Raw genomic sequence first — 44138 nt, 5'->3', positions numbered from 1 at the left:
CAACCGCCCCTCCCAAACTCCCCAAAGCGCCCAATCCCGCACATCACTACGTAAGATTCAACCCCCCATCCGACAGCAGAATCTCTCCCGTCAGATAGTCTGACGCGATCAGCATCGCAACAGCCTGAGCAATATCGTCGGGACTCGCTGAGCGCCGCATTGGAGACCGCGTCGCCCACAGATCCCGCGCTTGAGTCCAGTCCGCGGTCAATGGCGTATCCACCAATCCGGGAGCGACACCATTTACTCGAATATCGGGCCCTAGCGACAGAGCCAGCAAACGGGTCATATGGTTAAGCGCAGCCTTGGCGGCCGAGTACGGAATTGACGCGCCCTTAGGTCGAACACCTGCGTGCGAACTGATGTTGATTACGCAACCCGGGCGGCCTCGGCGAGCTGCTTCACGCAAGGCAGGCTCCGCTTCAGCTATCAAACGAAAAGGCGCGATCACGTTGATCTCGTGCAGCTCTTGCCAGATCGCTGGCGTTGCTGCGGCCAGATCCGCGTGGGGGATCACCCGGCTAATACCGGCGTTGTTGACGAGCACGTCGAGTCGCCCCCAGGCCGAGACAGCTTCGCGGATAAGCCGAACCCTTTCGGCGTCATCGGCGAGATCGGCTTGTATGTAGATGGCGGACCCAAGTTCACGAGCCATCGCCTGCCCCGTTTGCGCTGAACTACGCGAATGCAGGGCGACAGAAAATCCATCATTCGAGAGCCGCCGGGCGATGGCAGCGCCGATACCGGAAGTCGAACCCGTGACGAGAGCCACGGGACGCGGACGCGAAATAGTCATAGACACGTCGATTGGCGTAAGGACCGCCTGATTGTCACCAATCCCGGCCAGGCTGTCCAACATCCGCGCGATCGAGGCCCCGGAGTTAAATCCCCTGCTCCGGTTTCCCGATCGCGGATAGCCCTGCCTGACCGGCGGCTGCATCGGCTGTACCGGTTGCCGTCGCAGCCGTCGCGCTCGACACGATGTGCAATTCTCGCGTGCGCAACGGCAGCGAATATTGCGCGTCGGTCAGTGTTTGACGCACCTGACGCGCGAGCTCCCAGCGCATGTTCCAGAACATGTCCGTGTTCGACCAGACGCGAATATTCAGCACCACCGTGCTGTCGTCGAAGCGGATGACCATCGCCTGCGGCGCGGGATCGCGAAGCGCACGCGGGTCGGCCGCGGCGAGGGTACGCAGCACCTCGAGCGCGCGATCGACGTCATCGCCGATAGCGATCTCCACTTCGAGATCGAGCCGGCGCATCGGATTACGGCTGTAGTTGCGGATCGAATTGCTCCACAACGCGCTGTTCGGCACGTATTCGCAGATGCCGTCGGGTTTGGTGAGGCGCGTCGTGAACAGATTGACTTCGACGACCGTGCCCGCGACGCTGCCGGCTCCGCCCTCGATGTAGTCGCCCACCTTGAACGGCCGCAACACCAGCAGCATGATGCCAGCCGCGATGTTCTGCATCGTGCCTTGCAGCGCGAGACCGATCGCAAGGCCGGCGGCGCCCAGCACGGCAATGATGCTGGCCGTCTGGATGCCTAACTGCGACAGCGCGCCGACGATCGCGACAGTGCGAATGCTCCACAAACTGATGTCGCAGAGGATCGGTCGCAACGTGGCGTCCATGCGTGCTTGACGCGACAGGAGCCGGCTCAACGACCGCGACACGCGGCGCGCGACCCACCATCCGATCACCAGTATCGCCGCGGCGGCGCACAGTCGAATCGAGAACGCGGTGAGCGTATCCAGCACGAAGGCCCATCTGTCCGGACTGATTTCGACGAGTAGATTCTCCATTTGTCTTGATGATCCCTTGATTGGAAAGCGGGTGGATTGCCGCGCGGGAGCATCGACGATATATGTGGACGAACCCGATTGGCTTTCGGGAATTTAACCAGATAACTTCCATTTTGGCTTTTTCGGCGTCCCACATGAACGCTCGTATCCTGCGCAATACCTTGGGCCGCCGGCTACGGCCAGGCGGCAGGCGCACCGAAAACACCAGTCGGCCTTGAGCTCAAAGAGATGACGCTATCCGGGTTCGCGACTGACGGTTGGCTGCGAAAGCCGACGGTGCACAAGCAACAATAAAGGCGTCGAGACCATCGAAAGCGCGACGACCAGTGTGACAAGCGACGACTGACGTTGATCGATGACCCCCGCGGCCAGCGACGCAGCCATCACCACGAACGCGAACTCGCCGCCTTGCGACAGCAGAATCGCAAAGTACGAGCGTTGCGAAGCCGGCACACCGAATCTGCTTGCGAGTAGCCACTGTGCGATCGTCTTGATGCTGACCAGTGCGACGACGAGAACCGCGACGCGGACCGGCTCGCGCATCAACACGCCGAAATCGATCGACATGCCCACTGCGATGAAAAACAGGCCGAGCAACAACCCCTTGAACGGAGCCATATCGACTTCGATCTGATGCCGGTATTCCGAATCCGCGAGCAGCACTCCCGCGACAAACGCGCCGAGCGACATCGACAGATGCACGGTCTGCATCATCAATGCAATGCCCACGATCCAGAGCAGCGCGAACGCGGTAAAAATCTCGGGGACCTTGACGCTGGTGATCAAACGCAGCACGAAATGCAGCAGGTAGCGGCCAGCTAGGGCGACCGCGACGACCATGGCGAGCGCCTTCAACGCGAGCAGCCAACCCGGTTCCGCCGCAGTGACCGCCACCCTCGGTGCGAGCAATGGCAGCAGAGCGATCAGCGGGATGGCCGCCATATCCTGGAACAGCAGAATGCCGAAGCCGGCCCGGCCCGTCGGCATATCCATCAGCTTGCGCTCCTGCAACTCCGACATGACCATTGCGGTGGACGACAGCGAAAGCGCGAGGCCGCCCGTCAATGCAATGCGCCATGGCAAACCCAACATCACGAAGATGCCCAGCAGCGCAGCGGCGCAGACGGTCATCTGCATCGTGCCGTAGCCGAAGATCGTGCGGCGCATCGCCCACAGCGCGTCGACCCTCATCTCGAGTCCGATCACGAACATCATCAGCACGATACCCAGCTCGGAAAAATGGAGGATCGCGTCGATGTCGGTCACCATTTGCAGCCCCCATGGACCGATCATGATGCCCGCCACCAGATACCCGAGCACAGCGCCGAAGCCGAGACGGACTGCGAGCGGCACGGCGATCAGCGCGGACGCAAGAAATATGACCAGGTCGATCAGCAACTTTGTCATGCGGTCTCCCCGATCAATGCCGGCATCTTGCGCCGATCTGCTGCGCCCGATTACTCATAAGAAGGTGATGAGCGGTTTCCCAATCGATAGCTTCGGCCGCGCGTTCATCGAACACGCGATCGCCCGGCACGCCGGCGCCGCGGCAGCTGCTTTGCGCGGAAACGGCTACGAATGGCCCGCGGGCGGCTGGGTTGGCACGTACACGACGCCGCCGTTTCCGTACCCCTCCGTGTACCAGGTCGCCCCACATTTGTAGTAAGGCGCGCCGCTGACCAGGATCGGATCGACATTGCAAGGCGGCATTGCCGCCGGCGGCGGGGGAGCCGGCATCGGCGCCGCCGTACTCACGGGCGGTGGCGTCGCCGCCGTTGCGACGGCCGCCGCGGTGCCGACCACCATCGCGCCGGCGACAAATCCGGCGGCCGCGTCGTTGTCCCAACTGGATCCGCCGCAGTTGTAGCAGTCGTTGACGGCTGTCTGTCGTTGCGACTGGTTCTGGCTGGCGGCAGCTTGCCGTTGCGACTGGTTCTGGCTGGCGGCGGCTTGCCGTTGCGACTGATTCTGGCTAGCAGCGGCTTGCCGTTGTGCCTGATTGGCGCTGGAGGTCTGCTGCGCCTGACTTCGCGACGCTTGTCGCTGCGCCTGGTTGGCGCCTGAGGTTTGTTGCGCCTGATTCATCGCGGACTGTCGCTGCGCCTGATTTTCGCCGGCCGCCTGCCTGCGCTGACCCGCCGCCGCCTGCCCCGCGCCGGCATTCGCGCCGCCCGCGCGCCCCGACGAGAACGATCCGCCCGCCGCGGCGCCGCCGCGTGAAAAACCGCCCTCGCCGCCGCCGCGCTCACCGCCGCCCCGGCCGCCACGCTCGCCTCGACCCGCCGCGCCGGCATCGGGCATGCTTGCGGCAAGCACGAGACCGGCCAGCATCGCTGTACCGACACGACTCCATGAAAGGGCTTTCATTTCGTGCCTCCTGTGGCCGGCGTCGACCTGCGTGAATTGGAAGGCAGCGTGGGGATATCGGCGGCGAACGCGATCTTCTTCGCACCGTCGGGGATCTTCACGACGAACGTGTCGTCGGCCAGCTTCGGCGCAAAGTTCCAGTTCGACAACTGCCCCCAGAACTGGGGCTGACCGGGCGCGTTCTTATACGTCAGGACGACGCGCACGGGGTACGGCTCATTGCCGTCCGCGATCCACACCTGAAAGTCCACCGTATCGGTGCGAGCGGCGATGTGATGCGTGGGAACGCCCTCGATGTTCGTCTTTTCCACATAATCGACCTGCCGCACCCGCTCCTCGAATTCCGCGGGCAGCCGGCTCGTCAGCAGCATTGCCATCGGAAAGCGCAAATGCAGATCGCGAACGAAATGGACCAGCGTGACGTCGACGTTACCTGGCTGCTGTTTGGTCGCGTAGACGTTATTGGCGGCATCGACCACGATGATGTCTTTGCCGTCGAAAACGGCAACGGTTCTGGTGCCGTCGCTACGTTCGCTTTCAACCCGCAAGCGGTCGGGCCGGCTCACCGTGATATTTCGCAGTTCACCGAATTCGATTTTTTGTCCGGACGGTTGAACGGCGTCATAGCCGCTACGCACACTGACGCTGAACGCCTTCGCGTTAGCCAGGAACTCCGCCATTCGCATCAGGATCGCGCGGGCCTGCGCTTGAGACGCGGTTTGCTGCTGCGGTGTTGACGGCTGTTGCGGATAAGCCGGTTGAGCGCTCACCGAGCAGAGCGCAGCGATGAGTAAAGCGGACTTGAAGCGTCGCAGCATGTGAAGTTTCGTACTCATGAGCTACCCCTTTCGGCCGTCGTGCCTCACGGATATCCTCGCTTCGAGCATTGAATATAGTACAGTTCCGCGCGGCCTGTCCGCCACGCTCGATGACGTAGCGCGCCATGCCGGGGTCGGCGTGGGTACCGCCTACCGCCACTCCCCCAACAAGCAGGCGCTGGCCTCCGAAGTGCTCGAAGGCGCCATGCAGCAGTTGATTGCCGACGCCGAAGCTGCGCTGGCCGCGGCCGATCCCTCGAGGAAGGGCTTCGCCGGCTTCTTCGAAACCGTGGTGGCGACGCAGGCACGCCATCGCGGCCTGCACCACCTGTCCCCCGCCGATGGCATCGCCAGCCCGCAAGTCCAGAAGCGCTTCGAACAAGCGGCGGCGGGGTTGTTCGAACGCGCGCAGCGCGCGGGCGGCGTGCGCGCGGATGCTTGCGCCACCGACATCGGACCGCTGCTGGTGATGATGCGCACGGTCATCGACCTGAGTCCGCCTGCCAAGCCGGAGCTCTGGCGCCTCCACCTCGCCTTCCTGCTCGACGGCATGCGCGCCGCCGGCCTCACGCCCACCTCGGTCGAAGGCCTCAGCATGCAGGAGTTCGACGACTTCCTGGCCACCAGAAAGCGCGCGGTGAAATAAGCGTGCGTCTTTGGAAATCATCCTTCGAACACCAACAATCAACCCGGAGTATTTAGAACAAATATCGCGCCCCGGCATTGAACAGCCAGCCTCGCACGCCCGCATTACCAATCGCCTGCTGATAGGAAACTCTCCCGTACAGCGAGAGCCTGGCCGTGGGTGTTCCATTGAGCCCGAGCGAGTACTGAAGCGCATCGCCGAGTTTGCCGCTCGTGAACTGAACGCCGCTCACCTGGACGCTGGTGCCGTCGGTAAACGAATGCAGCAGATCGATCGCAGCATAAGGCGTGAGCAGTCCGCTGCTCACGTCGAACGGTCTGGTCAGGCGCACGCCCAGGCGTCCGACCAACTGGTTCTGCGCGCCGATGTTCACGTCCAGATCGTCCGCATCGAAGGAATTGTGGAAGCTCAGATGCTGACCGACCAGCTGGATCTGCGGTTCGATATGCAGCCGATAAGGCAGCGCGACCGGATAGCCCGCCTCCATCGAGGCTGCGTATGCGTTGCCCTGCAGTTTCATCGTCTGGCCGCGCGCGCTGGTATCGACGTGGCCGTTGAACCAGCCCGCGGAGAGAATGCCGTCGAAGTACCATCCCTGCCGGCTCTGATAGGTTCCATAACCGGAGAAGCGAAAGATATTCGAACGGCTGGAACTCGGTCCATCGACGGCTTCGGGTTCGAAATGCAGCCAACCAACCGTTCCCGCCAGTCCAAAACGCCACAGTCCGTCGGTATTGCGCAGCGTGAATGCATTCGCGCCGAACTGAATCGCGCTGTAATCGCCGGACATGTCGTAGCCGAACTGCTGAAACCCGATGTTCGACGAGTAGCGGAAATCGCCACCATAGGCGCGGAAAAACATCTCGCCGTCGCCGCCGTCGCGCCCGAGCGGACCGTCGTCGCGAATCTCGCCCAGGCGCCGGTGCAACATGTCCATGTCGAGCATGCCGGCATACAGGAAGGCGACCGGTGCGCTGAGATACGCCGCAATCTGCGGGGCAACCGCGGGCCGCGCATCGGACGGTATCGGCAGTTCGATCTCCTGCTCGGGCGATGGCCCCGGCCCCGGCCCGGGCAAGTCCTCCGGATCGACAGGCCCCTCGGGCGTCACATAGGCGCTTTGCAGACGATAGTCCCAGTGCGCTCCACCGCTGCCGACCAGCTGCTGCGACGCGTCAGACGCACCGTGCGACGATTGCGGCCCGTACGCATAGAGCCGGTACGTGTAGGGGCTATCCGGCGCGACGACATAGTCGCCGGCCAGCCGGAAGGCGCCCTGGGTCGAATTGCCGGCCACCTGCACGACCGAGATGCCTTCATCGGGACCGATGAGGCCGCTCGGCGCTGTGAGTCCCCCGGGACTCGCCGCCACCGGTTTGACGTCGATCTGCGTCACACCCGACGCGTTGCCCGCGACCAGCAGGCGGTCGGTGAATTGCGCGCCCAACGCTCCGCCGGCATTGAGCCAGGTGTTCAGCGCGACGCTGCCATTCGCGCCAGCGTAATCGCCGGTGACGTGGACGGTGCGATAGGAACTGGCCACGGTCGGCGCTTGAGCGAGCGTCGGCGCCGCCTGAAAATCGATCAGACTGGCCGCATTCTGTAGCGTGGTGACCGTCGAGTCGCCGGTCACGTTCCAGCGACTCCCGTTCGATAAATCGAGCGACGTGCTGCTGCCCGTATCCGTGAGTACCGCCCCGTTCAACGTCGAACTGTCCGCGGCGATCGTCACCGTCGACGCAAGCGTAGCGGTTGTAGCCTGAATCGCCGCCGTCGCACCGGTCACCGTCGAACCGCTCAAGCCGACATTGGCGATGCCGCCCGCCACATAGATGCCCGCCCCGTTGTCGGATTGAACGGTCGTGTCGGTGAGAGTGAGATTTTCCTGCGGACCGCTCGCATGCACTACGGCGGCCGATTGCATCACGGGCGTAAAGCTCGTATCGATGCCGGGAGCAGCCGGCGGCGCATCGACGCCCGCCGCATCGCCCGGTGCCGCTCCCACCCCGAGCGTCGCCGTGCCGGTGAGATAAACGCCGTTGCCGCCCGCGCCGCGCGCATGCAATGAAGCACCGGTGGCGCTGAAGCTGCCGCCATTGGACACACGTACCGCATTCGCGCCGGTGCCGCTGGTTGTGACGCTCACGCCGGCGCCGGCGGCATCGCGGCCCAGCGCCGCGCTCGATAACCCATCGACGACTACGCCCGCCGCGTTATTTCCCGTGGTCGCGACCGTCCCGCCGTCCGCTCGCAGAATGCCCGTGGACCACACGTAATAGCCCGACGCGCCGCTGCCCGACGTATTCACGGCGACGTCGCTCGTCGTTGCGCTCGCACTGGTCCCGCCGACGAGCAAACCGTATGCGTTGGAGCCGGACGTGGTGAGCGCAGTGCCGCTCAGCGTCGCAGACGCTGCGCCGGCGATCCAGAAAGCGTAGGCACCTGCTCCGCTCGTCGATACGCTGCCGCCTTGCGTGGTGACGACCGCGCCCGACGTCCCATACACGCCGTACCCGTTCGCGCCGGCCGTCGAAATGCGGCCGTCGTTGAATGCCGCGGTTGTGCCCGCACCGTTGACGTAGAGTCCGCGGGTCGACGCGCCACGCACGTCGATCGAGCTGCCGTCGAATACGCCGTGCGATCCGTTCGTCAGCCAGACGCCATGCGCGCTGGCGCCGCTCGTGACGATGGATCCTCCGTTCACCGAAATATCGGCGCCGGTCGCGTAGATGCCATGCGCGTTATCGCCGGCGGTCGAAAAGCGCGCGCCAGTGAGAGCGGCGTTCGAACTCGATGCATAGAGGCCGATGCCGGAAGTACCGCTGGTCGAGATTGCCGTTCCATCGACAGTGAGCGTCGAGCCGCTGTACACGTAGAGCGCATAGGCGCTTGGCGCGACGGTCGTCACTGTTCCGTTGCTGAGATGAATCGTCGATGCGGACGCCGTGATGCCATAGGTCGCGGTTCCCAACGCGCTCAGCGCCGTATTGATGAGATTGACCGTCGCGCCGCCCCACGCGCACACGCCGTACGCCGATGCGAAGCCGCTCGACGTGGTTATCGAAGAATCGCGCAGCGTGATGACGGGCGCGCCGAATGCCGTGCCGTATACGCGGATGCCGTCGGCGCTGTCGCCGGAAGTGGTGATGTAGAGATTGGTCGCGTCCAGCACCGTTTCCGCGGTTTTCGACGACGAGTACGGTGCGTAGATACCGAACACGTCGAGCCCGTCTGTCGTGACATACGTGCCGTGGCCGTGCGCACTGCCGTTGACCGTGAGGCGGCCGCTGGACACGTACAGGCCATCGTTAGGCGCCCCGCTCCGATAATGCGAGTACACGACGATATCGCCGGGTGCGCTACCTTCGTCAGGCGCGATCACCGCCGAGCCGCCCGTCTCCACCGACACCCCCGCGCCGCCGAGTTGGGACGGGTAAGGCGGCAGCGGATTAATCGTCGTCGATCCTACAATTTGCGCGCTAATGTTGTTTATTTTTTGCGAGTACGAATAGCTTCCAGGTCCGATCACGATATCGTATTGGGCTCGCGCGGGCGTCGCCGCACAAAAGCTCAGCCAGACTCCAATAGACGCGGGAATAATGCGCAGGCGATACCGGTAATAACCGCGAGCAGAACGCAGAGATTTTCGACAGGCGTGGCAGTCGGGGTCTTTCGTTGCCACGCCGTGCAGAGCAAACGAGCTGCGGTCAATCAAAGTGCTGGTCACAATGATGTCCTCCGCGCGAAAGACATTAACCGTTTCGGATCCATTTCCGGCTTTCTCAGCAGCGGAACGTTTGCAAACAAATCGCGATCGGTTAGCTAACGAGAAGACTGGCGAACTCGGTTTGCAGGCGTATCCAGGCAAATCAACGCACATTGCCTTCTTCTCTAATAACGCCTTTTCCCAGCGGGAACAAGTGAAAATTTATCGATAAGTTAATCGAGCGTGGCTGGAGTATCCGGGGTCTGACTGCCGGATTAACGGTGAAGTACAAACGGGTTCAGTTGTAAAAGGTAATTTTTCCCGATTGAATTTCTCTCTCGCGACGCGAGAAAAGACCACGCGTTTGCAGGGTCGTTTTATGCGAATTGATTTAGTGGCGGCGTTTGCTTATAGCGCGCCGCCCAAATCGCGATCTCGCCCCCGGCGTTCATAAATCGTTCATGTGCGCCGCTTCCGCTGACTCGATTCTTGCCAGGCTACACAGACTTCGTGCGCGAATCAGCGGAAAGGAACACTAGTTGACTATGGCGATAGTCGAGGCAATCAGTAGTCCCACTGCACCGGGATGAAACGGAAGGTTTCACCGTTCTTCGCGACGTGCCCGATTGACGGAAACGCGACATGCGCGGCGGCCAGCAGAGCGCCCGTTTCGGCCGCTTCGTTTAGCAGCGCGATGCGCACGTCCGTTGCCACTTCGGGTTCGTGCTCGAAGCCGTTCTGCCATTGGGGATTGTCGAAGCCGACTTCAAAAATCGCATCGCCCACAAATGTCAGCTTCTCGCCGTTCGATACGACGTCGACGACGCAGTGTCCCGGCGTGTGCCCACCCGTCACGCGTGCCGACACGCCCGCCGCAACTTCCACGCTCTGGCCGAACTGCACGATCTGTTTGCCGTAGAGTTCCACGAACGTTGCAGCCGCTTTGCGAAGCGCGGGAGGCACCGCCTCCGGCATCACCGTCTTGCTGAAATCCGGATTTTTCCAGAATTCCACTTCCGCGGCCGCCACGTGAATGCGCACGTCCGGGCGCAGTTTGGCCTTGACGCCATCCACGTTCAGCCCGCCCACGTGATCCATGTGCATATGCGTAATCACGATGTCGGTGATCGCAGCGAGGTCGATGCCGGCCGTTTCCAGGCGCATCACCGACCGGCCGGCACGCGTGAAGTACTCGAAGCCGTCGCCCACGCCGGAGTCGATCAGGATCAGACGATCGCCGCTTTTCACAAGCGCGATATTCAGCGCCCAGTCGAACATGTCGCGTTGGAGGAAACGGCTATCGAACCATTCGTTGCGGTCTCCGTCGCTCACGTTGGTGGACATGGTCGAGGTCGGAAGCGGCAGAATGCCGTCGCTGATCAACACGACGTCGATTTCACCCACTCGCACAGCGTAGCGGGAAGAGACGAGTTCACCCGAACCTTCTTTACCAACGTTCGCGGTGACAGGCTGGACATTGCGGTTTGCTTTGCTCATCGTAAGTACTCCTGGTAACAAAAGGGGTCTGCCGCGCTGGGCGGTGGCTGCACTTCACTGCGATGGACAGATATGCGGTCAGCGGTCAGCGGCCAGCGGGTTGCGCGTTGCTGAACCACTCGTCGAAGTTGACGGCGCCAAGATGCACATTCGCGCCAGGCAGCAGCGTGTCTTCCTGAAGCGATGCGCCAAAATAACGGGCCGCGGGATCCTCGATCACCGCACGCGAATCGTTGTTCGCGCGCGCGAAACGTTGGACGAGATCAGCGAGTCTCACGCGCTGCGGCCCGGCTATTTCCACGATCCCGTTGAGCGGATCGGCGATGGAGAACTCGGTGACGGAGGCGGCCACGTCGTCGGAAGAAATCGGCTGGAAATAAGCCGGCGAGAGACGGATGACATCACCGTCGCTACCCGAATGCAAAATGCCGCCGAGGAACTCGAAGAACTGCGTCGAATGAATGATCGTGTACGGCACGCCCGCTTCGCGAATCAGCTTTTCCTGCGCGATCTTGCCGCGGAAATAGCCGCTTTGCGCGAGCCGGTCCGTACCGACAACCGACAACGCGACGTGATGTGCGACGCCGGCTTCACGCTCGGCCGCAAACAGATTGCGGCCCGAGGTCTCGAAGAATTCGAGTACGGCAGCATCTTCGAACGACGGCGAATTGGCGAGGTCGACCACGACCCGCGCGCCCGCCAGTGCGTCGCGCAAGCCTTCTCCGGTCATCGTGTTGACGCCCGTTGCCGGCGAAGCCGCAATGACTTCATGATCGCGTGCGCGAAGCTGCTTAACGACCTTGCTGCCGATCAAACCCGTTCCACCGATTACGACGATTTTCATGATCTACTCTCCGTTAATTTGAGTACGGCGCTCGCGCCGCGGTCGCATTTCCCTTTCGGCATCGCTGCATTACGCTGCTTCGTTCGCCGGGATTTCTACGGGCTGTGTGCAATCGCGCAGTCCGTAAGAACATGTTAGTCAGTCGCTTCGTTTCGCAGTAGAGCCACGAGATGATCCACGATGTTGCCGGTTAATCACCAATCGACGGTCCACACGAAAATGCAGATTGCGGTTCTGCGATCGACGCATGAAGACGGAGTCGATTACCTCAAAGCGAGCGCGTGCATGCGCGCCGTCATGTATTCGATGAACACACGAACGCGAGCCGGAACAGACGTACGCTTTGGATAGCAGAGGTAGTGGCCGCCGTCTTCCGGCGCATATTGCGCGAGACAGCGAAGCAGCGTGCGCTCCGCGAGCAGACCGCAAACGTGATAGACGGGCAATTGAGCAATGCCCACGCCGTCGATAACAGCCTGCGTGATCAGGCTCGCATCGTTGAACGTGTGCCGGGCGACGAGCTGGCGCCGTTGCGCAAGACCGTCTACCTTGAACGACCAGGGCTGGATACTTCCCGACGCATTGCGAAAGTTGATGCAGCGATGCCGCGCGAGGTCGTCGACATGTTGCGGCAAGCCGTAGGTTCGCGCATAGGCTGGCGATGCACAGACCACCAGTTGCCGTGGCATCAACCAGCGCGCTTCGATCTGCCGGTCCTCCACGGAACCCTCGCGAAACCACAGATCGATGTGGTCCTTGCTGAAATCGACGGGATCGGCGCTCAACAGCAGCTCGAATGCGATTTCTGGATAGCGCGCATGAAAGTCGTTCAGCAGTGGCGCCACAATCTTGAGGCCGAATCCGTGCGTCGAGAGAACGCGAAGTCGGCCGCGTGGCGGCTCAGAGTGAAGATCGCGCATAGCTTTTCGTCGTACCTGAAGTGCGGCTACGGACGAGCCGCTCATGCCGGCCGGTCGCCAGCGCGTACGCATCCGGCCAACGTGTCCGCTAGTGCCCTTGCTTGTCCGGAACGAGAATCGGCGCGCCCTTTTCTTTGAGCAGCAGCACGAGGAATTTCGCGGGCTGCGTCTGGCTGGCGTTGCGCCCTACCGTGTGCACGTCGTTCGGGCCTTCGTAGAAGGTTTGCCCAGGCGTGAGCGTCACTTCCTTGCCGCCTTTCACCTGCATCACGATCGACCCCTCCAGCACATAGATGAAGCCGTGCGCGTGATGCCGATGCACCGGGTCCGCTGCGCCGGGCGGATACTCGACGGTAATCATCAGCGCTTCCTTGCCGGGATAATCGGCCAGCGGTTGAGTCATCAGTTGCGTGACGCTAGCCTCGGCCGGCGGCGCTGCGTGGGTCGTGCTCACGAGAGCGCTCATCGCGACGATTACCGCCGACACTGTATTTTTCAGGTATTGCATGGTCGTGTGCTCCGAAATGAGCCGGCCCGCTCGCACGGGCCGGCGCAGAACAAACGCGCAGCTGATGCGCTCAGGAGAGGTTTGCCTTGTCGAGGCCGAACGCCTTGTCAGCGGAGCCCGGCACCGTTCTGAACGCGACGTTCGCGCGATTCCAGCCGTTGATCGCCATGATTTCGTACGTGAGGTCCGACAGTTCCTTCTCGGAGAACTGGGTACGCACGCGTTCGTAGATATCGTCCGGCACGCCATGTTCCGGCAGCTTCGTGAGTACTTCGGTCCACGCTAGCGCGGCCCGCTCACGCGGTGCGAATAACGTCGATTCGCGCCACGCGGCGAGATGATGAAGACGCAATTCGCGCTCGCCGTGAATCTTCGCTTCCTTCACGTGCATGTCCAGGCAAAATGCGCAGCCGTTGATTTGCGAAGCGCGAATCGATACCAGATCGCGGATGGTCTCTTCGATCGTCCCCTCCTTCGCAAGGTTGCTGAACTCAAGAAACTTCTTGAACAGTTGGGGCGATTGCTGGATGTAGTTGATACGTTGCGTCATGATGCCTCCTGGCTATGTTGGTCGAACATTGGATATGCGGATCGCTGTTGCGCGTGGCGCCGACCGCATGAATTCATCTTAGGGACGTGGAACGTGCAGCGGTAGACACCGCGACGGGCTCACAGTGTTGTCCGCTACGCATCAATCGATCGGTTGAGCGCGGCGAACAGGAAGAGGCGGACAACACGAGCGTCGCGCCCTGCGCAATAGGTGCGGACGTGTCGGCGCGTGGGGCGCTTGCGCGCGCTCTTTCACGAAAGACGCGCCGCAAGTAGCGACAGGACATATAGAGCGCGAGCAACAGCGCGATCGCCGCCAATGCCGGCCAGCAAAAGCGCCAAAGCAGCGCGACGGTATGTTCGATCTGCGGTGCGAACATCGCGCCTACGGCGAGCGTCGCCGCTGCCCACAGGCCTAGTCCCGCACAATCGTGCAGGACGAACGAGCGCCATCGAACCGCCACTGCGCCGCATAGCGGCACCGAGACGAGCGAAAGTCCCGGCAGGAACCGCGCGACGACAAGTACCCGCACGCCGTAGCGCTCGACGAATCGCTCCATGTGGCCGATACCGGTCTGCCGCCCCGGCAGAAGCTTGCCTACCCAGTGCAGTGCGCGCGTGCCGAAACGCTTGCCGCATATGAACCAGACGACGTCGCCGAGCGCGCCGCCGATCACGGCGGCGCCCAGCATTGCGCCGAACTGTCCGACGCTCGACGACACGTCGCCCAGCGCGAGCGACATGCTCGCGCCAACCATGACCAGGGTTGGCGCAGCGGGCAGCGGCAAGCCGAGCGAAGAACCGAAAACGTTCAGGAATACGATGAGCACGCCGTACCGCGCGATCAATTCGTGCGACAACATGATGTTCTCCTTCGCGGGGCGAAAGCCCGTCCGGAGAAATCGTAGGTAGCACGCAGCAGCGGTAGTAGCCCTTAGGAACAGCTCACCGTGTTGTCATCACATCAACAATCACGGGCAGAAGGAAAGGCGATGGACTTCAGTGGAGCATTGCAGATCGAGAGCGCGAATCTGTTCCGTCATGTAGTCGATGAACACGCGGATCCGCGCCGGCAAATGTTTGCGGCTTAGATAGCACGCGTAGTGGCCGCGGTCGTCCGGCGCATACTGCGCGAGGCAAGCGTGCAGCCGGCCTTCGCGCAGCAGATCGCTTACCTGGTAGGCCGCGACCTGCGCGATGCCGTGGCCCGCGAGCACCGCTTGCAGCGTAAGCTCAGCGTCGTTGAAAACGTGCAGCGCCTTCGGCACGACCTTGCGGTTCACGCCGGCCACCTTGAATTCCCACTCGGCAATGCGGCCGGACGCAAGCCGGAAGTTGATGCAGCGATGCGCGTCGAGTTCTTCGACGGTGGCCGGCAAACCGTGCTCGCGCGAGTACTGTGGCGACGCACACACCATCATCTGCATCGGAATCAGTTGCTTCGCGACGACCTGGCTGTCGTCCATCTTGCCGTCGCGGAATGCGACGTCGATGCGCTCGGACGTGAAATCGGCCGGGCCGTCCTTGAGCATGAAGTCGATCGCGATCTCGGGGTACGCCGAGTAGAAGCCGTTGAGCAGCGGCGCTACGATCTTGCGGCCGAAGCCCGTTGTCGAGCAGATCCGCAAATGACCGCGCGGCGGGCCCTGGCGAAGTTCGCGCATGTCCTCGAGCGCCTGCACGATGCGCTCCACGCCTGGATTGCAGTTCTGATAGAAGAGCTCGCCTTCGCGAGTCAGCGCGGTACTTCGCGTGGTGCGCAGGAAGAGCCGTGCATCGAGTTGCGCTTCGAGCTTCTGCACATTGCGGCTTACCGCGGAGCGGCCAATCCCCAGCCGGTCGCCAGCTTTCGCGAAGCTGCCTTCACTCACTACCGCAAGGAAAGAAATCACGCCAACGTAGCTGGTGGCGAAGCTGTTGGCGAGCGAATCATCGCTCGCGGCGGGTGGAGAAGTCGTCAAACTGGTGGAGACGAGCATGCGCATTTTTCCGTTCTGTTCACGAACTCATAAGGAATAAACGTGCTGCGGAACCCCGGCCGCGCATTCCCGCGTACCGGAAAGAACGCAAGCAACGCGAACGCGACTCAGGCTGAAAAGGCCGCTAATGACTGCAAGGGTATTCGGGAAAACCAGAACTTCGGGTACGTCGAATAGCGCTTTTTGTTCTAAGGCGCCGAATTGGCGGTGTCGCTGTTCGAAGCTCTCTTTATACGCAGGGCTTTCATAGATTACAAGTCTAACCACCGTTTTTGCGCAGCACAGCAATAACGCTACGTTTTCTTCGAGCACCGGCTCGTCCGATTGTTGTCTTTCAGGCAACATCATGCGCGACGGCCCAGTGCTTCCGCGGAGTATTCAATCCGACTACGATCCCGGGCAAGGGATGAGTAATCCTAGCCGCGGGCCGTGCAAACTGTTTTATACGGCGCGCGGATTCAACGAAACGACGGATCGACATCATGGACAAGTTAACGCCCCCACCACTGACGCTGCTCGACAAGTACTACGGCCCTGAATTTCAAGGCCTGTACACGGCGCATATCCGCGTTTCCGGTGGCGAGGCCGGGCACGGCCGGGCGTCCGGCGTTGTGCGTTCGGAAGACGGCAACCTCGAACTGAACCTGCGTTTGCCCGCGGCGCTTGGCGGCCCTGGCGGCGGCACGAATCCCGAGCAACTGTTTGCCGCCGGCTACGCCGCGTGTTTTCATGGCGCGCTGATGTTGATTGCGTCGAAGAACGGCATCGAGATTGGCGACAGCGCGGTTGACGCGTCGGTCACGTTCGGCCGCGACCCCGTCGACGGCATGTACATGTTGACCGCCGACATTCGCATCAGTTTGCCTGGCGTGGAGAGGTCGATTGCCGAGCAGCTCGTGCGCAGCACCGAGCGGGTGTGTCCGTACGCGAAGATGGCAAGACAGGGAATCGCCAGTGTGATCTCGCTGGATGTCGGTCCACCCGCGGCGGGCCGCTCGAATCCAGCGGGCGACGAGTCTTGAGCGATTCGAGCGAATGTCGGCCATGCCGGTATGCCGTGCAAGTTCAGGTGAGCGAGATGCCGCCGTCCACGCTCAGATTGACGCCGGTGATGAAGCTGCTTTCGTCGCCGAGCAGAAAGCGCGCGGTACGCGCCAGTTCGTCGGGCCGGCCGAGACGGCCCAACGGTATGCGACCTGCCATTGCAGCTTCGAACGCCGGCCGGTCGTCGTTTGAGACGCCAAGCTTCGAGAGAATCGGCGTGTCGACCGGTCCCGGGCTCATCACGTTCACGCGAATGCCGCGCGCGCGAAATTCGAGCGCCCAGCTGCGTGCGAATGCCTCGATCGCGGCCTTGGTTCCCGCATAAACGGCATGTCCGTCGAGCACCTTCGAACTTGCGATGGAACTGGTCAGCAGAATTGAGCCCCGCTCGCGCATCAGCGGCGCGATCTTCTGCACGCCGAAGAAGATCGCGCGCGTGTTGGTCGCGAACTGCTCGTCGTACGAATCGGTGCTGACCGCGCTCGACGCTTCGATCGTATTGACGCCTGCGTTCGCGAAGTACAGATCGAGCCCACCGAAACGACGCGCGACGAGCGCGGCGACGTCGTCGTGCGTTTTCGGGTCCGCGAGATTGCCCGTCAAGCCGAGCGCCCGCTCGCCGAGTTCCGCGACCGCCGCATCGACCGCCTCGGCGCGGCGTCCCACCACGACCACGTGCGCGCCGTCCTCGACCAGCAGCCTCGCGGTGGCCAGGCCAATTCCGCTGTTGCCACCTGTGATGACCGCAACCTTGTTCGCAAGACTGTTCACTTTCTTCTCCGTGGTACTCGCCGTTCTGGCGCACCGCGTGAATTTATCAATGACCGCCACGCCGTTGAAGTCACACAGCGGCGCTTTCACTTATTCCAGGTTGTCATCATGTCTGCCGAAAACTTCAGTGGTCTGCCCGCGTTCGTGCGCGCCGTCGAAACCGGCTCGTTCACGCTCGCCGCGCAATCGATGGACACCACGCCTTCGGCTGTGTCGAAGAGCGTGGCGAGGCTCGAAAGGCGGCTGGGCGTCACGCTATTCCAGCGCTCCACGCGCGCATTCGTCTTGACCGCTGAAGGGCGTGCGTATTACGAGCACGTGGCGCCGCTCGTCGCGGGCCTCATGCGCGCCGACGAAGTGCTGCGCGCACCGGCGTGCGCCGCCGGCAAGCTCCGTGTGAGCCTGCCCGGCGTACTTGGCCATCTACTACTGGAACCCATCACACGCCAGCTCATGCGGGAGAACCCGGCGCTATCGATCGAAGCGAGCGTCAGCGATCGTCATGTGGATCTGATCCGCGACGGTTTCGACATCGCGATCCGTGCCGGATGGCTGGAAGACAGCAGCCTGCACGGGCAGCAGATCGCAAACCTGCCGCTCGTGCTGGTGGCCTCGCCCGAGTATCTGAGCGAACGGGGCACGCCGCGAACGATCGCCGAGCTCGCCGCGCATCGACATGTGCGCTACCGGCTCAATGGCCGCGCCTACCCGGTGCTTTTCGCGGACGGCACGTCGATGCCGGTTGATGGCGCATTCGACACCGACAGCGGCGACGCAATGCGCGTGGCGGCGTTGAACGGACTGGGCATCGCGCAGATTTTGCGGGTCGCCGTGCGCGACGATCTGACGGCGCAACGCTTACGTGTCGTGCTTCCCCATATTGCGCTCGCCAGCGTGCCCGTCCATGCGATTCATGCTTTCGGAAGAAATATGCCGACTCGTGCAAGGGCATTTGTCGATTTCGTTGCGGCGCAGGTCACGGGTTGAGTGGCCGGTCTGTCGTGCGTGCGTTTGGTGTGGCGGGAGATGTCTTGGGGAACGGCCCGGCCGGAAGACTTCCGTTTTCTTTCCGGTAAAAGCACTTACGCAATGTCGGGGCAAAAACCCCGCAGCCCAACCTCCGTTTTGCAATCCGCCATCTTTGACTGTGCCAACAAGGAAGCGGGATGTCAGGGCGCCTTTCCCATATGTTGGGTTACACCGGATTCATGAGCGTCGAGCTGATATCGTTCGGAGGTGAACTGAACAAATTCGGCCCTGAAGCGCGAAGGCTCATCAAGTGTTCCCGCATAGATCGTCACGATTTCCGGCGCATGATGCGGTGTTCCAAACAGCAGACTGCCGCAATGTGCACAGAAATTACGCGTAGTCGGCATCCCACTGCCGCCGGTCATCGTATAGGTCGTGGTTTCGCCTTTAAACGAGAAATCTGCGGCTCTTACTACAACGACGGGCAAACCCGCAGAGCCCGATGCTCGCTGACAATCCCGGCAATGGCAGATGAGCTGTGCCAGTGAAGCGCCATCAGCGCGGTAATGGACTGCGCCGCACAGGCAGCGCCCTATCCAGCAATTCGACACTGGCGTTCTCCCGTTTGCAGAAGCCGTTATGAATGTCGCCCAAGCCTAGTCAAGCCTGACCGATGCGCAACGATGGCGAATCCGTTTCTCGCGTCATGAAGCCGGGCAATGCGGCCGACAGCGCATCGATTGCGAGCCGAACCTTCAACGGTAATTGAGGCGTATGCAGCCACACTGCATACGCGTCGTACAGGAAACCAGGCTGATCCGGCAATAGCGGAACCAGTTCTCCTTTCTCGATGCGCTCGCGGACCAGCCAGTAAGGTACCCATGCAAGCCCCATACCCACGACCGCCGCGTCGGCGATTGCGTCGAGATCGTCCAGCCGCAACCGGTTAACCGGCGTGATTTCCACAGTGGGCTCATCGTCGCGTGGAAACAACCACGGGCGAATACGGCCAGAGCGCCGGTACATGATTCCAGAGTGTTTGCCGATATCCTCGATCTTCTCGGGCCTGCCGTGCATGCCGAGATAGGACGGCGACGCGCACACCACCATGAGCTGGCGGGCGATCCGCCGCGCAACCACCCCGCCCTTGTCCTCGGGAATGCCCGTCCGAATGGCGAGATCGTAGCCGTCCTCCGCAAGGTCGGCGAAGCGATCGTTCAGCGACAAATCCAGTTCCAGCGCCGGATATCGTTGAGCCAACGCCAGCAGAACTGGAGTCACGCAACGCCGCCCGAAGTGCGCGGGCATAGTGATGCGCAGTTTGCCGCGCGGTTCAGACAATTGATCGGCCGCCAGCGCATCCGCGGCGTCGGCTTCGGCGAGAACTACGCGGCAGCGCTCATAGTACGCGCGCCCGAAGTCCGTAAGGCTCTGCCGACGCGTGGTCCGGTTGATCAGACGCACGCCCAGCCGCTCCTCGAGAGATCTGACATGTTTACCGACCATTGGCCCGGACAGATCGAGCGCATCTGCCGCGGCCGCGAACGAGCCCAGGTCGACGGCTCTGACGAACACAGTCATGCTGGTAAGGCGATCCATATTTGAAAACTCCCAGTTTCTACTGTTCTAGTTTTCTGGCTATTTATCCGCCCGAATTCTGTCGGCATAGTTTATTCGATTCATTTACTTTGGAGTTCGATCGAAATGACACGAGTCGTTCGCTTTTATGAGCACGGTGGTCCGGAGGTTCTTCGCATCGAGAACGTCGACGTTGCGCCGCCCGGTCGGGGAGAGATTCAAATCCGCGTTAAGGCTCTAGGTCTCAACCGGGCCGAGGCGTTGCTGCGTGCCGGTTCCTATATTGAAACGCCGACGCTACCGTCGGGTCTTGGCCTCGAGGCTGCGGGTGTCATTGAAACGGTCGGTGAAGGTGTGGACGGATTCGCGCCAGGCAACGCGGTCAGCGTCGTGCCGCCGTTGTCGATGGTCCGCTGGCCTGCCTATGGTGAGCTCGTCACCTTTCCGGCCAGGCTTGTCGTCAAGCATCCGCCGTCTCTGAGCTGGGAAGCGGCGGCCGCCATCTGGATGTCCTATCTCACTGCTTACGGCGCTCTGATCGACATTGCCGGACTGCGTAGGAACGAATTCGTTGTTATCACCGCCGCCTCCAGCAGTGTGGGACTTGCCGCAATCCAGATTGCCAATATGGTTGGCGCAGTCCCGATCGCGGTCACGCGAACGTTTGACAAGAAGCAAGCGTTGCTTGAGTCTGGCGCGGCCCATGTGATCGCCTCGGCGAAGGAGGATCTGGCTGCCCGACTGCATGAAATCGCTGGCCCGGAGGGGGTGCGAGTCGTGCTGGACCCCATTGGTGGTGCGATCTTCGATCCGCTGACAGCCGCGATGTCCCGGGGCGGGATCCTCATCGAATATGGCGGCTTGAGCGCAGAGCCGACACCGTTCCCGCTGTTCACAGTGTTAAGCAAGACACTCACGCTGCGCGGCTACCTCGTTCACGAGATCCTCAGCGACCCTCAGCGGCTGGAAGCGGCCAAGGCGTTTATCCTCGACGGGTTGGGGTCCGGTTCATTGCACGCTGTCATCGCGAGAATTTTCCCGTTCGACCAGATTGTCGAGGCTCATCGCTTTCTGGAGTCCAACCAGCAGTTCGGGAAGATTGTCGTGACGGTCTGATCGCGTTTGCCGGGTTCGAGGCCACGGCATATCCATGCAAAGGACAGATCTCAATCAATGTCGGAACCTCTCCATCATGACGGGCCTTGATCTCTCGCAGGCCTGGGTAAACGGCGCTTTGAATTCCAACTCGGCGTGCGCGTACTTCACACACGTTTGCTCACAAACGTATCTCCGCCGCTACAGATGAAGGTGGCCCGCTCGCGCGGGCCACTCTGCTCTCATGCCGTCCGCGAAAATCCCAATGATCTGGTTTCCGATTCCGGGAAGAAATTAGGGATCACGGAAGTGTTCTGAAAGACATCCATCTGGCCGCCGTAAAGCGTCTTGCCCGATGTTGAAACGAAGCTCGATGTACCGTTTTCGGCCGCCTGGGCACTTTCCGCGAACAGCAGAAAGCCCGCTGCCGTGGTCGGATCCTCACCGAGGTTCATCGTGCTACCGTCCGCCAACTTATAGCCGCCGTCCTTCATCTGATATTTCTGCGCCTCCTGCCCGAGCGACCGGAAAAGCGACATGAAACCCCCAAGCCCATCCGCCTTCTTGCTAACCGCATCAGACTGCGATTCTGTGAGAGGGGTTCCGTCCGCTTGCGCCCACTCTGCATAACCGCTAACAGCGTCGTCGTGAAAGGCCATGACAGACGCAACCAGTGAAGTATTGCCGTTCAGCTTGCCTTGAAGCCACGATATATCGGTCGCACTCAGGTCTTGCGAGGTGACCTGAATTGAACCGTTGCTCGAATGGAAATCAAAATGCGTATCGGCGAGATCCGGCCGTTCCGACACCACTGACTGCATCGTGGAAGTCAAGGCGTTAGCGATGTTTCGAGCGTCGTTCCCCATCTTCAATGGTGCGCCTAAAGCGTGTAGATACTTTGCGACGCGAGCCGCTGTCGCAGACGGGTCAACGACGCTCATCGTGGCTTGTGCCGGCGACGTTTCCGTAGCTGGCACAGAGTGCATCAAAGCGGGTGAACCGAGCGAGAGCTGGGTTAATGTCGCCGCGTTCGAAGCTATCGAACTGATTGATGTACTCATTCGTTCCTCTCTCTCCATCGCGTAAACGGATTTACGACGATTCTCGGAAAAACTTAAGCTGGAAGTAAAGCATCGAATGAATCTTTTGAGTTGAATGGAGCCCCGGTCGGCGTGCTGGCGTCGGTCCGCATGCGCCGGGCGTCCTGGCGGGGCGGTGCGATTGTGAGATCGTTCGCCTGCGCCGGTAGCGCAGCGGGATAACTCAGCCAGTCCATATATGACAACGCCCCTATCACATATAGGATTGCCATTAAAACGGTAATCGAGCGTCGGCGGCGACACGTTGCTTATTGGCGAGAAGCCGGGGGACGCGATCGGTCGAAGCGGCAATCGATCCGGCACCAATCGCCACCGGATCTAAGCCGCTGCACACAACACTTGAAAATGTGGCTGGTTCGTCCAATGCGTGGTCGGTCGCCGCCTTATCGAATGGCGGTTCATCGCTCGTCAGCCGGCGTTCGCCAATAGAGCGCGTGGGATCGTTGTTGGCCTGTTGGCCGGCCACGGTCTGATACCAATCGCATGTTGCGCGCAGCTGACATCAGGTGGCGTCGGACCGTCATCGACCCACTACGGTCAGTCAATTTTCGACAAACCGGCCATTCGTTCAAGAGAACGAGCTAAAGCGGAAAATGGCGACTTCTATGCCAATCGCAGATCTCGCTGTCTGCGGTTTTCGATAATCTTGGTAAAGGCACATCCGGCGCCGCCGTCCAGAATCTGACCCTGATGCTGACGCGGCAATGGTGGCCGATGGCTTGAGCTAACGTTCGGCCGCATCCCTATGCCAACGATTCTTGCCAATCCGGTCGCGGCAGTCGAATGCCCGGTACTGACCGAATTTGCAACGTGAACATTGCGCACGTAGAGTGTGATGGCAAAATTCTCTTGCCGTATCGACGCGTTCGACTGCCTATCGGCAGATCAGCTGTCTATGTGACCCTGAACCGCTGGAGCACCGATGAGAATCCGTATTGCGACGGTGGCAGATGCATTGCCACTTGCTAAATTGAAACGTGACACATTCCGGGAAACATTTCTTTCGGAGGGGTACGGCATCAACTACCCGCCGAGCGATCTAATCAGGCATGAGGAAGAAAACTACTCGGTAACAACGATCACAGACCAGCTCACCAATCGCGAGAATCGCACCTGGGTGGTTGAGTGCGAGGACGGCGGATTGATTGGTTACGCGCAGGTTGGGCCGTGCAAGCTTCCGCACTCCGATGTTCCAGAGGGGGCGGCGGAAATATATCAAATCTACATTCGGCGCGGTGCACAAGGAACGGGTGTTGGACGAAAGTTGTTTAACTCGGCACTTTCCTATCTGGCAGTGGAACGCCCCGGCGCGGTATGGCTCAGTGTATGGTCCGGTAACACAAAGGCCATTGCTTTCTACGAAAAGGCAGGTTTTAGCCTCGTCGGCACTTGCGATTTCAAGGTCGGCGAATCGACCGATTTACATCTGATCTATCGTTGTTGATTCGTGAGGCCGCGATCAGCCGGCTGCAGCGGTCGACGATTGCGGTCCAAGGGGCGACCTTTGAACACATCGCTGTGGAGCGCGAATGGGTAGGTGCGACGTTTCGAGCGGCTTCCGGGGCAACGATGGCCAACGATCCAGGCGGCATCGTTGACTGACCGTTGTTGGCCGTACCAAGACCCACGGCGGACCTCGCAGGACACCCCATCCCGATCTTTCGGTCCGCGGTGCGATCATTGTCGAAACAGGTTAGCTCGATGACTCGAAGCAAAAAATCGCACCTGGACGTTTGATCGGACGACCAGCAAGGACCGGATCTTGCTCGCGATGTCCGTGTCCGGCTGATGGAAGGGAGCGCGTCATGATCAAGCTACTTGGCATCCTGGCTTTAGCGTTCGGTATTGCGGGTTGCGTCGCTGCGCAGCCGCCCTACTACGGCTACGGCGACCCGCCCGGCTATTACGCGCCACGCCCCAGTTTCGGCATCGGGATCGGGGCAGGCAGTTTCGGTGGGAGTGGTTTCGGAGGCGTCGGCGTCGGGCTCGGGTTTTAGATGGGTTTAACGAACGCGATCGCGGCTCAAGTCTCCGAGCGCTTCAGTCGCATCGACACCGAGAACCGCTCCGCCGGGTGAACACTGACCGACACCTCGAACGTCTCGCCCGCCGAGTCCAGATATCGGCGCACAATTTCAAGCGCCGCAGCACCCGTACGCGTTTTCAGCTTTTCTGCCATCTCGTCCGAGATCAACGCCCCGCACACGTCTTGCTGGATCTCGGCGATGCAGCGCCCGTACCGCGCTTCGATCAATGAGCTGATCAACGTGTCAGGTTGCGCCCGCGCCATGTCCGGGATGTCGGCGTAGGCGGGATCGATATACACGTCGGTCCAGCCGATCGGCGAACTCTGTCTGTCGCCATCGATCCGCAAACTCGACACCCGCAGCCAACGCGCCCCATCGGCGCACTTCAATCTTCGCGCCAGATCACCGCTCGCGACGATCTCCCCGGTCGACTGCACCAGCCGCAAATGTTCCGAGCCGAACTGGACGACGTCATCCACCGATGCCAGCGACGGCCTGAAATCGTTTCTCGGCTGCGTGGACTCGACGCGGGTGCCCGCATTCTTGCGTCGCGAGACGAGGCCAAGCTGCTGCAATTCATGCAACGCAGCGCGAACCGTATGACGGCTCGTCTGGTACTGGTCGCGCAATTCCAGCTCGGTCGGCAGTGTCGACCCGACAGGGTAACGACCTGAAGCGATGGCTTCGGTCAGCTCACGGGCAATGTCGGCAAAGTGCGGTCGGTTCATCTTTTTTCGGAAAACCGGTTTTTGGGAAGGCCAGGGTAAATCATAGCTTGTCCAATATGTTCGAACATAATAAATTTAATATGTCCGGACATATCACGTTGAGCACTTCCCCGGTGTTAGCTGCATGTCCGCCCGTTTCCGGTTTTTTGAAGAGGTCGTAATGACGAACCGCACCATCCCCATGGCCAGCACTGTGGTCGATTCCATCCTGTTTCGCGATGCTTTCGGCACCGCGCAGATGCGCACGCTGTTTTCAGATCAGGCGCTCGTGCAGCGCTATATCGACGTTGAAGTGGCATTGGCTAAAGCCGAGGCGCAAGTGGGCGTGGTTCCGGCGGAAGCGGCCGAAATCATTGCTCGCGAATCCCGTCTCGAGCGCATCGACTTCGACCACATGCGTGAAGAGACCGACATCGTCGGCTATCCGATCCTGCCTTTGGTTCACCAGCTCGTGAGCATGTGCGGCGAGGCCGGTCGTTACGTCCATTGGGGCGCTACGACCCAGGACATCATGGACACCGCCGTGTCGCTTCAGGTGCGCGATGCACTCGACGTGATCGACACCGACATCCGCGAGTTGCGCGCCATCCTGACCGACCTTGCCCGCAAACATCGCGATACGCCGATGGCTGGCCGCACGCATTTGCAGCAGGCGCTGCCCGTGACGTTCGGCTACAAGGTCGCGATCTGGCTGGCGATGTTTGACCGGCATCAGGAACGGCTTGCACAACTGCGCCCGCGCGTGGCCGTCGTCCAATTCGCGGGTGCGGCGGGCACGCTGGCGTCGCTGGGAGAGAAGGGTTTCGAGGTGCAGAAGGCGCTCGCCGACGAACTCGGACTAGGCGTGCCCGCGACCACATGGCACGTTGCGCGTGACGGATTCGCCGAAGCAGTCAATCTGCTCGCACTGGTCACCGGCTCGCTCGGCAAGATTGCGCTCGACATCATGATCATGGCATCGACCGAATTCGCCGAAGTCTATGAGCCCTTCGTCAAAGGTCGCGGCGCGAGCAGCACGATGCCGCAAAAACGCAATCCGATCTCGAGTGAGCTGATGCTCGCGGCAGCCAAGGCAGTGCGCCAGCACGCGGGCCTGATGACCGACGCGATGATCCAGGACTTCGAGCGTGCGACCGGCCCCTGGCACGCCGAATGGATCGCTATTCCCGAGAGCTTCATTCTGAGCGCCGGCGCGCTGCATCAGGCGAAGTTCGCGCTCGGCGGCCTGATCGTGGATGCCGAGCGGATGAAGCACAACCTGGGTATCAGCAAAGGCCTGATCGTCGCCGAAGCCGTGATGATGGGCATCGCGCCATTCATCGGCCGGCAGCAGGCGCACGACATCGTGTACGACGCCTGCCGTACGGTCAACGAGCACGGCGGCACGCTGGCCGAAGCGCTCGCCGCGTTGCCGGAAGTCACCGCGCATTTCGATCGCGCCGCGATCGACCGGATGACCGACCCGGCGAACTATCTCGGACTCGCGCCGCGGATGGTCGATCGCGCCGTCGAGCTGTCGGGTCGGCTCTGAAAATTCAGGGTTGGACGTAATGACGTCCGCCGAGCGGACGTGAAGGAGCAGACGATGAATGACGCAAACGCTACCCGCGACGACGCGCTCGTCCCGCCACCGAAGAAACTGCCGTGGTACCGCAAGCTCGGCGTGCAAGTATTGCTCGCGCTGGTTCTCGGTATCGCCGTCGGACTGGCGTTCCCGAAACTCGGCTCGCAGCTGAAAGTTCTCGGGGATATCTTCCTGGCGTTAATCAAAGCGGGCGTCGCGCCGCTGGTTTTTTTGACAATCGTTCACGGCATTGCGTCGGCGGGCGACGTCCGAAGCGCGGGCCGGGTCGGCTGGCGTGCCATCGTCTACTTCGAAGTCGTCTCGACCATTGCACTGATGGTGGGTCTGTTCGCCGGCAACGTGCTGCAAATCGGCAAGGACATGACGGCGGTGACGGTGGGCGCGGTGCCCCCGACGGCGGCAAAAGCGGCACCGCAGGGCTTCACCGGGTTCGTCATGCATCTGGTGCCGGACAACTTCGTCGGTGCGTTCGTCAAGGGCGAATTGCTGCAGGTGGTCGTGCTCGCGGTGATGGTCGGCATCGGCATCCTTGCGATTCCCGAGCGACGCCGCGTACGCATCACCGAGGGGCTCGACCTGATCTCCGAGGTGCTTTTCTCGTTCATCAATCTGGTGATGAAACTCGCGCCGCTCGGTACGCTAGGCGCGGTGGCCTACTCTGTCGGGAGCAACGGGACGCAGGTGTTGATCGCGTTGGCGCAACTCGTGTTCAGCTTCTATGCCGTGGTGGTCCTGTTCATTGTGGTCGTGTTGGGGATCATTGCGAAGCTGGCCGGAATCAGCTTGTGGCGGTTCCTCCGCTACATCAAGGACGAAGTCATCATCGTGCTCGGCACGGCATCGTCGGAAAGCGCATTGCCCCGTCTGCTGATCAAACTCGAGCGGCTCGGCTGCGCGAAGCAGACCGTCGGCCTGGTACTACCCACCGGTTACGCGTTCAATCTTGATGGCACGTCGCTCTTCATGTCGATGGGCGTGATGTTCATCGCGCATGCGTATGGCGTTCCCATCACGCTCGAGCACCAGATCGGACTGTTGTTGCTGATGCTGCTGACCTCCAAAGGGGCAGCTACCGTTTCGGGCGGATCGTTTGTCGTATTCGCGGCGACCGTTACGTCCACGGGCATCTTGCCGGTCGAAGGCGTGGCGATAATTTTCGGGGTCTATCGATTCATGTCGATGGCGATCGCGGCCTGCAACACCATCGGCAATAGTCTCGCGACCGTGGTGATTGCAAAGTGGTCTCGCACTTTTGACGCAACTGTCGCGCAGCGGCATCTTTATCCCGAGCGATATCCGGAGACTGCTCGAGCTGATGAGAGCCTCGGCGATGGCAATCTGCTGCCCGAAGACACGAGCGATGACAATCCGCATCCGCGAGGAATCCCGATGAAACGGGCATCGTCACCGTGAGGGCAGTAAGCGAGCGGAGCGTGTGTCAGAAGAGCAGTCACGACCGGTCACTCGAAAACTCACGGCGAGAGTCTCCTTTTGGCCGAGTGCCGCCCGACGCGGTCGGCTGGACCGGCCCCCAAAGGGCCGTTCGACCTGACTAGCTCAAATGGCCGATGTTCGCCCGAAATGAGTCACTCGACATCGACGCGCTCACCGGCCAATGAATTTGCTCAGCCCCGTGCAGCTTGGCGACGGTGATACTTGCGTCTGGTCACGCCGCATGGGTGAAACGCAACTGAGTCTTCAGGTAATGCAGGAACGCTCGCAGCTTCGGCGATGGCACGCGCTCTCTGGGAAATAGCGCATTGAGATCCTGCTGTGGACCGATCCATTCAGGTAGCACCTTGCATAGACGCCCCGCCGCGACTTCCGCCTCCATGCTCGCGTCCATTGCCAACAGGACCCCGTTGCCGGCGCGCGCAGCATCCAGAAGCAGCACGGGATCGCTCGCCACGATAACCGGATCCAGCGCAAAGTGCCTTGCCTTACGCCCCGCCTTGCGCAACGGCCATGTGTAACCGCTGTCGGTGCGCGCCTGATGCAACGCAAGCGCCGGATGAAGATGCAAATCGTCCGGACGCTCGGGCGCGCCGTGTGTGTCGATATACGCGGGACTGGCATAGACCGACGTCGAAAAACTGCCGAGCCGCTGGGCCACGAGACTCGAATCGGGCAGCGCGCCGAGACGCAGGGCGACGTCCACGTTCTCACCGAACAGATCGAGCGGCACGTGCGTCGCGACTATATCGACGCGAACGTCAGCGTAGCGCGCGCAAAAGCCGGCGATCAACGGTGCTATCCAGGTCGCCCCGAACGAATAAGGAAGCGTCACGCGCAGCCAGCCTCCGGGCGTACCCCGAATCTGTTGAACGGCGTTCTCCGCATCGTCGAGTTGCCTCGCGATTCCACTGCAGCGCTCAAAATAAGCCGCACCGGCTTCCGTCAAGCGTAGCTTTCGCGTCGTTCTGTGTAACAGGGCCGCGCCGAGGTGGGCCTCGAGTTCACGAACGCGCCTGCTCACGGTCGTCTTCGGAATCTGCAAGGCTTTTGCCGCCGCTGTGAAGCTCCCCGCCTGCACGACGTGAACAAAAACGAGCGTGTCGTTTAGATCTCTGGTCATCGAAGCTCGCATACTCGCTGGAAATCAGACGATTGAATGGCCTGACGCATTGTCCCATTGATGGCCCAATCCTTGCCACGATAGCCGACTAATCCTAACGAGCGGCTTGCCCTATCGTTCCCTCCATCGACACGGAGGAACCATGAAACTGAGCGAATACACGGAATACGACGCGATTGGACTTGCAAAGCTCGTCGCAAATGGAGATGTCACATCCGCGGAGCTTGCCGGACTCGCGCGTGAGGCAATCGGAGTCGTCGATCCTCACATCAATGCGGTCATCGAAAGCTGGCCCGCTTCTGAAAGCGGCAGCGAAGATCCTCGGGGCGGCCCACTCGCGGGCGTGCCATTCCTGATCAAAGACGTTGCTGTAAGCATGCAAGGCAAGAAGCTTGAACTGGGCAGCCGCCTTGCGCAAGGCATCGTCTCTCCCGAGGATTCGTGGTTGATGTCGCGTTTCCGCGCAGCAGGGCTGGTGACGATAGGACGCACCTCCACGCCGGAGATGGCTTTCAGTACGACCACCGAGTCAACGCTGCAAGGAGCGACCCGTAATCCGTGGTCGCCGCAACTGAGTGCAGGCGGTTCCAGTGGCGGAGCGGCAGCCGCCGTCGCCGCGGGGGTGGTTCCCCTCGCACACGCGACCGATGCGGCGGGCTCCATTCGTGTGCCCGCGGCTTACAACGGCCTGTTCGGGCTAAAGCCCACGCGCGGCCGCAGTTCGAACGGGCCGTCGCTTGACGAAGTGTTCGCGGGCTTCGGCGTGCAATTGGGTGTGAGCCGCAGCGTGCGGGACAGCGCCGCATTGCTCGATGCGATACAGGGACACGCGGTTGGTGATCCCTACATCACGGCCGCGCCCGAGCAAAGCTTCCTGTCCGAAGTGAGCCGTGAACCGGGCAGATTGAAGATCGGCCTGATGCTGGACCCGTGGAATGGCGAGCGTACCGACCCGGCTATCGCGGCAGCGACGTCATCGACCGCGCGTTTTCTTGAGGCGCTGGGCCATACGGTCATCGAATGTCAGCCTACCCTTGGCGTGTCGTGGGATGCGTTCGTGCAGATGAACGCAACCATATGGACGGCGACGCTCGTCGGCTGGATCGAGGGCCTTGCAGCCGCGACCGGACGCGCGATCGACGACACGATGCTGGAGCCAGCCACTTTAGCCTGCTTCCGACACGGCAAGGAGGAGAAGGCATCCGCGTTTGCCGCCGCTTTGGCCATGCGCAACCTGGTCACGCGGTCGGTTGGCACATGGTTCGGAGAGGTTGACCTGTTGCTCACCCCGACTCTGCCGCAGATGCCGCCCGCTATCGGCGCTTATGGCGCCGGCGCCGAATCGATGACGGGTCTCGAATGGACGCAGCGGGTCTTTCGGCATTCGCCGTTCACGCCACCGTTCAATGTCGCCGGCGTCCCTGCCATGTCCGTTCCGCTCGAAACGCATCCGCAAACCGGTTTGCCGATCGGAGTACAGTTCGCCGCAGAATTCGGGCGTGAAGACACGTTGCTACGATTGGCCGGACAACTCGAGCGTGGCCGCCCTTGGGCCGAGCGCCGGCCGATGCTCTGGGCGGGAAACCGATCGAATTGTCGCGAGCTCTTTGGTAAAACGTGAATTGTTGGCGCGGAGCGCGTTGTACGACGATCGATGGCCTCGGGTGCGCGGCCGGTCGGCGGATGGCCACCTGTCATCCGCCGATGAGCGGAACTGGGCGACTGCGGACTGACGCGTTTTGCAGCGATGGGCGCACGAGCGGCGATGGGGGATTGGCTCAGGGGGGTCCTGAGCGGTCCTTCGAGCCAATGCAAGGGGTATGGCCGGTTGCAAGCTGGAACGGCCATTCGTGCGGCATCCTCGATGGCGAGTAGTCGGCCTTTGCTGACATTGGCGCTGGCTACGCCCATGTCAGCAATGGGTTTGATTGCCGACAGCGGCGGCATCGAACCGCCCGACGGCACTTTCCCGGCTGCGACCTTGTACTCTCGACGCGGAGCGGACGTTGGGAGCATGGCCGCGTCTGTTAAAGGCACGACGTGCTGAACTCGCTATTTGCAGCCAGTCGTCAAATATATCCACCCTAGCCCTCAATAAACCCGCGAATCTTCCGATATACGCAGAGGACATCGAGAAGGTAGGTGATGGCCCCGTTGGGGGCGCGCCAGCGATCAGTAAGGCATGGCTATCGTGATTCGATCGCAGCATTATTGTCACCTTTTACGGTTTAATCTTTAAAAATCAACCGGTTGTAGTGCCGGACACCACGTTCTCACAAACGAGGACTGCCGCTCATTACACGTGGAGTAGCAAATGAGTTTCACCCTTGACGAGCTTGGTCTGGCTTACCGGAAAGCGAAGGTAGATTTATATTACTCGACCAATTCATCGATCTTCGCCATCGCCGATTATGAAGAAAATCTCTTTGATCGACTCAGCGATCTGCTTGAGCTGCTCAATGGGGATGACGAGACATGGGTCAAGAAGTCGAACTTTCTGGGCAGTTGGACACTTGCGACGAAGTCCGTTTCCTGGCCAGCCAGGAACAAATTCCGCGAGGAACACGGTAATGGGCTAATTTTCTCATCACCTGCGGATGAATGGGCGCATGCTAGCGCCTTGCTAGCGGAAAAGGATGTGAACTCAAAACCGCAGGCTGAATTCCGGGTCATGGCCTTATGCAGCCTCGATTTTCACGTCCTTTCAGCTTTGTGGTTGCTGAAGGTCGGCCACAAGTACGACGCAAAACTAACAGATAGCGCTTGCGGCAACCGGCTACGCAGGACTCGGGATCGTAAAAAGATAAATCCGCTGTCTCTAGGATCCTTCGTTCCCTATCTGAAGCCGTTCCGCGAATGGCGCGACCAAGGCATTAACGCTATGCGTACGGCCTTGGACGCAGACAAAAGGATCGTCGCGCTGACGGCTGACATCGGTTCCTTCTATCACGAACTCAACCCGGACTTCATGCTGGACTCCACCTTCGTGAATGAGGTGTTGCGACTTGACCTGTCCGATGCAGAAAAAAAGCTCAACCGACTATTCATCGGCGCATTAAAGCGATGGGCCGCCGCTACTCCATTGAAGAAGGGACTGCCTGTCGGGCTACCGGCGTCAGCGGTCGTCGCCAATATGGCCCTGATCGAACTGGATCGTTTTGTGGAGCAGCAGATTGCACCGCTGTACTATGGCCGCTATGTGGACGACATTCTGTTAGTCATGGAAAATGGGCGAGACTTTCGCTCGACTGGCGAACTGTGGGAATGGTTGTTCATGCGCTCAAGGGGGAGCCTCGCCTGGGTCAAAGGCGAAGAGAATAAACAGATCTGTTTTCAACCCGAGTACCTACTGCGCCCCAAACAAAAGAGCCGTATCCACTTTGCCAATGCAAAAAACAAAGTGTTCATCTTGGCTGGCGAAACAGGAAAGACATTGGTTGACGCCATCGCGCATCAGATCCACGAGCGAGCCAGCGAATGGAGGGCGATGCCACGGCTTCCACGCTCTGCTAGCCACGTTGGCACTGATCTACTGGCCGCAACGCAGAGTGATGGTGAAGCAGCCGACAATTTGCGCAAGGCCGACGCCTTAACCATGCGCCGTGCAAGTTTTGCGATCAAACTTCGTGATTTTGAAGCTTATGAGAGAGACTTGGCTCCCGATGCATGGCGAGATCATCGTCGAGCATTCTTTCGCGCGTTCACGCAGCATGTGTTAGTTCTGCCTCAGTTTTTCGAATTAGCTAGTTATCTCCCCCGCGTGATAAAACTCGCTACGGCATGCGAGGACTTCAGTGACCTACGCAAGATCATTCGCGCAATCGAAAAATTATGTGCGCAGGTTCAACGGGACTGCTCTGTTGGCATCAAGGCGTGGCCGAAGAATACCCCGCAACCTGACGCCGATAAAATGATCACGCGCTGGCAGCGCCAGGTTTTTGTGACCGTTTGCGAGAGCATAACTGCAGCCTTCCCGCCACGACTATCTAAAACTGGCAAGCAGTCTTGGGAAGATCACATGTCGGATTGTCTCCCTCCCATCGATATCAAGCCGGCAGTGTCTTGGCCGAAGTCTTCTAAAGCGTTTCAAGCGCGACAGGCTCGGCTGTTTGCGTTTGATTTAGCCCATTTACCTTTCCGCTTTATGGGGCTACCGTCCGAAATGATAGCCCAGCGCGGAATTCCTAGTAAAAAGGTTTCTATTGCTTGCAACGAGGCGGACCAGATGCTTCCCGATCAGGTTCTGGAAGGCTGTTCGTTACTCGCAAAGTGGGTAAAGCTTCCGGGGTTGCCTCACGGATTTATTTTCGCGACCCGCCCATTTAACCTGGCCGAATTGTTTGTGTTGACCAACGATACGTATAGCCAAAAATGGCAGTCGGCCATGAAGATCGTTGTACGGGCGCTGCGTGGATTTACATTGAACAATAAGATGCCCCGCTTCGACCAACACGGCGCTCTGAAGATCCGCAACGGCGAGAATCGCTCCAAGTACAGCATTGCCGTATCAAGTTGGAAAACTCGCCTAGATAGCTGGGTTGCATCCGTAACACGTTTGCGGGATCCGGATGCCGAGCGATACGCTCGTCTGAACCGCCTGCTGGACGGCGTGATAACGCAACCGAACGGTAGCCGCTACCTAGTCCTTCCGGAACTAGCGTTACCGGCGCACTGGTTCATTCGTATCGCGAGGAAACTGCATGGTCGTGGTGTCTCCCTGATCACCGGCATCGAGTACATGCATGCCACCAAGGGACGGGTACGAAATCAGGTATGGGCGGCACTATCCCACGATGGGCCGGGCTTTCCGTCGATCATGATCTACCGCCAAGACAAGCAACGACCGGCCTTACATGAGGAACAGGAACTGCAGCGTTTGGCTGGGTTGAAAATGAAGCCACGCAAACCTTGGGCGACACCACCCATTATCCAGCATGGCTCGTTCCGGTTCGCACTGCTAGTTTGCAGCGAACTCACCAATATCGGCTACCGTGCCGCTCTGCGCGGCAAGGTCGACGCACTCTTCGTGCCGGAATGGAATCAGGATACTGAAACCTTCAACGCGTTGGTCGAATCGGCAGCTCTCGATGTGCACGCCTATATCATTCAATGCAATGACCGCCAATACGGAGACAGCCGCATTCGTGCACCCTACAAGGACAGTTGGAGGCGCGATGTCTTACGAGTCAAGGGGGGGATTACAGACTACTGTGTAATTGGGGAAATTGACGTTCACGCGCTGCGCGAGTTCCAGAGCGGTCATCGCTCGCCTTCAGAGCCGTTTAAGCCAGTCCCCGACGGATTCGAGATCTACCCTCCCCGCACAGTACTGCCGACTTGACCAAGGCTACTGGATAGCCGTGCCCTATGAAAAGAGCGCGGCTACCCCCTTTTATTGAGCGCCAAATTGCGCATTTTGCAGTCGTTCGCATGATGGAGCCGGGACGGATACTTGGTCAGCGGGATTCGCGGCATTATAATTGACGATCATCGTCTGGGAGATGGGTGCAAGCAGGTTGTCATTTACTCCCCCATGAAATAGGTCAGACACATCTCCATGCTGAAGTGCGTTCTTTGAAATGCGCGCCCATCGCCGGAGCAGATGCGCGTACTTGGTCCAGTCCTGTGTACAGTTTCCAGCAAGGAGTGCATTGGCGATATTCTCGATATCGGTAAACCGAGCGCTCTCAGCGAAATAGAAGGCGAAGGTTTTGACCGCATCCTGGCGGTCCTGAAGCGATAGCCCATCAAATGATATCGATTTATCGAGTGCTTCATCGAGTCCTGCTCGACTCAAAGTCAAGTTAGAATCTGTGTACTTTGACTCTTCTTCAGAGAGGTGATGTTGCTGGACCTGTACGATGTAATAGTCTTCGGAATCCATTGTCAATTGCAGCGTGCCGACGACTGACCCATCACAGACCTTCGCAATACGAATCGGTATAAGTGTGCTCGTCTTTGCCAACACGGGGCGGATCTCTGAGGTCACAAAAGTGATGATGTCCTGCTCCGAGTACGTGTGATTGGAAGGTCCCGAAACTTGAAATGTACAGTCAGCGTATGCTCCGCCTCCGAGCACAGCAAACAGCAACCCGATCAGCGTTTTCATGTTGTTGCCCTCTCTTCATTCGAAAGCTGAGACTGAGTTTTTCTAGCCAGAGCGCCCCCTTTCGTTATTCCACAGGGCGAGCTGTCCATGCTCGTTTCGGCAACTTTTTGAACCGTATTCTGGCTCAATGCACTATGTGTCAAACGACAAGTGATAAAGATAATAGGCGATCAACGCTGGCAGAGGAAAGAAATACCTTTTTCTCTCCCTATTCCACGCATTCGTTTAAGACACACTTCAACCTCAGAAGGCCGCGAACGAGTCGAATGCGGACAGGCCGTAGGGTGTTCCCGTTATGTGCGCTGGCGCACATTTACCTGTACGCCAAGCCAATCGAATGAACCAACATTGCCGAATTACCAACAATTGCTTCGTGGAGTGCCATGTCGGAGTTCACGCACCGAAAGGGGTGCTGCCTGCAAACCGTCCGCTTTAAGTAAGAAAGAGACATCGAGTCGGTAGCTTCTTGACTGGCACCAACGGGTCGGGGAAGGTACGCATTCGCCTGAGTGAAAATTGGCGTTCTCCGTCCGGGAAGTGTGAATTTCGGCAAAGCGACTCACGGCTGTCCGATCGATGCCATATCTGAATGCCGGGTTTGGCCGACAACTGTGCGTTGACCATCGCGCGGGTTTCGGAGTGGACCGGTCGTTCGAACGACCACCGCATCGCTCCGGCGAGCGGCAGAAAGTGGCCGGTCAACGACCGCTCGCTAACCGGCCTGAGACAACCTACACCTCCGTCTGTTCTGCCATTTCGAGTGCGTCATTTGCCCCCATGCCGCCTGCCCGGCCGCGTTGTACTGGAAACGCACGACAACAGAGCACGTCTTTGCGGATCGCCACCTTCTCGTAGACAATGCGCATTTGGGCGTCAGACGGGAGGGCTCAACGAAGCCGGACCTGCATAGCTCACCAGAAAACCTGCATGGCGCACAGTCGGTTTCGTCGTCGTAGCGATCAATCAATACGGGATGTGAATGGCAACTTCTAGCGAAAAATCTTCGGGACAAGCACGTTACGCGAGCTATCCCAGTCTGGTAGACCGGGTCGTGCTCATTACGGGCGGCGCGAGTGGCATTGGCGCTTCGTTCGTCGAGCACTTCGTTGCGCAAGGCGCACGTGTGGGCTTTCTCGACATCGACGCGAACGCCGGAACAGCGCTTGCCGAATCGCTCGGTAACGCGCGCCATAAACCGCTCTTCGTCGCCTGCGACGTCACCGACATTCCCGCGTTGCACGCGGCCATCGCCGAAGTGCGGGCCGCATTCGGACCGATCGAGGTGCTCGTGAACAACGCGGCGAACGATCGCCGCCACGCGCTCGCCGACGTTACGCCCGAGTCGTTCGATGCTGCCGTTGCAGTTAATGTGCGGCATCAGTTGTTCGCAGTGCAAGCCGTGGTCGAGGATATGAAGGCCGCACGCGCGGGCTCGATCATTAATCTCGGCTCGCATTGCTGGATGCTCAAGAGCAGCCAGTTCCCGGTTTACGCAATGAGCAAGGCAGCAGTCCAGGGCCTGACGCGCGGGTTCGCCAAGGACCTCGGCGCGTATGGGATCCGCGTGAACACGCTCGTGCCGGGCTGGGTGTTGACTGAGAAGCAGCGCAACCTGTGGCTCACCGACGAAGGCCGCGAAGAGATACGACGCGGCCAGTGCATCGACGAGGAAATGGAGCCCGGCGATCTCGCGCGCATGGCGCTCTTCCTCGCGGCCGACGACAGCCGCATGATCACGTCGGAGGATGTCATGGTGACGGGTGGCTGGTCGTAATAAGGCCGATTCTCGCCCCGCGGTTTCGCCCATTGACGAGCGGTAGTGGCAATTTGCTCGCCGGAAACCGGCCATCGAGCGCGCGGCGGACACGTGAAGACCGAATCGGCTGACGCCGGGCCGGAGCCGGCAGCGACCCACGTGACACCAGGGACATGAACGCGCATACCCTGCTCTCCAGCGCATTCCCCTAAGGACATCCGGTGGCCAACGTTCTCCGGGATTGAGGACCTCGTGCCCGCCTGTCGGGCTGTCTGGAAGTCACGAAAACCGGAGGGCAGCTCACTGGCCTGACAGCGACGCCGCGGCTACTCGAGCTGTTCGGCGATCGACTTCGTCCGCGGCGACTCGACGTCACCCGTATGCTTTGTCGTCACGGTCTCGATGAGCACGACCCAGCACTCGTCGACCGCCAGCGGATTGTGCATCGTGTTCCTCGGCACGACATGCATCGCGCCTTCGGCCAGCTCCACCGTGCGGCCGCCCTCGTATTGCATCTGCAGATGCCCGCGCACCACATAAAACAGTTCGTCCTCGTCGGCATGCTTGTGCCAAACGAGTTCGCCGTGGAGCTTCGCGACCTTCAGGTATTGGTCGTTAAAGCGCGCGACGATCCTGGGCGACCACAGCTCGCGCACGGCATCGAATGCCGCGATGAGATCGAATGATTCGGGAAATGACTTCTCGAGCATGGGAACACTCCGTTTTCGCAGGCCGCTTGCAGCCAGCATCGCAATGAGTACCGGTCAGGCAGCAGCCTGATCCTGCTCGGGCAGCGCAGTAAGCGCTGCCCGTTCCGACCAGTTGCTGCGACCATCGCGTCCGGACGCGCACCGCGCGAGCGTGGCCGCCCCGACCACGCCGGTCGCCAGCACGCTGCAGCGGCCCCGCCCTTCGGTCAGCCGCGCCTCGACGAACACGACGCTCGACGACCGGCGCACCGCCACGCATTCGACGACCGGGTGGGCCGTGCGAACCGGCTTCATGAACTGGATGGACATCTGGACGGTACCGCAGGTGCGGCCCCGCAAATGCAGGATGCCGGTAACCGACATCGCGCAATCGAGCAGGCCCGCGATGATCGCGCCGTTGAGCGCGTCCGTGCCGAGTCCGCCCTCGTGCGCTTGCGTGCGGGTCGCCAGCGCCAGCCGCACGATGCGCGGGTCCGCCAGGTCGAGCGCCCCGCCCAGGTGGTCGATGATCGGCATCGCGCCGAGGCAAGCCTGCCACGCCGCGCGCTCGTCAGCCGGCCCGGGAATGTCGAGCGCTCCGGCGGCCCAGCCGGCGCCGGACGCCGTCATCGCGCTTCCTCATGCCGCAAGGCTGGCGTTCGAGCCGGCGGCGTTACGGCATCGTCCGGACAATCGGCCCGGGACGCGTCGCGATACGGCGACCAGATGAACTGCTTCCAGTAGCACTCCGCGACGCCGACCCAGTTCCGCAGCGATTCGACGTTGTCGAGCGACTTGTCGAGGCTCACCATCAGCCAGCTATAGACGGCCTGGCTGTCGCGGCAATCGGCGCAATGCCCGGACGTGCAGCAAAGTTCGACGGTCCGGAGATCCGGCTTCCACGTGTTGAACATCGGCAGCACCGCGTTGCCGTTCATCAACCGTCCCGCATTGCCCGGATGGTCCTGACTCACACTCGGGCACACGTCATAGCCAAACTCGCCGCACCATGCGCGGCCGGTGACGATCGCCTCGATGTGCGCGGGATGGTTCAGCACCGTGTCCGGATATGCGCGCGCGACGCGCAACATTTCCGCCAGCAGGCGCCGACCGTTTTCCATTCGCAACGGATGACCTGTGTCGTACCTGCTGTAGAAGTTGAACGTGACGACGTTGCCGTTGTCGCGAATGCGTCGCACCGTCGGTTCGATATAGCCGATGCCGTCTTCCGTCACTGCAAATACGAAGGTGGCGCGCGGATCGTCCCGATAGTTGTCGAGCGCGGCTTCGAACAGCCCTTCGAACCGGCTGCCGCCCGGCCGGATCGCGCGAAGCGCATCGTCGAGCGGGCCGCCGCCGAACAGCGAGATGAACACCGTCACGCGCTCGAACGGCGGAATATTCGGCAGCGGCTTCAGGCCGTTCGTCGAGATCGACACGTAGCGCATTTCGTCGACGAACGCCTCGATCCGATCGCGAAACAGCGTCGGCTCGCCGCCGATCAACAGCGCGCAGTTCACGCGCCGTTTGCGCTCGGCGGCGGCGAACACTCGCCATTGCTCGATCGACTTCACCTCCTGCGACTGCTGATCATGACCGAACTCGAAGAACCAGCAGCCCTTGCAGCGGATGTTGCACGCATTGGTCAAGTGATACTCCGATGCGCGGACCAGCGACGAAAAACGCCGGACTTCGTTGAAACGGACGGCCAGCGCCGGATCCTGTTCGAGCAGCGCCGGCAGCCGTTCGGCGATCAGCCCCTTGCGCCGAGCCTTGATGTCGCGTGCGTCAATCATGACAACGCCCCGTTGCGGAACGCCATCTCCGGCACCACGAGCCCGAGCGCGGCCAGTTTCGGCAGTATCTTGCTGACGAAATGGCGTCGCAGCTCGCCGTTCGTCGTCTTGCGCAGCCCCCACTTCACGTACAACGCGGACCGCTTCGACTCGTCGCGACCGAACAGCCCAAGAACATGCGGCCACAGACGATCGAGCGCCTGCTGGGCCTGGTGCCGCCCCGCGTCGGACGCGCATGCGTCACGAATGATGCGGAACCCGTGCGCGACGTGCACGTGTTCGTCCTTGATGATCTGCTTGACGAAAATCTCGCTGAACGGCGCGTAGCTCGATTCCTGAAACTCAAGCAGATGCTCGAGCACGACCGCCTCGCCCAGGAACGAGAAGATGCCGCGTTCCATCCAGTTCCGCACCCCGCGAACCAGTTCGTTCGCATAATACGGACGCGTCTGGAAATGCTGCGTCAGCATCCCGCTCGCATCGACGTTCAGGTCCGCCAGCACCTGGGCACTCAGTTCGTAGTGGTGCACTTCCTCGGCCGCGCGTTCGCAACAGACAAATTTCTCGTAGGCATTCGGCGCAAGGTTGTAGAACACCTGCGTGTAGTCGTCCGCTCCGGTCAGTTCACCCTCCGTATGCACCATCATCAGATGCGTGGCGAGCGTCCGGTATTCTTCGGGCATGTTTCTAAAATCCTCCGGCGTCCTAACCGCATGTCTCCCGATGACCGGGGATGCCGCCTGGGTGATCTCCACTTGTCCTCTCCTGGTTAGTCTTCTAGGCCGTTCGTTCTGCGCTCGACGCCGCTGCGCGTTTCACCGCACCGCCGACGGTTCCGCGACGATGTCGCACAAATGCGCCAGCACCGCCGCGCGATGCGAATCGATAAAGAAATGCTCGCCGCCGAACACCCGCACGCTGACCGGCAACGACGAATACCGTTGCCACTCGCCCAGATCGTCGAGTGCGACCAATGCATCGTCGGCGCCGGCGAGCACATGGATCGGGACCGGCATCGCTCGAATCGCCGCACGCCAGGTTTCCCGGCACTCGAGGTCCGCACGAATCGTCGGCAGGAACAGATCGATGAAGGCATCGGCATCCAGCATCCCGGCGGGCAGACCTTCCAGTAGATTCAATTCCCGCACCAGCTCGTCGCGCGGCAGATCGTGCAGCCGGCGCCGGCGTCGCGACGGTAAATGCGGCGCTGCGCATCCGGACACCGCAAGCGCGGCCGGAGGTACGCCGAGATCGGCGAGCCGGTTCGCCAGCTCAAGCGCCAGCGCGCCGCCCATGCTGTGTCCGAACAGCACGACGCCCGAGTCGGCGATTGGCAGCAGACTTGCCATGACATGGTCGGCGAGCGCGCTCATCGTCCGCAACGGCGGCTCGCGCAGCCGTGCGCCGCGCCCGGGCAATTCGACCGCACACACTTCGACGTCGTCCGGCAACCACGCATGCCAATTGGCGTACGCAGACGCGTTGCCGCCCGCGTAAGAGCAGCACACGAGCCGGATGCGCGGCGCGCGGACCGGCAAGAAGACTTTCAACGCTGCGGCCGCGGTCATGGCATTCGGGTCGAGATTGGGTTCGTCGATCGCGCACGCGCTGGCCGCTCGCGCGACGCAGCCAAGCCGCCGTGCCGGCGGGCTTCCCACAACGCTTCCATGCGCGCGGTGATGGACGGAAGCTGATCCGGCGTCACGCTATACCTGACCGTACGCAGCGGCGTGCGCAGGATCGGCAGATCGAACACGCCCTCTCCCTGCGCAGCGATGCCGAGCCGTGTCTTGACCCGATTGGCACCCACGTTGTCGGCCGGCGACTCGAACCGGATCGAATCGAGCGAGAAGCGCGTAAAAAACGCCCCCATCGCCTTCACGTACGACACGATACCGATGCCGAGTCGCCGATGCTCCGGGCTCCAGATATGCGCATGCATGACGCCGCTGACGTACCGTCCTGGCGCCGCCCCGGCGCGCGGTTCCAGATGCGTGAGTTCGTGCACGCCGACGGTCTGTCCTTTCAGCGCGACGCTGAGGATCGCGTTGCGCGGCACGCCGTCACTCCTGTCACGCTCGATATTGAGCGCAAGCATGTCGCGCATCTGCCGGCGGCCGGGCAGCCGCGCCGGATCGACGCCCATTTCGATCAGATGGTCGTCGCCGCCGTCGTACCAGTACGCTATGAAGCCGTCGATGTCGGCGCTATCAAAATCTCGTACTTCAATATCCGCTACGTCGATCACGCCACGCTCCCTTTGTCGCTTCGCCGCGGTCCACCGGGTTGTTAGTGCCCGCGTCAGCCCATGCCATCACGTGGCTGGCCAATACGTCTGTCGCGATGATGCAGATATCCTGCACCGATCGTCAGCTGTAGCTTTTTGCAGGATGAAAGCGATTGTGCGCCGCCACCGATGGCCGCAGAATGTCTGCCAAACTCATTCACGGCATCGAGTCCGCGCAGCTACATCGTCGCGGATGTCGAGCCATCATTGCACCTTTGGTGTCCGAACTAATCCTGTCCGGATCACTGCGATTCAGCCGGATCACCTCCGGCATCACACCGCACATCGTCGCGCCAACGGCTACTTCCTGTCGCGCGGCCGATTCGCTCCGCATCGATGCCTTTCTGCTTCCGACGAGCCACGGCGACGCTGGCCGGCCAGTCGTCCGTCCGTGTTTGAAGGTAACGGTCAGCGTTCGCGCGCCATGCGTGCATCGACCGGCGCACACGCCAAGCAAGGAGATTGCTCTTGGACCTGAAATCCGACGGACATGCGATGCCGGCATTCTTCGACACGTCTTCCCACGACGGATACGTCCGCGTGACCATCACACAGCTCGCATCGATTACGCTCGGCCTGCTCTATGCCGCACGCGACGAAGGCGTACTGAGCGACGCATGGGATCTCGGCCTGCCCGCATGCCACGCAGGCCATTGCGAATGGATCGATACCAACTGGAGACCGCCGATCACCTTTGGCTGGTCGTGGTTGACGACTCGCGACCGAACTTGCCGCATGTTTCCGAACAGCGTCACCACCAACGTGATGATCGTCTGCGCACGAGGCTACGATGTCGGCCCCGAACACACCCGATCCCTGCTCGAGAAATGGATCAATACGCTGCCGTGGACTGCCGGTGTCCACGCGCATCTGGCCTTGCCGGTCCTGTAACAAATTGCAGTTTCGACGCGCCCTCCATTTCGCATTTAATGCGTACGTCCATTGGAGTTCACGCATGCACAAGACCACTATCGGAAACGCGTCACAACTGTCCCCTTCGAACCTTGCGGCACTCGCATCGTACCGACACGCCATATTCATCGAGAAGCTCGGCTGGCAGCTTCCGGTAGCCAATCAGCAGGAGTTCGATCAATTCGATCGAGCGGACACAATCTATATTTTCGGTCGCGATGAAAGCGGCGCCATCTGTTCGTGCGCCCGCCTGCTACCGACGAATCGGCCGTACCTGTTGAGCGAGATTTTCCCCGGGCTGATGGGCACGGTGCCGATTCCGGATTCGCCCCATATCTGGGAACTCTCCCGCTTTTCATCATGCATCCTCGGCGCCGATTCCATCGCCCTGCGGCGCGCCCATGCGAACACCCGCACATTGCTCGCGGACGTGGTCCGGTTCGCGCGGTCCAACGGCGTTCGGCGCCTCATCACGGTGTCGCCGCTCGGCGTCGAACGGCTGCTGATGCGTCTGAACGTTCACGCGCACCGTGCCGCGCCGCCGCAGATCGTCGACGGGAAGCCGGTGTTCGCGTGCTGGATCGAGATCGACGAAATCACCTGCGCGGCGCTGGGTGTCGACTGCCCGCGCACGACCACGCCGAGTTGAGATCAGGCCGGATCGCACGGCCGGCTCCGGTCCCAACGTCCCTTCAATACGATATCGCGCCATGCAGCAAGAGACCATTCCTGCCTTCGACGGTCGGCCCCTGCGAGTGTTTCATACGAAGCGCTCGACCGGCCGGCGCAACCTGATGCTCGTCTTGCCGTTCGGCGTGCGTCATGCGATGGCTGAACGACTGTGTGACTCGCTCGAGCCGCATTTCAACGTGATCACGTGGGAATCGCGGTTCGTGCTCGACCTGCAGGACGACGCGAGAGACGACGCATTCGACGTCGAATATCACGTGCGCGATTTCGTAACGGTCGCCGCGCATGCTAACGACTGCGTCGGTTACGCCGGCTCGATCGACGTGATCGGCTACTGCTCCGGCGCCGGCGTCGGCCTGCTGGCCGCCGCCCGCTACCCGGACAGCGTGCGCCGGCTCGCGCTGGTGTGCGGTGAATTCATGCTGAAGCCGTCGGTCTGTCCGCCGAGCAGTTTCCAGCGCGAAGTGGACGCGCTCCTTCCCGTCGCGGCGGCGAGCAAGGAAATGGCCGGCATGCTGTTCGACAAGATCTCGTCCAGCCGCGGCGCGCCCCAATCCGAATTCCACTCGTTCATCTCGGTGCCGTTCTCGAGCGCGGCGCACCTGCACCGCTACGGGCTGAACTACGTGGCATACCGGCGCACCGATTTCCTCGACGAAGCCGCAACTGTGACGCAGCCGACGCTCGTGATCGCGACGCGAAGCGATCGGCAGGTACTCCCGGAAAGCGCGCACATCATCGTGTCGCACCTGCCGGACGCGACAGGCGTACACGAGTTCGATGGC

At 60.9% G+C, this 44138-nt stretch carries 42 protein-coding genes and 1 pseudogene (1 of these 43 running past the window's edge); 15 read left to right on the top strand and 28 right to left on the bottom strand.

The window, feature by feature from the left end; genetic code table 11:
- Positions 1-46: 46 nt before the first annotated feature.
- The 5 genes from BTH42_RS26930 to BTH42_RS26910 form a co-directional block, all read right to left on the bottom strand.
- Positions 47-796, bottom strand: a complete 750-nt coding sequence (locus BTH42_RS26930) for an SDR family NAD(P)-dependent oxidoreductase (protein ID WP_075304227.1) — start codon at positions 794-796, stop codon at positions 47-49.
- An 85-nt stretch (positions 797-881) separates the two neighbouring features.
- On the bottom strand, positions 882-1808 hold the full coding sequence (locus tag BTH42_RS26925) for a mechanosensitive ion channel family protein (RefSeq protein ID WP_075304213.1): 927 nt from the start codon (positions 1806-1808) through the stop codon (positions 882-884).
- 234 nt (positions 1809-2042) lie between these two features.
- The gene (locus tag BTH42_RS26920) at positions 2043-3215 is read right to left on the bottom strand and encodes a monovalent cation:proton antiporter-2 (CPA2) family protein (RefSeq protein WP_075304212.1); all 1173 of its coding nucleotides are present in this window, start codon (positions 3213-3215) and stop codon (positions 2043-2045) included.
- A gap of 165 nt (positions 3216-3380) precedes the next feature.
- A complete protein-coding gene (locus tag BTH42_RS26915; RefSeq protein WP_075304211.1) occupies positions 3381-4139 on the bottom strand; it encodes a hypothetical protein in 759 nt (252 codons plus the stop codon).
- A gap of 32 nt (positions 4140-4171) precedes the next feature.
- Positions 4172-4993 carry a DUF2092 domain-containing protein gene (locus BTH42_RS26910; protein WP_256702306.1) on the bottom strand — a complete coding sequence of 274 codons (822 nt, stop codon included), beginning with the start codon at positions 4991-4993 and terminating at the stop codon, positions 4172-4174.
- A gap of 16 nt (positions 4994-5009) precedes the next feature.
- Between BTH42_RS26910 and BTH42_RS26905 the strand changes: the two genes are divergently transcribed.
- Positions 5010-5639 (top strand): TetR/AcrR family transcriptional regulator, encoded by a 630-nt coding sequence (locus BTH42_RS26905; RefSeq protein WP_075304210.1) that lies wholly within the window; start codon positions 5010-5012, stop codon positions 5637-5639.
- Positions 5640-5691: 52 nt separating this feature from the next.
- Here BTH42_RS26905 and BTH42_RS26900 read toward each other — a convergent pair whose 3' ends face one another.
- The 9 genes from BTH42_RS26900 to BTH42_RS35035 form a co-directional block, all read right to left on the bottom strand.
- The gene (locus BTH42_RS26900) at positions 5692-9048 is read right to left on the bottom strand and encodes an autotransporter outer membrane beta-barrel domain-containing protein (RefSeq protein ID WP_075304209.1); all 3357 of its coding nucleotides are present in this window, start codon (positions 9046-9048) and stop codon (positions 5692-5694) included.
- 861 nt (positions 9049-9909) lie between these two features.
- A complete protein-coding gene (locus tag BTH42_RS26895) occupies positions 9910-10842 on the bottom strand; it encodes an MBL fold metallo-hydrolase (protein ID WP_075304208.1) in 933 nt (310 codons plus the stop codon).
- 85 nt (positions 10843-10927) lie between these two features.
- Positions 10928-11686, bottom strand: coding sequence for an SDR family oxidoreductase (locus tag BTH42_RS26890; protein WP_075304207.1), 759 nt, complete (start codon positions 11684-11686; stop codon positions 10928-10930).
- 263 nt (positions 11687-11949) lie between these two features.
- Positions 11950-12606: a substrate binding domain-containing protein gene (locus tag BTH42_RS26885; protein WP_075304206.1), complete on the bottom strand. Its 657-nt coding sequence runs from the start codon at positions 12604-12606 to the stop codon at positions 11950-11952.
- A gap of 88 nt (positions 12607-12694) precedes the next feature.
- Positions 12695-13114, bottom strand: a complete 420-nt coding sequence (locus BTH42_RS26880) for a cupin domain-containing protein (protein WP_075304205.1) — start codon at positions 13112-13114, stop codon at positions 12695-12697.
- Positions 13115-13184: 70 nt separating this feature from the next.
- A complete protein-coding gene (locus BTH42_RS26875) occupies positions 13185-13664 on the bottom strand; it encodes a carboxymuconolactone decarboxylase family protein (RefSeq protein ID WP_075304204.1) in 480 nt (159 codons plus the stop codon).
- Positions 13665-13737: 73 nt separating this feature from the next.
- The gene (locus BTH42_RS26870) at positions 13738-14526 is read right to left on the bottom strand and encodes a DedA family protein (RefSeq protein WP_075304203.1); all 789 of its coding nucleotides are present in this window, start codon (positions 14524-14526) and stop codon (positions 13738-13740) included.
- A gap of 108 nt (positions 14527-14634) precedes the next feature.
- Positions 14635-15642 (bottom strand): LysR family transcriptional regulator, encoded by a 1008-nt coding sequence (locus tag BTH42_RS26865; RefSeq protein WP_075304202.1) that lies wholly within the window; start codon positions 15640-15642, stop codon positions 14635-14637.
- Positions 15643-15669: 27 nt separating this feature from the next.
- Complete coding sequence (locus BTH42_RS35035; protein ID WP_143752221.1) at positions 15670-15990, bottom strand: hypothetical protein; 321 nt, start codon at positions 15988-15990, stop codon at positions 15670-15672.
- Positions 15991-16124: 134 nt separating this feature from the next.
- Here BTH42_RS35035 and BTH42_RS26860 point away from each other — a divergent pair, with 134 nt between their 5' ends.
- Positions 16125-16664 carry an Ohr family peroxiredoxin gene (locus BTH42_RS26860; protein WP_075304201.1) on the top strand — a complete coding sequence of 180 codons (540 nt, stop codon included), beginning with the start codon at positions 16125-16127 and terminating at the stop codon, positions 16662-16664.
- Positions 16665-16707: 43 nt separating this feature from the next.
- Here BTH42_RS26860 and BTH42_RS26855 read toward each other — a convergent pair whose 3' ends face one another.
- The gene (locus tag BTH42_RS26855) at positions 16708-17457 is read right to left on the bottom strand and encodes an SDR family NAD(P)-dependent oxidoreductase (protein WP_075304225.1); all 750 of its coding nucleotides are present in this window, start codon (positions 17455-17457) and stop codon (positions 16708-16710) included.
- 108 nt (positions 17458-17565) lie between these two features.
- Between BTH42_RS26855 and BTH42_RS26850 the strand changes: the two genes are divergently transcribed.
- Complete coding sequence (locus BTH42_RS26850) at positions 17566-18444, top strand: LysR family transcriptional regulator (RefSeq protein WP_075304200.1); 879 nt, start codon at positions 17566-17568, stop codon at positions 18442-18444.
- Positions 18445-18626: 182 nt separating this feature from the next.
- Here BTH42_RS26850 and BTH42_RS26845 read toward each other — a convergent pair whose 3' ends face one another.
- The gene (locus tag BTH42_RS26845) at positions 18627-19037 is read right to left on the bottom strand and encodes a GFA family protein (protein ID WP_075304199.1); all 411 of its coding nucleotides are present in this window, start codon (positions 19035-19037) and stop codon (positions 18627-18629) included.
- Between the two features lie 49 nt (positions 19038-19086).
- Complete coding sequence (locus BTH42_RS26840; RefSeq protein ID WP_256702303.1) at positions 19087-20007, bottom strand: LysR substrate-binding domain-containing protein; 921 nt, start codon at positions 20005-20007, stop codon at positions 19087-19089.
- Positions 20008-20130: 123 nt separating this feature from the next.
- Here BTH42_RS26840 and BTH42_RS26835 point away from each other — a divergent pair, with 123 nt between their 5' ends.
- The gene (locus BTH42_RS26835) at positions 20131-21120 is read left to right on the top strand and encodes a zinc-dependent alcohol dehydrogenase family protein (protein ID WP_075304197.1); all 990 of its coding nucleotides are present in this window, start codon (positions 20131-20133) and stop codon (positions 21118-21120) included.
- Positions 21121-21341: 221 nt separating this feature from the next.
- Here the strand turns inward: BTH42_RS26835 and BTH42_RS26830 are convergent, their stop codons facing one another.
- Together BTH42_RS26830 and BTH42_RS35030 are read right to left on the bottom strand one after the other, a co-directional pair.
- Positions 21342-22160: a hypothetical protein gene (locus BTH42_RS26830; RefSeq protein ID WP_143752220.1), complete on the bottom strand. Its 819-nt coding sequence runs from the start codon at positions 22158-22160 to the stop codon at positions 21342-21344.
- Between the two features lie 250 nt (positions 22161-22410).
- Positions 22411-22665: a hypothetical protein gene (locus BTH42_RS35030; protein ID WP_143752219.1), complete on the bottom strand. Its 255-nt coding sequence runs from the start codon at positions 22663-22665 to the stop codon at positions 22411-22413.
- 149 nt (positions 22666-22814) lie between these two features.
- Here BTH42_RS35030 and BTH42_RS36130 point away from each other — a divergent pair.
- The 3 genes and pseudogenes from BTH42_RS36130 to BTH42_RS26820 form a co-directional block, all read left to right on the top strand.
- Positions 22815-22922, top strand: a pseudogene (locus BTH42_RS36130) (N-acetyl-gamma-glutamyl-phosphate reductase); the annotation flags it as partial.
- 199 nt (positions 22923-23121) lie between these two features.
- Positions 23122-23643, top strand: a complete 522-nt coding sequence (locus tag BTH42_RS26825) for a GNAT family N-acetyltransferase (protein ID WP_075304195.1) — start codon at positions 23122-23124, stop codon at positions 23641-23643.
- A gap of 361 nt (positions 23644-24004) precedes the next feature.
- Positions 24005-24196, top strand: coding sequence for a hypothetical protein (locus BTH42_RS26820; RefSeq protein ID WP_075304194.1), 192 nt, complete (start codon positions 24005-24007; stop codon positions 24194-24196).
- 26 nt (positions 24197-24222) lie between these two features.
- Here the strand turns inward: BTH42_RS26820 and BTH42_RS26815 are convergent, their stop codons facing one another.
- Complete coding sequence (locus BTH42_RS26815) at positions 24223-24954, bottom strand: GntR family transcriptional regulator (RefSeq protein WP_075304193.1); 732 nt, start codon at positions 24952-24954, stop codon at positions 24223-24225.
- A gap of 160 nt (positions 24955-25114) precedes the next feature.
- Here BTH42_RS26815 and pcaB point away from each other — a divergent pair, with 160 nt between their 5' ends.
- Together pcaB and BTH42_RS26805 are read left to right on the top strand one after the other, a co-directional pair.
- Positions 25115-26485 carry a 3-carboxy-cis,cis-muconate cycloisomerase gene (pcaB, locus tag BTH42_RS26810; protein WP_075304192.1) on the top strand — a complete coding sequence of 457 codons (1371 nt, stop codon included), beginning with the start codon at positions 25115-25117 and terminating at the stop codon, positions 26483-26485.
- A gap of 54 nt (positions 26486-26539) precedes the next feature.
- Entirely contained in the window at positions 26540-27952 is a 1413-nt protein-coding gene (locus BTH42_RS26805; protein ID WP_075304191.1) for a cation:dicarboxylate symporter family transporter, read from the top strand.
- Positions 27953-28205: 253 nt separating this feature from the next.
- On the opposite strand, the gene BTH42_RS26800 is transcribed toward BTH42_RS26805, so the two are convergent.
- On the bottom strand, positions 28206-29114 hold the full coding sequence (locus tag BTH42_RS26800; protein ID WP_075304190.1) for a LysR family transcriptional regulator: 909 nt from the start codon (positions 29112-29114) through the stop codon (positions 28206-28208).
- A gap of 142 nt (positions 29115-29256) precedes the next feature.
- On the opposite strand from BTH42_RS26800, the gene BTH42_RS26795 reads away from it, so the two are divergent.
- Both BTH42_RS26795 and BTH42_RS26790 read left to right on the top strand, forming a co-directional pair.
- The gene (locus BTH42_RS26795) at positions 29257-30735 is read left to right on the top strand and encodes an amidase (RefSeq protein WP_075304189.1); all 1479 of its coding nucleotides are present in this window, start codon (positions 29257-29259) and stop codon (positions 30733-30735) included.
- Positions 30736-31428: 693 nt separating this feature from the next.
- Entirely contained in the window at positions 31429-34455 is a 3027-nt protein-coding gene (locus BTH42_RS26790; protein ID WP_075304188.1) for an RNA-directed DNA polymerase, read from the top strand.
- Positions 34456-34506: 51 nt separating this feature from the next.
- On the opposite strand, the gene BTH42_RS26785 is transcribed toward BTH42_RS26790, so the two are convergent.
- The gene (locus BTH42_RS26785) at positions 34507-35223 is read right to left on the bottom strand and encodes a ribosome-inactivating family protein (protein WP_075304187.1); all 717 of its coding nucleotides are present in this window, start codon (positions 35221-35223) and stop codon (positions 34507-34509) included.
- 979 nt (positions 35224-36202) lie between these two features.
- On the opposite strand from BTH42_RS26785, the gene BTH42_RS26780 reads away from it, so the two are divergent.
- Entirely contained in the window at positions 36203-36997 is a 795-nt protein-coding gene (locus BTH42_RS26780; protein ID WP_075304186.1) for an SDR family NAD(P)-dependent oxidoreductase, read from the top strand.
- Positions 36998-37305: 308 nt separating this feature from the next.
- On the opposite strand, the gene BTH42_RS26775 is transcribed toward BTH42_RS26780, so the two are convergent.
- The 6 genes from BTH42_RS26775 to BTH42_RS26750 form a co-directional block, all read right to left on the bottom strand.
- On the bottom strand, positions 37306-37689 hold the full coding sequence (locus BTH42_RS26775) for a cupin domain-containing protein (protein WP_075304185.1): 384 nt from the start codon (positions 37687-37689) through the stop codon (positions 37306-37308).
- Between the two features lie 54 nt (positions 37690-37743).
- Positions 37744-38298, bottom strand: a complete 555-nt coding sequence (locus BTH42_RS26770; RefSeq protein WP_075304184.1) for a PaaI family thioesterase — start codon at positions 38296-38298, stop codon at positions 37744-37746.
- Positions 38295-39464, bottom strand: a complete 1170-nt coding sequence (locus BTH42_RS26765) for a radical SAM protein (protein ID WP_075304183.1) — start codon at positions 39462-39464, stop codon at positions 38295-38297. Before BTH42_RS26765 ends, BTH42_RS26770 begins: the two co-directional genes overlap by 4 nt.
- Entirely contained in the window at positions 39461-40147 is a 687-nt protein-coding gene (locus tag BTH42_RS26760; protein WP_075304182.1) for a Phenylacetic acid catabolic protein, read from the bottom strand. Before BTH42_RS26760 ends, BTH42_RS26765 begins: the two co-directional genes overlap by 4 nt.
- A 132-nt stretch (positions 40148-40279) precedes the next feature.
- A complete protein-coding gene (locus tag BTH42_RS26755) occupies positions 40280-41032 on the bottom strand; it encodes a thioesterase II family protein (protein ID WP_256702301.1) in 753 nt (250 codons plus the stop codon).
- A complete protein-coding gene (locus BTH42_RS26750) occupies positions 41029-41712 on the bottom strand; it encodes a hypothetical protein (RefSeq protein WP_143752218.1) in 684 nt (227 codons plus the stop codon). Before BTH42_RS26750 ends, BTH42_RS26755 begins: the two co-directional genes overlap by 4 nt.
- Before the next feature lie 507 nt (positions 41713-42219).
- Here BTH42_RS26750 and BTH42_RS26745 point away from each other — a divergent pair.
- From BTH42_RS26745 to BTH42_RS26735, 3 genes are all read left to right on the top strand, one after another.
- Positions 42220-42642 (top strand): DUF4902 domain-containing protein, encoded by a 423-nt coding sequence (locus tag BTH42_RS26745; protein ID WP_075304181.1) that lies wholly within the window; start codon positions 42220-42222, stop codon positions 42640-42642.
- Positions 42643-42706: 64 nt separating this feature from the next.
- Positions 42707-43312 (top strand): acyl-homoserine-lactone synthase, encoded by a 606-nt coding sequence (locus tag BTH42_RS26740; RefSeq protein ID WP_075304180.1) that lies wholly within the window; start codon positions 42707-42709, stop codon positions 43310-43312.
- Positions 43278-44138, top strand: partial view of an alpha/beta fold hydrolase gene (locus BTH42_RS26735; RefSeq protein WP_256702299.1) — the 5' portion only. 96 nt of this gene lie beyond the right edge of the window; 861 of the gene's 957 nt are visible here — the first part of the coding sequence; its start codon is at positions 43278-43280; the stop codon falls past the right edge of the window. Before BTH42_RS26740 ends, BTH42_RS26735 begins: the two co-directional genes overlap by 35 nt.

It is taken from the genome of Burkholderia sp. SRS-W-2-2016 (assembly GCF_001931485.1).
Taxonomy (GTDB): Bacteria; Pseudomonadota; Gammaproteobacteria; order Burkholderiales; family Burkholderiaceae; genus Paraburkholderia.
Note: the sequence above shows the minus strand (reverse complement) of the source record. Positions and strands in the feature narration are given on the sequence as shown.

Excerpts from the sequence above, each read along its gene's own strand:
- BTH42_RS26765 (WP_075304183.1), bottom strand. The coding sequence starts at position 39,464 with ATGATTGACGCACGCGACATCAAGGCTCGGCGCAAGGGGCTGATCGCC.
- BTH42_RS26795 (WP_075304189.1), top strand. The coding sequence starts at position 29,257 with ATGAAACTGAGCGAATACACGGAATACGACGCGATTGGACTTGCAAAG.
- BTH42_RS26895 (WP_075304208.1), bottom strand. The coding sequence starts at position 10,842 with ATGAGCAAAGCAAACCGCAATGTCCAGCCTGTCACCGCGAACGTTGGT.
- BTH42_RS26885 (WP_075304206.1), bottom strand. The coding sequence starts at position 12,606 with ATGCGCGATCTTCACTCTGAGCCGCCACGCGGCCGACTTCGCGTTCTC.
- BTH42_RS26800 (WP_075304190.1), bottom strand. The coding sequence starts at position 29,114 with ATGACCAGAGATCTAAACGACACGCTCGTTTTTGTTCACGTCGTGCAG.
- BTH42_RS26850 (WP_075304200.1), top strand. The coding sequence starts at position 17,566 with ATGTCTGCCGAAAACTTCAGTGGTCTGCCCGCGTTCGTGCGCGCCGTC.
- BTH42_RS26755 (WP_256702301.1), bottom strand. The coding sequence starts at position 41,032 with ATGACCGCGGCCGCAGCGTTGAAAGTCTTCTTGCCGGTCCGCGCGCCG.
- BTH42_RS26785 (WP_075304187.1), bottom strand. The coding sequence starts at position 35,223 with ATGAAAACGCTGATCGGGTTGCTGTTTGCTGTGCTCGGAGGCGGAGCA.
- BTH42_RS26815 (WP_075304193.1), bottom strand. The coding sequence starts at position 24,954 with ATGAACCGACCGCACTTTGCCGACATTGCCCGTGAGCTGACCGAAGCC.
- BTH42_RS26910 (WP_256702306.1), bottom strand. The coding sequence starts at position 4,993 with ATGCTGCGACGCTTCAAGTCCGCTTTACTCATCGCTGCGCTCTGCTCG.
- BTH42_RS26930 (WP_075304227.1), bottom strand. The coding sequence starts at position 796 with ATGACTATTTCGCGTCCGCGTCCCGTGGCTCTCGTCACGGGTTCGACT.
- BTH42_RS26920 (WP_075304212.1), bottom strand. The coding sequence starts at position 3,215 with ATGACAAAGTTGCTGATCGACCTGGTCATATTTCTTGCGTCCGCGCTG.
- BTH42_RS26875 (WP_075304204.1), bottom strand. The coding sequence starts at position 13,664 with ATGACGCAACGTATCAACTACATCCAGCAATCGCCCCAACTGTTCAAG.
- BTH42_RS26840 (WP_256702303.1), bottom strand. The coding sequence starts at position 20,007 with ATGACTGTGTTCGTCAGAGCCGTCGACCTGGGCTCGTTCGCGGCCGCG.
- BTH42_RS26825 (WP_075304195.1), top strand. The coding sequence starts at position 23,122 with ATGAGAATCCGTATTGCGACGGTGGCAGATGCATTGCCACTTGCTAAA.
- BTH42_RS26760 (WP_075304182.1), bottom strand. The coding sequence starts at position 40,147 with ATGCCCGAAGAATACCGGACGCTCGCCACGCATCTGATGATGGTGCAT.
- BTH42_RS26880 (WP_075304205.1), bottom strand. The coding sequence starts at position 13,114 with ATGCAATACCTGAAAAATACAGTGTCGGCGGTAATCGTCGCGATGAGC.
- pcaB (WP_075304192.1), top strand. The coding sequence starts at position 25,115 with ATGACGAACCGCACCATCCCCATGGCCAGCACTGTGGTCGATTCCATC.
- BTH42_RS35035 (WP_143752221.1), bottom strand. The coding sequence starts at position 15,990 with ATGATGTTGCCTGAAAGACAACAATCGGACGAGCCGGTGCTCGAAGAA.
- BTH42_RS26790 (WP_075304188.1), top strand. The coding sequence starts at position 31,429 with ATGAGTTTCACCCTTGACGAGCTTGGTCTGGCTTACCGGAAAGCGAAG.
- BTH42_RS26820 (WP_075304194.1), top strand. The coding sequence starts at position 24,005 with ATGATCAAGCTACTTGGCATCCTGGCTTTAGCGTTCGGTATTGCGGGT.
- BTH42_RS26905 (WP_075304210.1), top strand. The coding sequence starts at position 5,010 with ATGAGCTACCCCTTTCGGCCGTCGTGCCTCACGGATATCCTCGCTTCG.
- BTH42_RS26805 (WP_075304191.1), top strand. The coding sequence starts at position 26,540 with ATGAATGACGCAAACGCTACCCGCGACGACGCGCTCGTCCCGCCACCG.
- BTH42_RS26740 (WP_075304180.1), top strand. The coding sequence starts at position 42,707 with ATGCACAAGACCACTATCGGAAACGCGTCACAACTGTCCCCTTCGAAC.
- BTH42_RS26830 (WP_143752220.1), bottom strand. The coding sequence starts at position 22,160 with ATGAGTACATCAATCAGTTCGATAGCTTCGAACGCGGCGACATTAACC.
- BTH42_RS26835 (WP_075304197.1), top strand. The coding sequence starts at position 20,131 with ATGACACGAGTCGTTCGCTTTTATGAGCACGGTGGTCCGGAGGTTCTT.
- BTH42_RS26860 (WP_075304201.1), top strand. The coding sequence starts at position 16,125 with ATGGACAAGTTAACGCCCCCACCACTGACGCTGCTCGACAAGTACTAC.
- BTH42_RS26915 (WP_075304211.1), bottom strand. The coding sequence starts at position 4,139 with ATGCTGGCCGGTCTCGTGCTTGCCGCAAGCATGCCCGATGCCGGCGCG.
- BTH42_RS26865 (WP_075304202.1), bottom strand. The coding sequence starts at position 15,642 with ATGCTCGTCTCCACCAGTTTGACGACTTCTCCACCCGCCGCGAGCGAT.
- BTH42_RS26775 (WP_075304185.1), bottom strand. The coding sequence starts at position 37,689 with ATGCTCGAGAAGTCATTTCCCGAATCATTCGATCTCATCGCGGCATTC.
- BTH42_RS26870 (WP_075304203.1), bottom strand. The coding sequence starts at position 14,526 with ATGTTGTCGCACGAATTGATCGCGCGGTACGGCGTGCTCATCGTATTC.
- BTH42_RS26780 (WP_075304186.1), top strand. The coding sequence starts at position 36,203 with ATGGCAACTTCTAGCGAAAAATCTTCGGGACAAGCACGTTACGCGAGC.
- BTH42_RS26770 (WP_075304184.1), bottom strand. The coding sequence starts at position 38,298 with ATGACGGCGTCCGGCGCCGGCTGGGCCGCCGGAGCGCTCGACATTCCC.
- BTH42_RS26890 (WP_075304207.1), bottom strand. The coding sequence starts at position 11,686 with ATGAAAATCGTCGTAATCGGTGGAACGGGTTTGATCGGCAGCAAGGTC.
- BTH42_RS26925 (WP_075304213.1), bottom strand. The coding sequence starts at position 1,808 with ATGGAGAATCTACTCGTCGAAATCAGTCCGGACAGATGGGCCTTCGTG.